Genomic DNA, 47267 nt, shown 5'->3' with positions numbered 1-47267 from the left:
ACCAGATGGGTCGTTAGCTCAGTCGCTTTTTTATAAAGCCAGGGCAGTTGGCTTTTAACCAATCAGTCGAATGGTTCTAATCCTTAATGACACACCACTTTACTGAAAGTGTATAAATCAGCGCAACACCAGATGGGTCGTTAGCTCAGTCGCTTTTTTATAAAGCCAGGGCAGTTGGCTTTTAACCAATCAGTCGAATGGTTCTAATCCTTAATGACACACCACTTTACTGAAAGTGCATAAATCAGCACAACACCAGATGGGTCGTTAGCTCAGTCGGTAGAGCAGTTGGCTTTTAACCAATTGGTCGAAGGTTCGAATCCTTCACGACCCACCACTTATTATCAGCATTATGAATGCCACAATAAGTGAATCGTTTTATAGCAATACTTAGATGGGTCGTTAGCTCAGTCGGTAGAGCAGTTGGCTTTTAACCAATTGGTCGAAGGTTCGAATCCTTCACGACCCACCACCTATTATTCGCATTGTTGATGCCAAAATAAGTGAACATTTTTATCGTAATACCTAGATGGGTCGTTAGCTCAGTCGGTAGAGCAGTTGGCTTTTAACCAATTGGTCGAAGGTTCGAATCCTTCACGACCCACCACTTTACTGAAAGTGCATAAATCAGCGTTATGCCTCGATGGGTCGTTAGCTCAGTCGGTAGAGCAGTTGGCTTTTAACCAATTGGTCGAAGGTTCGAATCCTTCACGACCCACCACTTACTTTCTTCAGTTGTATCTCTCTCGAATTTCTCCCTGAATGTCCCACGTTAAACTCCAATACTGAGTACCGAATTTAATACCTTCGTTTTACTTATTCCACTGCAAATATTTTTCTAACATAATTATTGGCATTAGCAAGTTCGACTAATGCGGCATCTTTAAAAAGAAATGTATCTTGAGTTTGGCGATTATATTAAAGCTGACATTATGTGCAGTGATGATGACAATGGTGCGTATAATTCTGGGGGGTCTAGGCAGTTTATGTACCGAGCACTATTTATGGAAAGCTCTAATCCCACTTGGTTGTGATAAAGACTAAAAAGGAGACCTTAGGTCTCCTTTTGCATTAAGCGGATCACATATCTATAGCGTTTAATCTAACAGATTGTTTTCGCGAACATATTGTTCGAAATCTGTGCAGCCACCGACGTGTTTTTCATCGACAAAAATCTGCGGTACGGTTTCAACTGGCTTACCGACAGTTTTCTCTAAATCTGCTTTAGAGATGCCTTCAGCGTGGATATCGACATATCTGAACTTAAAGTCACCACGTTTTTCAACGAGTTGCTCAGATAATTGCACAGCACGAACGCAATAAGGACAGCCTGGACGGCCAAAAATAACAACGAACATAATAGCTCCTTAGGATTACTTTAGTCGTTTTATACCATAGGCCTAAGTGAATTGATAATGTCAGCCGCGTTTATTTTCAGTTTGATAGCGACCTTGGTAATCAAAATAGCTTTCGAGCAGATCCCAGCCTTTTTTATGTTTCTTCAGCAGCAAGAGATCGGGCATGCGGAATTTATCCGCATCGCTGATTAACTCTGTCACCTTAGTGTACTTTTTCGGTTTTAATCCCGGTGTTCGGCTATGGGGAAAGATGAATAAGGCATATAGGGCTCGCCACTGGGCCGGCGTTTGTAATTTAAAGCGGCGATTGAATTCATTACCGTCGATATCGAGGTACTGCACTTTCAGATTACCGTCATCGTCGATGAGGCTCATATGCTGGCAGCGGAATAAATGATGGTGCTGCTGGCTGAGCACTTGGCGTAGGCGTTTATCGGGATCGATGAGGGTCGATTGGCAGTGCTGGCAAATGCGCGCGGCGATATCATTCTCTTCACCGCAATCAGGGCAAGATTTAGATCTAAATCGAAAGTCGCACTGCAGCTTTTTACCTTGCTGTTCGACTATGCCCTGACAGCGGCGACCAAAGTGTTCGATAATGTCGCCATCGTCGTCTGTGAGTCCCCAGAATATATTGGCAAAATCGCATACTGGGCAATGTACTTGCACGGGTACCGATTTACTGTTGGGTTTAGCTTGGCCGACCTCAGGGAAATACAAGTCATAACCATTGGCTGCATAGTCGATGATAAGACAATCTTTTTTGCCTTCAGCGATTCGCAATCCACGGCCGATCATTTGTTGAAATAGACTGACTGAGGCGGTAGGGCGCAAAATTGCAATCAAATCCACATGGGGCGCGTCGAAGCCTGTCGTCAACACAGCAACGTTGACTAAAAACTTAAGCTCTTGGGCTTTAAAGCGTTCAATCGTCGCGTCACGTTCATTGTCGTGCGTTTGTGCTGTGATAATGGCACTTTGTGCAGCGTGAGCTTGGTTGAGTATGCCAAAAATCTCATTGGCGTGGCGTACCGTTGCCGCAAAAATGATAATGCCTTTCCTATGTTGGCTCAGTTCAATGAGCTGTTTCACAATCGCTGTGGTCGCGCGGCCGTAATGTCCCAGTAAATCGTTAACCTCGGCTTCGGCATATTCGCCATTCTCGTTTGTTTTAAGTTGGCTGAAGTCGTACTGGGCACTTAGGCCATCAAACAGTGTTGGCGCTGTGAGGTAACCTTGCTTAATGAGCGGCCTGATGGGTAGCTCGAACACACAATGTTCGAATACGGCATGTTCGGGAGACCCCACTTTGCCGTGATAGTGTTGCTGATAAATCCAGCCAGTGCCAAGGCGATAGGGCGTGGCGGTGAGACCGAGCAATCTCAATTGGGGATTTTTAGTGCGTAAATGGTTGAGTACTTGCTGATATTGGCTGGTTTTTTCTAGGCTGACTCTGTGGCATTCATCAATAATGACTAACGAGAACGGCTGATCGAACTGCGTTAATCCCCGCGCTGCCGATTGAATACTGGCAACGACGGTTTTTCCGTCGGTGGCTTTTTGATTGAGTCCCGCCGCATAGATACTGGCTTGTGCTGTGAGGAGGCCGACTTTCTCGGCATTTTGAGCAACTAATTCTTTCACATGGGTGAGCACTAAGACTCTACCTTTGGCGATGCGTGCCAGTTCGGCGATCACTATGCTTTTGCCCGCGCCTGTGGGCAATACAAGTACGGCGGAAGCTTGGCTTTGCCTAAAATGGGCGATGGCGGCATTAACCGCTTGTTGTTGATAGTCTCTGAGTTTGACTGACACGCTGATAAAAAATCTATGCTGAATAAAAGTGAGGTCGCAAGCTTAACATAACAGGCAAAAAAAATGCCCCTGGTTGGAGGGGCAAGCTAGAGAAAGGAGCAATCACACACACTCTCTCAACAGGGTTCACTTTTAACCTGAGGTTTAAAAAGGGAGGTTCAGGTTACGCTTAGCCTATTGGGCATAGACTAAGCGTTGTGGACGTTATTCGTGACTCGGATATTACTCAGTACGATTTAAGCGTGATTCAATCAAGGTCTCGATCACCGCTGGATCGGCCAAGGTTGATGCATCCCCTAAGTTTGTCACTTCGTTAGCGGCAATCTTACGCAGGAAGCGGCGCATAATCTTGCCTGAACGTGTCTTAGGTAAGCCCGTCGCCCATTGGATGAGATCTGGGGTTGCCAGCGCACCAATTTCTTTACGGACCCATTGACGCAGCTCTTGACGTAGCTCTTCGGTTTCTTCAGTGCCGCGGGTTAGCGTGACATACGCATAAATACCTTGGCCTTTAATATCATGTGGGTAGCCAACTACTGCAGCCTCGGCAACCAGTTCGTGTGATACCAGCGCACTTTCAACCTCTGCTGTACCTAATCTGTGGCCGGACACGTTGATCACGTCATCGACGCGGCCAGTGATCCAGTAGTAGCCATCTTCATCACGGCGTGCACCGTCACCGGTAAAATACATGCCGCGGAAGGTTTTAAAGTAGGTTAGTACAAATCGTTCGTGGTCGCCATACACAGTACGCATTTGGCCCGGCCAAGAATCGAGTAACACTAAGTTACCTTCGTTCTCACCTTCTAAAATATTCCCCATGTTATCAACTAAGGCGGGTTGAACGCCAAAGAACGGACGGGTAGCTGAGCCTGGTTTAGTGTCGGTCGCGCCTGGCAGTGGGGTGATCAAAATGCCGCCGGTTTCAGTTTGCCACCAAGTATCGACGATAGGGCAATGCTCATGACCTATCACCTCATGGTACCAACGCCATGCTTCTGGGTTGATAGGTTCACCTACCGAGCCCATGATCCTCAAGCTGCTACCATCGAACTTATCGAAGTGTTGCTTACCTTCGGCCATCAGCGCGCGAATTAAGGTTGGCGCTGTATATAGAATGTTCACTTTATGGCGGTCAATCATTTCGCCTAAACGGGCAGGACTTGGATGATTCGGCACACCTTCATGGATAAGCACAGTCGCACCATTGGCGAGCGGGCCGTAAACCATGTAAGAGTGGCCAGTGATCCAACCCACATCCGCGGTACACCAGTACACTTCACCCGCTTTGTAGTCGAACACATATTCATGGGTCATAGACGCATAAACCATGTAGCCGCCAGTGGTGTGCAATACGCCCTTGGGATTACCGGTTGAACCTGAGGTATAAAGCAAGAATAACGGTGCTTCGGCGTCCATTTCTTCTGGTTGGCAGTGCTCAGATGCGGTTTCCATCAGTGAATGCCACCACACATCACGGCTTTCTACCCAATCCACTTTGCCGCCAGTACGCTTCAGCACTATGACTTTTTCAATAGTAGTGACATCAGGATGCTTTAAGGCATCATCTATGTTGCGCTTCAATGGGATAGCACGACCACCGCGCATACCTTCATCGGAGGTAATAATGACTTTGGATTTACCGTCAATCACGCGAGAGGCGATTGAATCCGGTGAGAAACCACCGAAGACCACAGAGTGCACAGCGCCGATACGGGCACAGGCAAGCATAGCGACTGCGGCTTCTGGCACCATAGGCATGTAAATTGTGACTATATCCCCGCGGCGCACGCCTTGGCTGCGCAGTGCGTTGGCAAACTTACACACATCTGCATGTAATTCACCGTAGGTGATTTTGCGTTGTTCGCTGGCGTTATCGCCTTCCCAAATAATCGCCACGCGATCACTGTGCTCGGCTAAATGACGGTCTAAACAGTTGGCTGAAGCATTCAGGGTGCCATCGTAAAACCAATTGATCGATAAATTATGGTCATCAAAAGAGGTTTTTTTAATTTTGGTATAGGGTTTTATCCAATCAATACGCTTGCCGTGTTCTCTCCAGAAACCTTCAGGATTGACAATCGACTCTTGGTACATTGTTTTATATTTATCGTTGTTTACAAGTGCATTGGCAGCGATATTGCCGGAGACTTTGTAGAGAGACTGCGAGCTCATAGGGCTTCCCTTTTGAAAAATTGCGTGGACTGAGTATGGTATGCAAGGGGGCGGCAACTCCATTAGACCTTGGTCTAGTGTTAAATTTTCCTTTATATTTAGTCTGTTGCATTAAAAATCCGGCTAGATTTTAGACAGGTTTTATCGCACAATAATCAGAAAAAAGAGCAAAGTATGAATTTAACCTTAGTCGTTGCTGTTATTGCCGTCTGTTATGTCTCGCTTTTATTCCTATTGGCTTGGGGGGCGGAGCGTTGGTTTACTCAGATCACTAAAAAGCTTCAGGTCGTTATCTATGGTCTGAGCTTAGCGGTTTATTGCTCCTCGTGGAGTTTTTTAGGCACAGTTGGGCAATCGGCTAAGGATTTTTGGTCTTTCTTACCGATTTTTATCGGCCCTATTCTGATTTTTACTTTAGGTTTTGGCATGTTACGCAAGATGGTATTAGTGTCTAAGGCGCAAAATATCACTTCCGTGGCCGACTTTATTGCCGCCCGTTATGGTAAGTCTCAAACTTTAGCGGCTTTAGTCACCTTAATCGCCTTGTTTGGTATCATGCCCTATATCGCCCTACAGCTTAAGGCGATGGTGTTCAGTCTTAATTTGTTTCAACCTGCTGACGATCCCCTCGATGGCGTGACGATTCCGTTACTGATCACTTCGCTGTTAGCCATATTTGCCATTTTATTTGGTACTCGCAAACTCGATGCGACCGAGCATAATCCCGGCATGATGCTCGCGATTGCCTTTGAGTCTCTGGTGAAACTTGCCGCATTTTTGTTGGTCGGCATCGTCATCAGTTTCGGAGTGTTCGATGGTTTTGGGGATATTTGGCAGCAGGCCAGTGCGCAGTCACTAATTAATTATCCCAATCCACGTATTGAAGCTTTAATGCCTGAGTTACTCGTCGGAATGGCGGCCTTTTTATGTATGCCAAGGCAGTTCCATGTAATGGTGGTGGAATGCGCTGATGAGTCCGTATTGTCAAAAGGGCGTTGGCTGTTTCCCATTTATTTAGCACTTTTCGGTTTATTCGTTGGACCGCTCGCCTTGGCGGGGAAGCTCATCCTCGGAGACTCCGTGTCGGCCGATACCTATGTGATTAATTTACCGCTGGCGTTAGATCAACCCTTGTTGGCTGTTATTGCTTTGCTGGGCACCTTATCTGCGGCAACGGGTATGGTCATTGTTGCTGTAGTGACTATCAGTGTGATGGTAAGTAACGAATGGCTGGTGCCAGTGATGCTGCGCACGGGTTATATCCGCGAGAAAAACTTCAGTCAGTTCTCGCACCTGTTACTTAATGCCCGCCGCTTGGCGATCGTGATTATTCTTGGCTTAGGCTATGGCAGCTATTTGGCATTATCAGACAGTGATTCCTTGTCCCATTTAGGCATGTTGTCTTTTGGAGCTTTTGCCCAACTCGCGCCAGCTTTAGTCGGTGGACTCTATTGGAAACACGGCAATCGTGCTGGGGTATTTTTAGGGCTCGGCGTGGGCTTTACGCTGTGGTTCTATATCATGTTGCAGGGCATGACCGATGTGCAAAGTTCATCGGCGTTCTTGTCTAGTGTCGCGAGCGAGAAAGGCCTGCTAGATGCGATAACGCCCAATGTGCGTGATGCGCTGACGGCTCTTTTTGCCAATATCGCCTGTTATATTTTGGGTTCTATTTGGTTTAGAGCCGGTGTGGCTGAGCGTATTCAGGCCAGTGCTTTTGTGAGCCCTGGCAAATTGAAAAACAGTGCCAATAAGAAAAATGGTCCGATTTCACAGCAAGATTTACTGATACTGGCGAGTCGCTTCGTTAGCCCAACACGCGCCTACGAGAGTTTTAGCCGTTTCTCGATTGATGCGGTAAAAAGTGATAGTTGGCATAAAGCGGCGCCGCCTGAGCTGATTTCCCACACTGAACGTTTATTGGCGGGGGTGCTTGGCGCTTCAAGCGCAGCGCTAGTGATGGATTCCGTGCTGCAAGGGCGCGATTTAGCGCTGGATGAAGTCTTTAGTCTGGTCGATGAAGCTTCATCGAAAATCATGCTCAGTCAAGACATGTTGCGCGGCGCGATTGAGCATGCCTATGAAGGCATGAGTGTTATCGATAACGATCTCAATCTTGTGGCATGGAATTACAAATATGTGGAGCTGTATCAATATCCCGATGGATTTTTGCAGCAGGGCATGCCGATCAGTGAAGTGATCCGCTTTAATGCGGCGCGGGGTTATTGTGGTGAAGGTGAAATAGAACAGCAGGTTGAGCAGCGGGTGCAGCACATGCGTAATGGCACGCCGCACACTTCTGAGCGCCATCGCAGGGACGGTAAAGTGATAAAAATTCAGGGAAATCCTATGCCAGATGGCGGCTTTGTGATGACCTTTACCGACATTACTCAGTATCGCGAACAGGAGCGCGCGCTGCTTGAGGCCAATGAAACCTTAGAGAGCCGTGTTAACGAACGTACCTATGAATTGGCTATGTTAAACAGTGAGTTACTGGAGGCTAAAGCGCAGGAAGAAATCGCTAACGCTTCTAAGAGTCGCTTCTTGGCCGCCGTCGGCCATGATTTAATGCAGCCACTTAATGCTGCGCGATTGTTCACTGCGTCGTTATCTCAGTATCCCAATCTAGATCGTGAGGCCAGAACCACCTTATCCCATGTGAATAGCTCGCTAAAAATTGCCGGCGAATTGCTCACCGACCTATTGGATATTTCTAAACTCGACTCAGGTATGGTGGATGTTAATCGCCGTGACTTTGCGATTTCAGAACTTATCAATGGGTTATCGGTGGAATTTGAGGCGATGGCAGCGGATAACCAAATTCGTTTTAAGATGGTCCCATGCAGCGCAACCGTTAATTCTGATCCTTCGTTACTGCGCAGAGTATTACAAAACTTTTTAACCAATGCCTACCGTTATGCTCGCGGTGGCAGAGTGTTATTTGGTTGCCGTCATCGAGGTCATTACCTTGAAATCCAAGTGTTAGATACGGGTTGTGGTATTGATGAAAAAGAAACTCAAGAAATTTTCAAAGAATTTAAGCGGTTGAATAATCCTAAGAGCAACAATGTTAGCGGCTTGGGCTTAGGTCTGGCGATTGCTGATCGCATCAGTAAAGTGTTAGAACACGGTATTCAGGTTTCGTCCCATTTAGGGCGCGGCTCGGTCTTCTCCATTTGTGTTCCGCTTGGAGAAACTGTGCGTCAGCCACAAGTGAAAGCGTTACCGTCGCTGCTGCAGCCGTTATCGGGTATCAAAGTGTTGTGTATCGACAACGAAGAGGCCATTTTAGCTGGATTAGAAAGCTTATTAAGCCGCTGGCAGTGTGAGGTTATCTGTGCAAAAGATTTATCCGATGCACGCATTAAACTAGGACTGAAAGGCGTCGCGCCTGATATTGTGCTCGCGGATTACCATTTAGATGATGGCCAAAATGGCGTCGATGCGATGGACGGTATTCGCGCGCTTTATGGACAAGATTTACCCGGTATTTTGATCACCGCTAATACCCGCAAAGAGTTGGTGGAAGATGTGCAACGCCGCGGCTATCACTATATGGCGAAAATGATAAAACCTGCCGCGCTACGTGCCTTGATTTCTAGCTTGGTAAAATAAGCTTGGTATACGTGCTAGGTAACATGAGTTTAGTGACGTCTGCACGTTTAACGAAATGCCAAGATAATCGCGTAATTTTTTATGCGGCTTATCTTGGCTAAACGGTTTGACACAGGTTTGTGGGTGTAACTAAATACATGACTAGAGTTTGAATACGGCCAGTTTATTGTTTAAATTCAGTGATAATTCGGCCAAACTTTCACTTTCTTGAGCCAAATAAGTTGCCGATTCAGAGACTTCGAGCGCTGAGTTATTAATCCCGCACACGTTTCTGTTCATGTCTTCTGCGACCACACTTTGTTCTTCTGCGGCGGTGGCGATATGGGTTGCCATGTCACTCACATGTTTTATATGAGCAACAATAAGCGATAAATCTTTCCCCGCTTTTGCCGATTGACTCACACTGTTTTCTGCCAGTGCACGGCTTGCATCCATTGCCTTAGCGGCGCTCACGGCCCGTTGTTGCAATAATGAAATCGTGTTTTGAATTTCTTCGGTCGATTGCCTAGTGCGACTGGCAAGTTGCCTCACTTCATCGGCGACTACAGCGAATCCTCGCCCTTGCTCGCCAGCGCGGGCGGCTTCAATGGCCGCATTCAGTGCCAGCAAGTTGGTTTGGTCTGAAATCGCGCTGATCACTGAGGTGACCTCGCTGATCTGCATGACTTCCTCTTTAAGCATATTTACTTGATCCGTCGCTTGCTCCACTTCTTTGGCAAGAGCATGAATACCATCTACGCTGGCGTGAACATCTTGGTCGCCAAGGCCAGCTTCCCAAGTGGCTTCTTTGGTATCTTTGGCTGTGCTCTCCGCATTATTCGCGACATCGGCGATAGTGGCGCTCATTTCATTCATGGCGGTGGCAAGTTGGGCGAGTTGATCCCGCTGATTATTTACCGCTTGATTGGTTTCCTCTGCAGTTGAGGCGATACGAGCCGAGGCCTGTGCAACATTGTCAGCGCTATGACTTGCTTGAAGTAAAGTGCTACGAATGGAGTCTATGCTTTGGTTTATATTGTGGGCTAAGATGCCAAGTTCATCTTTACCATAGATTTTTAGCTGAGTCGTTAAATCACCTTTTGTGATGGCGAGCATAGCCAGATTCACATCATCCAATGGCTGAGTAATAGAGCGGCTAATGGCATAACCTAGCCAAGCCATAAGCACAATAATGAAAAATGTAATGCCTCCCATGGTGAGGTATTCATTCCAAATGGTGGCTTCGATATCTTGGAGTAACATACCTGAGCCTAAGATCCAGCCCCAAGGTTTAAATCCCATGACAAGTGAGATTTTTTGCGCTGATTTGCCATTCGCCGTCGTCCAGCGGTATTCGACTAATCCTTGTTTGCCATCACGGCCGAGTTCGACCATTTCGAACCAATAATTCTCTTCGCCTCGATTACCCATTTGTTGGCCAACCAGTTCTTTTTTGATGGGATGAACGATAACGTGCCTCGATTCATCAATCACAAACAAGTAGTTATCACCATCAAAACGCATGTCGTTCAACATGTCTTTAGCGGCTTGCTGTGCTTGCTCTAGGGGGAGCGATTGCGACAACGCTTGGATACGGGTGCTGGCGAGGGACAATACGGCATTAAGTCGTGCTTCACGCTCTGCCATCAGGTTGTGCTTTAGGGCTGTGACGGAAATAGTGAGTAAAATTAAGGCACCTGCGAGGGCGATAATGAGCTGTAGTGCGAGTTTTCGATTAACGGGGATGTCAGCGAGTTTGAACATATGATCTCCTTTTCTTTGTGTAGCTATTTAAGCCATTCCCTCTGCTCAAGTTGTTGTCAGCTTTTGGCGAAAGATATGTTGTGTAAAGTGAGTGATATAAGCATCGTTGGCTTTGATAAAATTTCCAGTTGGTGGATTAAATAAATGCACTAAATTACAGAGTTTTAATGGAAATTGTGAGCAATATTGCAATTGCAACCTTAGCGCGTTTATCTATCAAGAGAATGTGAGATTCGAACAAGGGAAGGGCTGCTGAGTCTGATATAAGCCAAGCAGTTCGAACCCCTAGCGCACAGTGCGCAGGGGTTCGTTTATTCGACGTTAAAGGCTTATTGAGTTGAAAGAGCGTTAAGCTAAAAGATGGTCAAGTGTTAAAGCATCAACCGTGGCTGATAAGCTGCGGCTCAAGACTTTTTGATACCGCGCTAATACCTGCTGCGACTTGCTTCATCGCACTGGTGAGTTGGCTTAATTGTGCTGAGCTAATGATATAGGGCGGCATGATATAGATAAGGTTGGCGAAGGGACGCACCCAGACGCCTAAATCAACAAATTGTTGCTGTAACTCAGCGGTATTGACGGGTTCGTGCATCTCTAACACGCCGACAGCGCCGAGCACTCGCAAATCTTTTACGCTCGGCAAATCAATCGCATCCTTAAGTTCTAAGCGCATTTGCTGCTCGATAGCAGCCACTTGCGCTTGCCATTCATTACGGTTAATTATGTCTAAGCTTGCACACGCCGCGGCGCAGGCTAGCGGGTTACCCATAAAAGTAGGGCCATGCATAAACACGCCTGCGGGAGATTGGCTTATGCCTTGGGCAACTTTATCGGTACATAGCGTTGCCGCTAGGCTGATATAACCGCCAGTCAGCGCTTTGCCTAAACATAAGATATCAGGGGTAATATGGGCGTGTTCATAGGCAAAAAGCTTACCTGTTCGACCAAAGCCAGTGGCAATCTCATCTAAGATCAGCAAGACATCAAATTCATCACATAGGGCACGAAGACCCGCTAAATAATCTGCGCTGTAGAAACGCATACCGCCAGCGCCTTGCATTATCGGCTCTATAATCACTGCGGCAATATCATGGTGATTAATGCTTAATATGTCGCGCATTGCGGTTAAATCATCGGCTTGTAAGGCTTCGCCAAAGGCGGTTTGTGGCGCGGGCACAAATGATTGCTTGGTTACTGCATCGCCAAACATAGTGTGCATGCCGCCTTCGGGATCGCATACGCTCATCGCGGCAAAGGTATCGCCGTGGTAACCCTTCTTAACGGTAAGAATGCGTTGTTTTAGCGGTCGCTCTTCTCCATGTACACTTCGCCCTTGCCAACTCTGACCTTGCCAATATTGCAGCGCCATTTTAATTGCCACTTCGACTGAGATAGATCCAGAGTCGCACAAAAAGACCTTTGTCAGCGGTTCGCAGGTCATAGCGATAAGTTTTTTGCACAGTTCAATGGCGGGTTCATGGGTGATACCGCCAAACATCACATGGCTCAGTTGATGCAACTGTTTTTCCATCGCGGTTAATATCTCGGGATGTGCATAGCCGTGCACACAGGCCCACCACGAGCTAGTGCCATCGACCAACTTGCGGCCATCAACTAATTCCAATTCACAGCCTTTGGCACTGTGTACACCAAAAACAGGAAGAGATCGGGTCATTGAGGTGTAAGGATGCCAAATATGGGCGCTATCAAAGTCAAAATCGAGTAAATTGCGCATAAATGCTCACTTTTGGGTGATAAAGTAGCCATTAGTAAACTTGGTTCACTGGTTGGCGTTGACAGTTTAAGGGCTGAGGTTATCCTAGCCAAGATAAAAAACAGAATAAAAAGGGTGTTCAATGTCGCAGTTGCAAGTTCGTCATGATTGGAAGCGGGAAGAAATCGAAGCCTTATTTGCGCTGCCGATGAATGACTTATTATTTAAAGCACACAGTATTCACCGTGAGGTATACGATCCTAATGAAGTGCAAATTAGCCGTTTATTATCGATTAAAACTGGTGCTTGCCCTGAGGATTGTAAATATTGCCCGCAGAGTGCTCGCTATGACACAGGTCTAGAAAAAGAGCGTTTGCTGGCAATGGAAACTGTGCTGACCGAGGCACGCAGTGCTAAAGCCGCGGGTGCCTCTCGTTTCTGCATGGGCGCAGCTTGGCGTAATCCAAAAGAAAAAGACATGCCGTACCTTAAACAAATGGTGCAAGAAGTTAAAGCCTTAGGTATGGAAACCTGTATGACGCTTGGTATGCTGTCTGAAGATCAAGCGAACGATTTAGCCAGTGCTGGCTTAGATTATTACAACCATAATTTAGATACTTCGCCTGAATATTACGGCGATGTGATCACGACACGTACCTATCAAAATCGTTTAGATACACTGACACATGTGCGTGCTTCTGGCATGAAAGTGTGCTCGGGCGGGATTGTCGGCATGGGTGAAAAGGCGACGGATCGTGCAGGCTTACTACAACAGCTGGCTAATTTACCGCAGCATCCTGATTCAGTGCCGATCAATATGTTAGTTAAAGTGGCGGGCACGCCGTTTGAGAAGCTTGACGACCTCGACCCACTCGAATTTGTGCGTACTATCGCCGTAGCGCGTATCTTAATGCCGCTTTCCCGCGTGCGGTTATCGGCAGGCCGCGAAAATATGAGTGATGAGTTGCAGGCCATGTGTTTCTTTGCTGGCGCTAACTCGATTTTCTATGGTTGTAAATTGCTGACCACACCAAACCCAGAAGAAAGCGATGATATGGGGCTATTTCGACGTTTAGGCTTACGTCCAGAGCAGGGCGCCGCGGCAAAACTGGAAGAAGAAAGTGCTGTTTTAGCAAAAGCGGCGGCCTATCAAGATAAGTCATCGGCACAATTCTATGACGCGGGTGCTTTGTAATATCACTGAGTGTATGTTGTCCGACAAACAGGTCGAATAGCCTGTAAACCTTGTTGGCTGCAGCCTATTTTGATTGCGGCCGATAGCTTTATTGGCCGCACTCCATTTTTCAAGCAAGCATTTTTAAGACAATCATTCTTGAGGCTAAATCGATGAGTTCTCTGCTCGAGATGAAAATTGCCGACCGTCAGCAAGCCTTACGTGAGCAAGGTTTATTACGGCAACGTAAAATGCTGAGTGTTGATCACAGCTTTGATGTTAACGCACCCACTTCGAGCCCGCGCTTTGTGTTCGAAGGGCGATCCTATGTTAATTTTAGCAGTAATGATTATTTAGGCTTATCCCGCGTTCCTGAGTTGGTTGAAGCACTGCACCTTGGCGCGCAGACCTACGGTGTGGGTAGCGGCGCATCGCCCTTAGTGACAGGGTACAGTGATGCGCATGTCACACTTGAACGTGAACTCTGCGCCTTAACGGGGCATGAAGCGGGATTACTATTCTGCTCGGGCTTTAGTGCTAATACGGCGTTAATGAAAACCTTGTTTGATCAGCAAGATACTGTGATTGCCGATAAACTTGTGCATGCCTCAATTATTGATGGTTTACAAGATAGTGGCGCGCAGCTTAAACGTTTTTTACACAATTCGCTTGAGAGCGCTGAGCGGCTTCTGACTCGAAATCACGCATCGGCGTTAATCACAGAAAGCGTGTTTAGCATGGACGGGGATTGTGCGCCGATCGTGCAGTTATCGGCGCTTTGTCGTCAACAAAATACTTGGTTGATTGTTGATGATGCCCATGGTTTTGCGGTACTCGATGGCTATCAAGATAGTGATGCAAGAGATAAAGCCGCCAAGCTTATCGATGTGCAAGTGGTGACCTTTGGTAAGGCATTAGGTTGCCAAGGCGCAGCGGTTTTGGGGAGTCAGACGCTGATCGACTTTTTGGTCAGTAATGCCCGCGAATATATTTATTCGACCGCCTTATCGCCCGCCAATGCCGCATTAGCGTTAGCCGCGACTCGGTACTGCACTGCACATCCTGAGTTACAGCAGAAACTGCTTGAGAATATTTCGCTATTCAAACAGTTATGCCTCGATGCTGCCGTGCCCCTTTTAGGTTCGGATACCGCAATTCAGCCGTTGATCATTGGCGATGCGCAGCAAACCCTGCAAGTCGCCGAAGCGTTAAGAGCTGCGGGCATTTGGGTTGGGGCGATTCGCCCGCCGACGGTACCTGTAGGGTCGGCGCGGTTACGCATTACCTTAACGGCGACCCATACCGCTGAAGATATTGCTGCTTGTGTTGAGCAATTAGCCCAAGTGCTCAGTCGTGTTGGTATTCCGCTTGTCAGTGAACGAGAATCTGCCGATGAGTACAGATAAATGTACCCTATAGATCGCGTTATTTTATTGAATGTTAAGTTTTTATGGTTGAGTGTTAGTTAAAATGCCAAGCCTGATAAAGTCTAGTGATCTAAGCTGTAGTGAGTCTGCTCATGAGTCAAACAAGTTTATAGCTTGCGATCTTAAGCTGAGCAAGCTTGATGTGGACGCTTCTTATGGGGGCGTTCTCGCGGGGACTGTGTCCAATGTGCACGGAACTCAAATTGCTGAACGTTTTTCCGCAGCGGCCCATAGTTACCAAGATCATAATCAATTACAACGCCTGAGCGCTGCCAGTTTACTCAGTGAGTTTTCGGCAGCAGGTTATCTGTTAGATATAGGGGCAGGCCCAGGCACGGATTTTTCTGCGTACCACAGTGTGTCTCAACCAGCAGATCTCTCTACGCAAAATCCATCCACAACTGTATTTGCCGTGGATATTGCCCTTGGCATGCTACAAAAGCTAAAACAGTCTTATCCCGATTATCTCGGCGTATGTGCCGATGCGCAGTGTTTACCTTTTACCAATGGCTGCATGGATGTTATTTACTCTAATCTAGCCCTGCAATGGTGTGCTGATTTTCCTGCTGCGGTAGCCGAAATGGCGCGGGTACTTAAGCCGAACGGCGAGTGTCATTTGAGCCTAGTAGCGCAGGGGAGTTTGAATCAATTAGCTGAATTAGGGTTAAGAGTGAATGACTTTTCGACGCTGGAGGTGCTAAAAGCTGCATTTAAACTCGATACATGGCAATTACTTGAAGTGCGACTCGTCCCTATGACAGTGTATTTTGACACTCTTAAGGCACTACTCTATTCAATTAAAGGTGTGGGGGCTTCTGTACATGTCGCCAGTTCAACAACTCGGGTTTCAGGTTCAACAGTGAGTGCTTCAGAATTCACTCCACGGCTGCGTGGTCGTCAAGATTGGCAGGACATGCAGGCCAAAGCCGAATCGCTACGTTTACCCCAAGGTTTGCCTTTAACCTACCAGATAGTTCAAATACGTGCTCGGCGTAGGTTTTAAAGTTCACATATTATGCCTTTAGTCATGGCATTATCAATTAGCACTAATATCTAGAAAACGTTGGATTTTTAACATTACGTATAGAGATCGTTAGCTATATGGACATTTAGCTTATGGAGAGTGTGCTTAACAAAGCACAACTCATAGCAACAGATAAGGATCTAATATGTATTTTGTAACAGGTACAGATACCGATAGCGGTAAGACTTTGGTTTCGGCGGCATTATTAACCGCTGTGAATCGTTTAGGGCTCATAGCCAATGCTGACTCTGCTGTGAGTATTCTTGCAGCCAACACTATGTTGACTTTAGGTGTTAAGCCCATCGCCTCGGGCTGCGCGCAAACCTCTGAAGGATTGCGCAATGCCGATGCGTTACAGCTGATGACGTCATCATCATTAAAACTGGCTTATCCACTCATCAATCCTTTTTCCTTCGAACCTGCGATTGCACCGCACATTGCCGCCGCCCAAGTGGGCGTGAGTTTAGCGCCTGAAGCTATTATTGAAAGTTTAGATTTAGTGGCATTTGCTCAAGCGGATTTTTGCTTGATTGAAGGCGCGGGAGGCTGGCGTTTACCCTTAGGTGATGGCAGGTATCTTTCGGAAGTCGTACAGAGATTAGAACTGCCAGTGATACTCGTGGTTGGCATGAAACTCGGCTGCTTAAATCATGCATTGCTGACTCAAGAGGCGATATTGGCCGATGGGCTTAAGATTGCAGGCTGGGTTGCTAATCGTGTCGATCCGAACATGAGTATGTTTGAGGAGAATCTGACGAGCCTTAAAGAGATGATGACAGCACCTTTCCTCGGTTGTGTGCCATTTCTTGAGGATCCAAGTGCTGAAAATGCTGCTGACTATGTCGATATTGCGCCACTTTATCAAGGTGAGGAGAGCAATACTTAGCGACTACTTAATTGTTTAAGACTTTCCCCTAAGCGGAACGGTTATTTTTCTTTTGATAAAAAATGAGCCTCAAATTATGTTGAGGCTCATTTCTATCAAGGCTGCTGACTAATATTCGCAAAATCTCGCAAAATAGTGCCTGCACATTGAAGCTAAGCACCGCTATTGATTTGCTGCTTCAATGCGGTTGAGGCTTTAAAGCTGGGCTGATTGTAACCGTCGATTTCTATGGCTTCGCCCGTTTGTGGATTACGCCCCGTTTTAGCGACATGGTATCTGAGTTCAAAGGTGCCAAATTGTGGCAGGAAAATTTTCTCGCCTTCGCTCAAGGCAACGTGGATCTGTTGCAGTATCTGCTCAACCACAGGTTTAGTACTCGCTTGCGATACATTGAGCTCGGCGGCAATACGTTGGATAAGTTGTGCTTTGTTCATAGAAACCTCTGAAGTCAGCTTAGGTTCAATCGAAGGGGAGTTATAACAAGCTCGTCCCGAGATTGAAAGCCATAGCAAGCTCAGCGCGGTTGATTGGTGTTTTATTGACAGGCTTGTGAAGCTTTTGGTGATTGTGTGTTGCTAAAGTAAGTACAAGTTTGTCGGATTGAGTGGTGGGCTGATTTTACTGGGCGAAGTGACTGACTTAATTTAAAGGCTTATTGAAAGCCTTAGTTTAAAACCTTAGTTAAAAGGCCTAAGCGCAAGGCGTATTGCGCTTAGGCTATGGATTGAACACTAATCAACCGTTGGGTGATGAGAAACCCTTTTAACGCTTGCCTATGAAAAGAGTGTTTCTTCCAGAGTGCGACCTTTCAGCAGCATCTTGTATTGCCATTGATGCTGATTGAAGAGGGCGAATAGGCGCATCTCAATATCACTGTTGTGCGCTTTTTCTGTATTTGTGTCTAGCTGGATAATAAACACATTGCTTTGTTTTGAGCTAATATTCACCACTCCCGCCAGTTTTGCCACTTCCGCTTGCAGTGCATCTCTCTCACAATTTTGCATGGTTAACGTCAGGTAATCGCTGTCGGTCGACGCATGCATTGACACAGCTTGGCTCAGTTGGCCTTTATCTAAATACAACACTTGATCGCACAGCTTTTCGAGCTCATCGAGATTATGCGAGCTGATCATAAAAGTTGTGGTGGGCGATAAGGCTTTGACCAGTTCACGGACTTTTTTTGCATTGGCAGGGTCGAGTCCCGCCGTTGGTTCATCTAATAATACTAATTCTGGCGAGCCAATCAGCGCCTGCGCAATTGATACACGTTTACTCATACCGTGGCTAAGGCTAGGCGGTTTTTGCTCGGCAACATCCGCCAAATCGACTAAGGTCAATACGCGAATGGCTTCTTGCTTTGCTTGCTCTAGGTTCATGCCCTGCAGGCGAGCGAAAAATATTAACTGACTGACAATCGTCAAGTTGGGATCGAGTACTGCATCCTGGGGTAAAGCGGCAATCTTGCCTAAGAGTTTAGGGCTATTGGGGGCTTCACCGAGTAGGGTTATGGTTCCAGAGCTGGGTGATAAATAGCCGCATAACAGGCTAAAAAGTGTGGTTTTACCCGCGCCATTGGGACCGACAAGGGCGATGGGGGCACCCGCTTCAAGACTGAAGCTCACATCATTCAGCGCCTTTTTACTGCCGTAAAGCTTCGACAGCCCTTGGCATTGGATCAGACTCATAGCGAGCTCCTTTGCATATAAATTCTGCCGAGCAAGAGAGCCACAGCGGTTTGTAACAGTGGAATAGGGGCATAGACTAAGCTATTGAGTCCATTGGTATTGAGCATGTCCGACAGTTGAGCACCGGGTAATACCCACTGGAGTTGTGCTAGTAGGCTAGATTGATTAGCTAACACCACGATAGTGATGGAAATCACCGTCCATAAAATGGTGGCAAACACCATAGCTTGGCGTGCCGTGCGCGCATACAGGGACAATAAAGTCATCACTGCCGTGTAGGGCAAGATCACTATGATGAGGTTAAGGCCCACTAAGGCGCCAGACGTTAACGCTGATAAAAACAGTTGGCTGTCGCGGCTTAGCGCGAGGGCGACAGTGGCGATAATCGTTAATAGGATCAGTAAACCTTGGATCAGAATTTGGCCGAGAAAACGGCCGAACAATAAGCTGTCACGGCTAGTGCGTATGGTTAAAAAGCGCAGCGTGCCGCGGGTTTTATCCGATGAGAACTGATCGGCGGCGATAAGAATACTGAACAGTGGAAACAAATACAGCGCAAAACACCAAAACACTGCCATTTCGGCCACGGGCCACTCAAAGAGCACATTGAGGGTATTGGCACCAAATAAGCTGTCGATGATATCTTTTACATTGGGCTGCAATAACATGGCCGATGCACTTTGAATGGGGTAAAGCAGAAGTACACCCCAAACTAAACCAAAGGCGACCAAGGCGATGATCCCGCGGGTATTAAATAAAAATTTGCGCAGTTCAAACATTGCGATAATAAACATGTTGTTGAAACTGCTGGGTGGATTATTGGTCATGTGCTGTCTCTATTCTTTTTTGCGCTAGGTTCAGGGGCTATGGTGCTTGGCGCGGTTAAGTTTCTCACCCTTGGGTAGACAGTGGATTGGTCCATAAGTGCCATGTTGCTCACATAGCACTTATTATCCATCGGTATTTATCAGTCATTATCTATCGCTAATTAGCTCAATGAGGCGATTAATTCATCGAGCTTTTGCGTCAGTTCGGCGACTTGTTGTTCAAGCTCTGTCACTCTGTTCACTAATTCAAGCGGCTCTGCGTCTACAGATACAGCGACATGGGCTAAGGTATGACTTGTGCTATGGGATTGACTAGCACTTTCGTGCGATGACGCTGCAGAGAATAATTCCACATAACGGGATTCACGGCGACCAGCTTCTCTGGGTAATTGTTTTAAGAAGGGCTTTTCACGGCTCATTAATTGGCGGATGCAATCTTCCACGTCGATCACGTCTTTAAATTCGTGTAGGCGATTGCTGCGGGTCCGTAGTTCTCCCGGTGTTTGTGGACCACGTAATAGCAACAAACAGACGATGGCGAGTGCGGCGGGTGACAGTTGAAGTTCGCTGAATTCGGTATTGCAGAATCTGTGCTTGTATTTAACGACGCGGCTGCCGAATCCCGACTGTTCGCTGATCAAACGTTTCCGATTTAGGGAATCAACGGCGATTTGCACTTGGGTTTCACTGAGTTCGAGTACGGGCTCGCGGCTGGTTTTTTGATTGCAGGCTAAGGTCAAAGAGTTTAGCGAGAGTGGATATTGCTCAGGGGTGGTGATTTCTTTCTCAAGCAGGCATCCGATGACTCTGGCTTCGTGTAACGTGAGTTCCATATAAGCTCCAAAGAAAAAAGCATGGCTTTGTTTATAACAGAGCCATGCTTAATATCCTAGGAGTTGTCAGTCAAACTCTGCCTTAGTGGCGGTAAACTGTACAATTTTAACGCTAAGTCCTGAATAGAGTTGATTATTCTGCTGTTTCAGTTAAACGCAGACCATCATTATCTATGCTCAGTTGGCCATTCTTAAATAAGCCACCTATGGCTTTTTTGAAGGCTTTTTTACTCATACCAAGCTGATCGTAAATGATTTCAGCATCGGTTTTATCGGTCAGGGCTAAGAAGCCGCCAGACTGTTTGAGTTTGATCAGAATGATGTGGGCGTGCTTATCTAACTCTTGTTTACTGCCTTGTTGCAGCACAAGATCGATTTTGCCATCGCGGCGCACTTGTTTGATGAAACCTTTGAGTCTTTGGCCGAAACGCAGTTTTTGGAACACTTCGTTTTCGTAAATCACGCCCCAATGGGCATGATTAATAATGGCTTTGTAGCCTAAATCTGTGGTGCCGCCGATGTATAAATCGACCTGCTCACCGACTGTGTAGTCCGGCTCTATCTTATCGAGGAACTTATCGATTTTTGATGAGGCCATGATGCGTTCATCGGCGCGGTTAGCGTGTACATAGACCAGATATGAACGGCCTTCTTCGATAGGCTTATGTTGCTCACCGAAGGGCAGTAATAAATCTTTATCTAAGCCCCAGTCTAAAAAAGCGCCATAAGGGCCGGTTGCAACGGCTTTTAAATAGGCAAATTCGCCTACCTGTGCCAATGGACGGCGCGTGGTAGCAATCACGATATCTTCAGAATCTAGATACAGAAACACGTCAAGCAGATCACCGACTTGGCAGTCTTTTGGGGTGACTTTGTTTGGCAGCAGTACTTGCCCTAATTCGTGGGCGTTTAAATACACGCCAAAGCTGACTTGTTTTACAACCTCAAGTTTGCAGGTTTTACCTATCTGTACCATGGATCTCTCTGTGCATAATGGAATGTGATTCGGTTGCGATTATACACTTCGGTGCTGAAACTGCAGCATTATTGTCTTTGAGCTTTATCTTAGCATGTGTGAGTCGCCACTTAGCGCAGGCTTGACCACGCATTGTGTCTCGGAGGAACCACTGATTTGTGGCGGGGTTTGGCGCCGTGATATTGGTTGTTTGGCTTCGCTTAATGTTGGCAAATGTGCATCACTTGAGTGACACACAAAAATCAGGGATATTTACAGGGGTAAATGTTAATAAAAGTGACAAAGGTGATATAAAAAATATTGAACAGACTTGTACGACGTTTATGGGTTAACTAACTAATATTACTCTATTTAAAACCAATGGGTGGCGGGTGGTTGTTAAGCAAGTGTTTATTATATTTTAATGCAAAAGATTAAATGAGATTCTTGCTTGCATTCTGTGACATTGCGCGGTTTAATTGCGCCGTTCAACGATTCCGCTCGTTGCAGACATTACAAATATTACGTGAATAATAAAGGTTTTATGGTTCACCAGTCATTAACCGTGTAATTGACAACATATCGATTTACATGGGGTTAAGAGGGTTTTTATTAGCTAATGCACAAGCATCCATTTTTTGCACTTTGCCTAAAAGTGTCACAATGCCAACGCTCGATTGTCGTACCATACGATGATACTGGCCTTAAGCATCTCACGTTGATCCGCATCAATTCTGGCCGCGAAGAAGCCAATAGTCCCCTGTTAAAATAATCTTGCCTAGCGATAAGCTGGTTTGGCGTTTTCGCTAGTTCAGTGTTATCGGTTTTCGTTTTCTACTTGTGTTATCGGTTTCTGAAGGTCTTAACCTCTTTCAAACGTCTTTAAGCTACTTATTAGCTTGATGTTTTAAGGATGCGACTCAGGATCTTATTTGGCTTTTTGGCGGTATTTGCGCCCTTTAGCCTGAGGATAAATGCAAGCGAGGCAAGTAAAGATAGCTTTACTGAGGTAAGGGAATAAGCTTTCCCTTCAATATGATACGATGTATTGCGCTAAGATGCGTTGTCTCTTGCGCTATTAATGAAAATCGCAGCAATGTCACTTACACTAGCGTGACGTTGCGGCATTAAGGAGAAGGTAAAATCTACCTTCGTGTATGTCAGGTAAGGTGTCCCTTTGCCTGGGTTTGTCGAACGGGCGGTTGTGCTATTAAGCCATAACCGTTTAACCCATTTTTTAATAGACGGGCTAAATAATAATGAATGATTGGTCTATTGATGATGCTCGTGCTGGGTACAATGTTACTCACTGGAGCCAAGGTTTTTATGGGATTAGCGATCAAGGTGAGGTGACTGTGTCACCGGACCCCAAAAATCCTGATTACAAGATTGGCTTAAATGAGCTAGCCAAAGACATGGTTAAGGCGGGAGTCGCTTTACCTGTACTAGTTCGTTTTCCGCAGATCCTGCACCACAGAGTGAACAGTTTGTGCCAAGCATTCGACCAAGCGATACAGAAGTACGAGTATCAGGCGGACTATTTGCTGGTTTACCCGATTAAAGTAAACCAACAGCAAACTGTGGTGGAAGAGATCCTGGCGAGTCAGGCATCAAAAGAAGTACCACAACTGGGTTTAGAAGCGGGCAGTAAGCCTGAGCTGATGGCTGTGTTAGCCATGGCGCAAAAAGCCAGTTCAGTCATTGTATGTAATGGTTATAAAGATAATGAATATATCCGTTTAGCACTGATTGGTGAAAAGTTAGGCCACAAGGTTTACATCGTTTTAGAAAAACTGTCTGAACTGAAAATGGTGTTAGCTGAATCTAAACGTCTGGGTGTGACACCGCGTTTAGGTCTACGTGCACGTTTAGCGTTCCAAGGCAAAGGCAAGTGGCAGGCGAGCGGCGGTGAGAAATCTAAGTTCGGTTTATCTGCTGCGCAAATTTTGCTGGTTGTAGAGCAACTTAAGCAACACGATATGCTGGATTCGCTGCAATTGCTGCATTTCCACTTAGGTTCGCAAATCGCTAATATCCGTGATATTCGCCAAGGTGTGAGTGAAGCGGGTCGTTTCTACTGTGAATTACGTGAATTAGGCGCAAGCGTTAACTGCTTCGACGTCGGTGGTGGTTTAGCGGTGGATTACGATGGCACTCGTAGCCAAAGTAATAACTCGATGAACTATGGCCTGACCGAATACGCCAACAACATAGTTAACGTATTGACTGACATCTGTAATGAATACGAGCAACCTATGCCACGTATTATTTCAGAATCGGGTCGTTACTTAACGGCGCACCATGCAGTGCTTATCACCGATGTTATCGGTACTGAAGCTTATCAGCCTGAAGATATTCAACCGCCTGCGGAAGATTCACCACAGTTATTGCATAACATGTGGCATTCATGGTCTGAGATCAGCGGCCGCGCCGATCAACGTGCTTTGATTGAGATTTACCACGATAGCCAAAGTGACTTACAAGAAGCGCATTCGCTATTTGCTTTAGGTCAATTGACCTTAGCGGAGCGTGCGTGGGCTGAGCAAGCTAACCTGCGCGTGTGTCATGAAGTGCAAGGGCTATTGAGTGCGAAAAACCGTTATCACAGACCTATCATTGATGAACTCAATGAAAAGTTAGCCGATAAGTTCTTTGTTAACTTCTCATTATTCCAGTCATTACCGGATGCTTGGGGTATTGACCAAGTGTTCCCAGTATTGCCGTTATCGGGCCTAGATAAAGCCCCTGAGCGCCGTGCTGTCATGCTCGATATCACCTGTGACTCTGACGGTATTGTCGATCAATACGTTGATGGTCAAGGGATTGAAACCACGCTGCCAGTGCCAGCATGGAGTGCGGATAGCCCATACCTGATTGGTTTCTTCCTTGTGGGTGCATACCAAGAAATCTTGGGTGATATGCATAACCTGTTTGGTGATACAAACTCAGCAGTGGTTCGCATCGAAGATAATGGTGTGACTAACATCGAATCGGTATTGGCGGGTGACACGGTTGCTGACGTATTGCGTTACGTTAACTTAGATGCGGTGGCCTTTATGCGCACTTATGAAGAGTTAGTGAATCTGCATATCGCCGAAGGTGAACGCGCACAAATTTTAGAAGAATTGCAACTAGGGCTGAAAGGCTATACCTATTTAGAAGATTTTTCTTAATTTCTAGCGTGTTAAAATAAATCAGCCTTGGGTAACCTCGGCTGATTTTTGTTTTTATAAGGACAGATTTTTCGCTTTTATTGCCGTTTTAGTCGTGTAAAATCGCGTTGTTCTAGGATCAAGTAAAGGATGAGTGACGATCATGAGGTCAAAGGGTTGATGTTTTTTGAAGGTTCAGAAAAAAAACTCGAGATTATCGTGACGGCGTCTGCGCCGAATTTACGCGAACTCGATGTGAGTTTTTGGTCTGCCTTAGTCAACTGTGCCCACGCCGAGATACTGTCGCAGTTAAGTAATGCGGACTGTGATGCCTATCTGTTGAGTGAATCCAGCTTGTTTGTATGGCACGACAGATTTGTCATGCTCACCTGTGGTAACAGTACCTTAGTGGACGCCGCCTGTTACTTTATCGGCGCGCTTGGCGCACCTGCGATGGCCTTGGTGAGTTATCAGCGTAAAAACGAATACCAAGCTCATCTGCAAACCACGAGTTTTGCCGAAGATATTGGCAAACTGCGCCAACGTATTGCCGGTAAAGCCTTTCGAGTGGGCCATCTCGACAGCCATCATCACTATTTTTTCTGCTCTGACAGTGATTATCGAGCACCAAAGGATGATCAAACCAGTGAGCTGTTGATGTACCACATTCGTGGCGAATTTGCCGACTATCTTAATGGCGGCTCGCAGAGTAAAGATGAGATTTGCGCCGCACTCGAGCTTAACGATTTACTCCCTGAATTTGAGATTGACGCCCATTTATTTGATCCGTCAGGCTTTTCGATGAACGGTATTTGGGGCAAATATTATGTTACTTTGCATATTACGCCTCAAAGCGAGAATGCGTGCGCTAGCTCCTATGTGAGCTTTGAAACGAATCTGGATTTAGCGCAGTATCCGCAAGATCTATTAGCGCGTCTATTAACCTTGTTTGCTCCTGTCAGTTGGGACACAATCCGCTTTAATACCGACGACTCAACGCAGGGATTTCCTGCCCATTTATGCTTAGGGCGGTGTTCATTAACGACCGAGCAAGGTTATAACATTGGTTTTAGCCACTATCAGCAGCTTCAGGCTGAAGTGCTGATCCCTGAACTCATGTGAATTTTTGGCGTTTGCTTAAGGAAACCCTATGACAGATCTCAGTGATATCCGCCGCGAGTATGCCAAAGGCGGCTTAAGACGTGCCGACTTACCGCAAAACCCGATGGACTTGTTTGAATTGTGGATGACGCAGGCGAGGGATGCAGAGCTTAGCGATCCCACCGCCATGTGTGTGGCGACTGTGGATGAGCACGGCCAACCTTTTCAACGAATAGTATTACTTAAGCGTTTTGATGACACTGGTTTCGTATTTTTTACTAACCTTGGCAGCCGCAAAGCACAGCAAATTGCTGCTAATAATAAAGTCAGTTTGCATTTCCCTTGGCATCCTCTAGAGCGTCAAGTATCTGTGCTTGGTGAAGCGCAGGCACTGTCCACCGCTGAAGTGCTTAAATACTTTATGACCCGTCCTAAGGACAGCCAAATTGCGGCTTGGGTATCGCAGCAGTCGAGTAAACTCAGCGCTAGACAAGTACTTGAAGGCAAATTCTTCGAAATGAAAGCTAAGTTCGCCAAGGGCGATGTGCCTTTACCCAGTTTTTGGGGCGGTTACTTAGTGAGACCTTCGAGTATTGAATTTTGGCAGGGTGGAGAACACAGGCTACATGATCGTTTTATTTATTCTCGCCATGATGCAGAGTGGGAAATCGATCGTTTAGCGCCTTAGTACGGTGCATAGTTCGATAGCTCTGCATAAAACTGAGCTCGTGAACCTAACAACAGAGTTAAAAGACATTGAGTGATTATAAAATTTGGGTTGATGCGGATGCATGCCCTAATCCTATCAAAGAAATCCTGTTCCGGGCGGCGGAGCGCAAAGCCCTGCCGCTGGTGCTGGTGGCTAATCAAATGATCCGCGTACCGCCATCTCCCTATATCAGCCAAATTCGAGTCGGTGCGGGATTTGATGTGGCAGATCAATATATTGTCGATCATGTTGAACCGACGCATTTAGTGATCACTGCGGATATCCCCTTAGCGGCTTTAATCATTGAAAAGGGCGCCTTGGCGCTCAATCCCCGTGGCGAGCTTTATACCGTCGATAACATAAAACAAAAGCTGACGATGCGCGATTTTATGGAGGATTTGCGCGGTTCTGGCGTGCACACCGGCGGGCCTGATTCGTTTTCTCAAGCTGATAAACAGGCTTTTGCCAATAGCTTAGATAAATGGTTAGTGCGCGTATGAATCATAGTTTACTGGTCGCTAATGGATAAACAGAGTATCTTTAGCTTAAGTTAGGTGATGTTGATCACGTTTAACTGGGCAGGATTTTAGCCTGTTGCGGATGTCGATTTTCTTTACGGCATGGCTTTTAAACTCACTCTTTAAGGACGGATACGATGAAAAAATGGATGGGAATTGTCGCCTTATCTGCTATGGCCAGTTTTAGCTGTGCCGCGCAATGGCAAGTGATGGAACAAGATTCGCGAGTCAGTTTTATTTCGGTAAAGAAAGGTGATATAGGTGAAGTCCATCACTTTAAACAACTCAAAGGTACGCTAAAAGATAACGGTCAATTTGAATTAACAATTCCACTAATCGGTGTGGCAACGGGTATTGATGTCCGCGATGAGCGGATGCAAAATTTGTTATTTGAAGTGTCTTTGTATCCAGAGCTTAAACTGTCATCACAAGTAGACCCTAAGATACTAAAAAATCTTGGCGTCGGTGAGAGTAAAGTTTTTGATATTGATGGAAAAATTGCGTTACACGGCAAATCGCAAACTAAGGCTTTTTCGGTGATTATCACTAAAGTTTCTGATAACAAACTTTTAGTGAACAGTTTTCAACCGGTAATTGTTAATGCCAATGAGTTTGATCTTGTGGCTGGGATTGATAAATTACGTGAAATTGCGGGTTTATCGAGCATTAGTCAAGCTGTTCCTGTGTCATTTGTACTAACCTTAACTCAGTAACTTCAATAAGATTGGTATAGATCAATACGTCTGTTATCGAAGATAGGCTAGAGTTAAATAAGTGGCGTATGCGAGATCTTGATAAGAAGCCGAGCTTTTGGCTTCTTTGATATTTTCTGATGTGCTATTAATAGCATCACAATAGATATTAAGTTAATGAGTTTAAAGGGTAAAAAATGGTCACAGATAAAGATGGTTACATGCATTTGGTCCAGTATTTAACTGAACATCTTGGCTTATTTGAAACACCAGGTTCAGAGGTAGTTTCAGACGATACTGTGATGGAATTATTTGAAGAGCAATTGTCGGCACAGATCATTATGGTGTGTGGCCAAAATCCATCGTTGTCTTTTACGCAACGTAATGTGATTATCCGTGAAGTGGATGCAATTGTGTATGATTTAGAAGAGATTTTAGCTTCAGTTGCCAACCATAAAGCGACTCCCGCACAGACTTTATTTATTACTGAGTTTTCTAGTTTGATTAAGAATTTGTTCGATCAAGAAATCGCTAAACTTCAAGTGAGTGCTTAGTCAGAATAGCAATTAGATTATCTATTAATGCGTGATTTCAGGTAAGTCAGGACTAATACTAATTTTTAGCAGCGTAAATCATCATCGTTTGAGTACCATGTGTTTCCTCACTCTTATTGTTAAGCTCGAGCTGCAGCAGCTTTGAGTGTGAGGTAAATATCTGCTCTTTGCTTCACCTCATGTTATTTCGTATGGCCACCATTTTTCATCGAGTTCTGCGACTAAGTTTTGTTGCTGTGTTATGCGAGTCATCGCTGTGGATTAGCTCCTTTTAGTGTTATTTGCATTGCTGATGTGTATGTATTAAATGGTGTTAGCTTAAAATAAAAAGCCCATCTTTCCCGCATTTATGTCATTGTCTGTGTATCTTTAGTGTATGAGCTTTAACTATTTTTCCCTTCATGTATTGATAAGGAGTGTTCAATGCTAACGATTTCTTCGGGTCATGCTGATGATATATTGGCTGTGGTCGCATCTGGCCGTGTTAACCATGGGGATGTTGAAGGCTATTTGGTTCCCGCCATAGAAGCCAAGCTGCAAGACCACGCCAGTATTCGCCTTTGGTACGAGTTTTCCCCTGAATTTGAAGGTATATCCGTTGGGGCCCTGTGGGATGATGCGGTATTAGGTTTATTTCATTTAAGTGATTTTTCAAGGGTCGTGATGATTGCCAATGCCACTCAAACAAATGCTATGGTTAATGCGCTAGCCTGCATGCTGCCATGTCCGGTAAAGGTATTTACCGCCGATGAACATAGCCAAGCCAAGGCATGGTTAGATCAATAACGCACCTTCATTTATTGCGGTTCTAAACCTGTACTCAGTGGCCAACGACATTGAATGTGTGTGCCTTGGTTCAAGTGGCTACTGATGCTAAGGCTGCCATTGAGATCATTTTTAAGCCACAGATTTATACAGGTCAGCGTTCCAATGCAGAGTTCTTGTGTTAGTTCTTGTCGTAACTGTGCGAGTTGCGGTTCTGTCATACCTATCCCATTATCGATAATACTGATGTGTAACTCTTCGCTCGACTTGTCGATATTAATGGTTATTTCACGCTGTTCATTGTGAGCTTTAAATGCATGATTCAACGTGTTGGTGATTAGACGATAAAACAGCTGCAAATATTGCCAAGAAGGGCCATCAATGATGACATTTTCTTCGCAATTTAACGCTATTTCCACATTTGTTTTAGCTAGTTGTACCTTTAGTAACCCTAAGAGATGGCGCATAAATTGTGCGAGATGCAGTGGCCGAATGTCATTTTGATGATTCGTTAATAACTGGGCAATATGTCGCAGTTTATTTGCCTGAGTCACCATGATTTCGGTGATCTGATTTTGGTCGTTAGCATTATCTATTGGCTGAAGTTGGCACACTTTGGCGAGTAGCTGATCTTGCTCATGCATAATTTGCGTCATCATTTCAGCTAGAAAATTTTGCATTAGCTGTTGGCTTTGTTCACGACTGAGATTGAGTTGGTGATGCTTCTCAAGTAATTGGGTTGATTTGTCTTGGAGCAGATGGAGTTCATGGTTATGTTGATTACTGAGGCGAACTTGTTCTTGTAGGTGATTAAGCGCCTCGACTTGCCCTAAAAGTAACTTTTCTTGTTCTTGCTCTTTAATTTTTTGTAAGGTGATATCAAAGGCGATAGCACCGACTGCAATAACGGTATCGTCATCATCTTTGATCTTAAATTTAGTCACGATATAAATAAGATTGCCTAGGGGCGATGGAATAGCTTCTTCGAAGTTTATGGCTTCATGATTATGCAGAACGCGTCGATCATTTTGTTGATACTCGTGGGCAAATTGGCTGGGAAATATCTCAAAATCAGAGGTGCCAATAATGCGTCTGCGTTCTATACCTAAGATTTCACAATATTTGTCATTGACGAGAATATATTTACCGTGAAGATCTTTGATATAGATGAGATTTTGAGAAAATTTAAGTAAAGCCCTCAATTGTTCTTTATGGCGCTTTAACTCCAGTTGAAACAGGTTTTGGCTCTGCAATTGCTGTTCTAGTGCCAGGTTACTCGCATCTAAGCTCGCCATTGCCACTTCAAGCTGTCGAGTACGCGACAGGAATGTTTTTGCCAATAAGCCAATTTCGTCATGGCTGTTATTGGCTTTGAGTTCGATAGAGGCGGAATCATTACGTTTTAAGGCTTGGACGATTTCAATAATGGGGGTGATAAATAGTCGGTGCTGGAGTAAGAATAATAGAATTAAGCCTAATAGTTGAATACAGACTAAATAAACGCCGACCTTTTCGATTAAATGTTTAGCGGTATCCTGCAGCGGTGAAATTGGGGTGACGACAAGTATCTTCCAATAGGTATTTGGCATGAGAAATACCGAAACGAGAGATGCCGTTTTAAGGATTGGATCATGGGGCAAAGTTACCGACGTCAGTAATTTCGGGGCAGTAAAATGATTTAAGGCATTGTTATTTACGATGGCCGCTAACATGTCACGCTCATTTTGATGACTTAGTCTCGTTAGATGCTGCATCTGTTCTTGGGTAAAAACGCGCTCGGCAATCGCCGCTTCTATAAAGGCTTTATCTGCACTCTGTAATGCGACTTCGACGGGGCTGAAATCTGGCTGTTGGCTGGCGAGATGATTGAAGGTGACGAAAGAATGATTGGTATTGGTTTGATGCTTAAGATCGTTATTGGCATCTGGATAGGCGAGTACTTGGTTTTGATGATCTAAGGCTATGACATAGCCTCTGACATTAATCATAGCATTGCGTAACAGCACATTGAGCTTTTCTAAACTGATATCCACAGTGGCGGCACCAATAAACTGATGGTCCATCCACATAGCGCCTGAGGCTGTGATCATTGACTCATGGGTTGTCGGATCGAAATAAGATTTTGACCAGAAAATTTTACCTGCAGGAAAATAGCGCGTCGGGCGATACCATTCTTCGGTGTGGTAGCTTGGGAACGTGTCTTTGTTATAGGAATCAATGGCGACTAATTCATCGTTAACATTGTGTGCCCAAAACAGGCTATCTCGAAATTTTTGCTGATTAAACGCGCCGGGTTCCGGCCAGACGCCGCCGCCAGAGATGATGCGTTGTTGACTATCGAGTTTCAGCAACGTGGGAATGGTTTTCACCAGTTGCTCATGATCATAGCGGTAAAGTTTGGCAATACTGGAAATAGAGTCGACTACGGTTTCAACCTGTGAAGTCATTTCTTGCAGTTTGGCGATAATCAACTGGCCATAGTTTTGGTTTAACACGGCTTGCTGATCAAGAACTTGTTGGCGTTGAATGCTTAGCATCACCCAAGCTGTACTACAAATCAAAATAGCGGCAATGACGAGCTGAATAAGGCTAAATTTGAATGGCAAACTGTTTTGCCATTGGGTTAATGGCGTGTGTGGCTCAGATGTCGAACTTTTTCCCATAATCCCCAGTTTCCAAATCACCACTTTTCATTGAGCCAGTGTAGCGCTTTCTCACTGTTTTGCTATTGGCATATGTTTAAGTTGCGAGGATTGAATAGGATAAGTGGAATATAATCGTCAATAAAAAGGCAGGTTTTATGCCTGCCTTATCTCAAACTCGTTATTTATAAAGAGATGGTTTATTTGAACCACTTAGGACAGGCACAATAAAGAGTAACCAAGCGACTAAGAAGCCACTGAAGGCCACTACCATCCATTCTGGCATCGTTACACCCATAAAGACCCAAGGTACATCAGTACACATGCCAGTAGGCATCATAACGGCAGGGAACCATTCGTGTAATGGCATCCAAGCTGGAAATTCAGGTAAGAATGAACAGGTTGAAAAAGGGGATGGGTTGGCTTGCATATCTACGAGCGATAAGGCCAGTTTTAATCCCCAAGTTGCACTGATGGCCCAGAGCACGGCAGCTAAGATCCTGACGATTCGATATTTGGGTGCTGTCATGCCAATGAGACCTGCTGCCAATAAACCAAAAATAGCGAGTCTTTGGTAAATACACATGACACAGGGTTCCAGTTTCATAACATATTGAAAATACAGGGCGGCTGCTTCTAACCCAAGAGCTGTGCCTGCGAGAATAAACCAAGATGAACGGGAATGGGCAAAGCGAGTCATTACAGTCAAAGTGAGCTCCATATCAACAAAAAACGCCCTCAGACATGGGGCGTTTTTTGGACTCTACTTATTAAATAAAGTTCAGTCAATAAAGAAGATTAATGTCCAGTCATCGGCTCTAAAACTTCACTCGCGCTGTGATGGATGATTATCTGGGAATCATAGAAATATTGGGTAGCTTGTTCTAAGAAACCCGTTTGAATCGCCATGACACCTACGATAGACAGCACGATAGTGTAAGGCAATGCCATCCATACCATTCTGCCATAGGATAAGCGAATAAGTGGCGCTAGTGCTGAGGTTAGTAGGAATAAGAACGCCGCTTGACCATTGGGCGTGGCAACCGAAGGTAAGTTAGTTCCAGTATTAATCGCAACGGCCAGCAAGTCGAATTGATCACGGCTGATTTGACCGTTAATCAATGCCGCTTTCACTTCGTTAATGTACACAGTGCCGACGAACACGTTATCACTCACCATAGACAGCAATCCGTTGGCGATGTAGAAAATCACCAACTGAGTATTGCCTTGATAACTCAGTGCCCATTGGATCACTGGTGCGAATAAGTGCTGGTCGATAATCACGCCAACAACCGCAAAGAAGACAGCTAATAACGCGGTAAAAGGCAGTGCTTCTTCGAAAGCTTTACCGAGGGCATGCTCATCGGTAACGCCGTTAAAGGCTGTGGTTAAAATAATCACAGAAAGACCAATTAGGCCCACTGAAGCCAAGTGTAATGCAAGTCCTGCGATCAACCAGACACCCACTAAGGCTTGGACGATTAACTTCATGTTGTCTTTATTGGTACGGCGCGCATCTTCATGGGCGGCATATTCACATAAGATCCGATGAACGGCCGTTGGCAACTTAGCGCCATAACCAAAAATGCCAAATTTCTCAACTAAGTAACAAGTTAAGATACCCGAGATTAATACAGGAACAGTAACGGGTGACATACGCACGGCGAATTCACCAAATTGCCAATTTGCTTGCGCGGCGATAATAAGGTTTTGTGGTTCACCGACCATAGTACACACGCCGCCCAGCGCAGTACCCACACCCGCATGCATTAACAGATTACGTAGGAAACCACGGAATGCACTGAGTTCTTCTTCGTTTAACTGATCTTCACCATCATCATTTTTACCTTCAGAGGTATGATCGTGATCAGCGCCGAAATCTTTTCCAGAAGCGACCTTGTGGTAAATAGAATAGAAACCCACAGCGACCGCGATAATGACGGCAATAACTGTTAACGCATCTAAGAAGGCTGATAAAAAGGCTGAAGCCAAACAAAACATTAATGACACTAAAATTTTAGAGCGCACTTTAGTAATGATTTTCGTGAAGCCAAATAGCAGCAATTGCTTCATGAAATATATACCAGCGACCATAAACACCAAGAGTAATAATACTTCGAGGTTGGCTTCTATTTCATGTAAGACTTGGCTTGCCGATGTCATTCCGATCGCGACGGCTTCAATTGCCAATAATCCGCCAGGCTGTAATGGATAGCATTTTAATGCCATTGCTAAGGTAAAAATAAATTCTAGAACCAATACCCAACCAGCCACAAAGGGGTCGACATAGAAAAAGAGTATTGGATTGATAATTAAAAATGACAGTATTGCGGTTTTGTACCACTTAGGAGAATTTCCTAAGAAGTTCCCAATAAACGCCTGACTCATTGTCGCCGGCATGGCAGCCTCTCTTCTAATTATGTTAAAAATTGCACGTGATTATTATCAATACCTGCGTTAGTTAAATGAGTCTAGCCTAAAGAGAAAGCTAATGTAATGAGTTACTGATACCGACATTTCAAAAAGCGGAGCTAAGCGGCAAAATTGGCCCATCCTGTATTGACCTTGGTCGTTTTTTTGAACGATTCTGTGACATTTACACGGCGATAACACAGTGATTTTAAGTGAATGGTTTCCATTTTTTACCGCTCTGGTATGATCAGTGACCATTACGACGCACAACAACTGGATAAGTGGGCTGATGATTATCAATGCCAAAGGACCTGCAAGTTTTGCAGAGAAGTATATTGTGAGATCAATTTGGGAAAACAAATTTCCTCCAGGGTCCATTTTACCGGCTGAACGTGAGCTTTCAGAATTGATTGGTGTGACTCGCACCACTCTGCGTGAGGTGCTTCAGCGCTTGGCGCGTGACGGTTGGCTGAAAATTCAGCATGGCAAACCAACACGGGTTAACAACTTTTGGGAAACCTCAGGCTTAAACATCCTTGAGACTATTGCTGATTTGAATCCCGAGGGTTTTCCGGTATTGGTTGACCAACTCTTGTCAGCTAGAACGAACGTCAGTGCTATCTATTTTCGCGGTGCTTTGCGTTATAACCCGGATACCGCTGTGGAGGTACTTGCAAAGATTCACCAGCTTGAAGATACGGCTGAATCCTATGCTGAATTTGACTACTTACTGCATCACACCTTAGCGTTTTCGTCTGGAAATCCACTTTACGTTTTGATATTAAACGGATTTAAAGGTTTGTATAGTCGAGTTGGTCGTTATTACTTTACCAGCTCAGATGCGCGTTTATTAGCATTGAACTTTTACAAAGAATTAGAACTGTTGGCTCAGGCGAAAAATTACCTCGACGTCTCTGCGCTGATGCGCACCTACGGCATGAATAGCGGTAAGATGTGGTTACAATTACGCGAAGATATGCCAGCTTCTATTGCTCAAGATCATTAAACTCTGTGAGTGATATCGCGTTAAGATAGCGCTAAATAAACAAAAAGGCCGTTTCAATTGGAAACGGCCTTTTTATTGTGCTTATTATTCTGGTTTATTGGCTTCAGGGCAGGATGCTAAGACGCTAATACTCGCATCTGCATTTTTTTGCTCTAAGGTGACAGTGAAACCCCATAATCGATGTAAATGCTTTAATACTTCTTTATGGCTGTTGGCTAAGGGAATATCGTTATTTGGCACATAATGTAAGGTTAAGGATCGATCACCGTTGATTTCTACATTATGTACTTGGATATTCGGCTCAATATTAGACAGGTTATATTGTTGTGATAGTAACTGGCGAATATCTTGATAGCCCTGTTCATCGTGGATTGCAGATACCGAAAGATAATTGCGTTTCTCATCATCATGGATACCAAACAATTTAAATTGGCGGATAACTTTAGGTGAAAGATATTGGCTAATAAAGCTTTCGTCTTTAAAGTTTTGCATTGCAAAATGCAACGTTTCTATCCAATTACTGCCAGCAATGTCGGGAAACCAAGCTTTATCTTCATCGGTTGGATTTTCACAAATACGCCGAATATCGGTGAACATGGCAAAGCCTAAAGCGTATGGGTTGATGCCGCTGTAATAACGACTGTTGTAATCGGGTTGAGCCACAACGCCTGTATGGCTTTGCAAAAACTCGATCATGAAGCGATCAGTGACCACGCCATCGTCGTACAAGTGATTCAAGATAGTGTAATGCCAGAAGGTTGCCCAGCCTTCATTCATGACTTGAGTTTGTTTTTGCGGATAAAAATATTGCGCCATTTTACGCACAATACGGATTATTTCCCTTTGCCATGGTTCAAGCAAAGGAGCGTTTTTCTCGATGAAATATAAAATATTTTCCTGCGGTTCGGCGGGGAAACGACGTTTTTTAGATTGAGACTGCTCATGTTGATGGGTCGGAATCGTGCGCCATAAATCATTTACTTGGCTTTGAAGGTAAGCCTCGCGATCCTTTTGTCTTGCTTGTTCTTCCCTGAATGAGATTTCAGAGGGACGTTTATAACGATCTACACCATAGTTCATTAGCGCATGACAGGAGTCTATGACGCTTTCGACTTGTTCTACACCGTATTTTTGCTCGCAGTCACTGATGTAGTTTTTAGCAAAGACAAGGTAGTCAATAATCGAGCTCGCATCTGTCCATGTCTTAAATAAGTAATTGTTTTTAAAAAAGCTGTTATGTCCGAAACAGGCGTGAGCTATCACCAGCGCCTGCATTGTGATGGTGTTTTCTTCCATTAAGTAAGCGATGCAGGGGTTAGAGTTTATCACAATTTCATAGGCGAGCCCCATTTGGCCACGTTTGTAACCTTGTTCGGTTTCGATAAAACGTTTGCCGAAAGACCAATGGGTGTAACCTATGGGCATGCCTATGCCAGCATAAGCATCCATCATCTGTTCAGCAGTGATGACTTCAATTTGATTTGGGTAAGTGCTGAGTTTATAGAGCGCTGCCACCCGCTCAATTTCCTTGAGGTAGTCTTGCAGTAGCTCGAAGCTCCAGTCGGGACCATCGCTCAGTGGTGTCCAAGATGTTGATTTAGTTATCCCCATAGTGCCCCCTTAAACCGCTTGTTTCTTGAATAGCTCCCTAAAGACAGGGTAAATATCTTCGGCTTGACGTATATGCTGCACGGCGATGTTGTCGTAATGCTGTTGCAGGGATTCATATTCGCGCCACAGGGTTTGATGGGCGCGATTGGTGATTTCGATATAGCTGTAGTAGCGCACGAGTGGCAATATTTTTTGTTCTAACAATTGCCTACAGGTAGGTGAATCGTCAGCCCAGTTATCACCGTCGGATGCTTGGGCTGCGTAAATATTCCACTCATCGGCGGGGTAGCGGGCTTGTTGAATTTCATGCATTAATTTCAATGCACTGGACACTATGGTGCCGCCTGTTTCTTGCGAGTAAAAGAACTCGTGTTCATCGACTTCTTTGGCTTGGGTATGGTGGCGAATGTAAACCACTTCTAAATTTTTATAGGTACGGGTGAGGAACAGATACAGCAAGATATAGAAGCGTTTTGCCATATCTTTAGTTGCCTGATCCATAGAACCAGACACATCCATTAAACAGAACATCACAGCTTGACTAGAAGGGATTTCCCTTTTGGAATAGTTATTAAAGCGTAGATCGAAGGTATCGATAAACGGCACTCTGGCAATCTTTTGTTTTAACTCCTCAATTTGGGCTTTTAAATCCAAAATCAACTCGGCCTTAGTGCCTGGAATATTTTCCAGTTCGGCAAGTTCTTGTTCTAACTCTTTTAATAGTTTCTTTTTACTGGCAGACATAGCAATGCGACGAGCAAGGGATGAACGTAATGAACGGACAATATTGATGTTAGCGGGGACGCCATCATTGGTGAACCCAGCACGGTAGATTTGGTATTCCACCAGTTTATTGAGGCGATTTTTTTGTAGATTGGGGAGTTCTAAGTCCTCAAACAATAACTCTAGATACTCGTCTTTAGAGATTTCGAACACAAAGTCATCGTCGCCTTCACCCGAGTTTGAGGCCTCACCTTTGCCCGAACCGCCGCCTGAACCACCAGGTGGTCGGTCAATTTTATCGCCACGGGTAAATTGGTCATTACCGGGATGCACTCTATCCCTGACACCGCCTTTGCCTTGGTGAAACATAGGTTCACTGATATCCCGTGTTGGGATACTGATTTTTTCGCCTTTATCTACATCCGTTACGCTGCGACGAGTCACTGCATCGCTGACGGCTTTTTTAATTTGTTGCTTATATCTATTGATAAAGCGTTGGCGGTTGACTGTGCTTTTTCCTTTCGCATTCAACCGTCTATCGATAAAGTTCGCCATACGCACCTCCCAAAACCCAGCGAAGGCTTTGGCAACACCAAAGCCCTGTACTTAGTTAGCGCAAGTTTAAGAAGATTTACGAACTCGTAAATACCACTCAGACAAGAGTCGGACTTGTTTTTTGGTATAGCCTTTCTCCATCATGCGATTGACGAAATCATCGTGTTTGCGTTGATCGTCGTTCGACGTTTTGGCGTTAAAGGAAATAACAGGCAGTAAATCTTCTGTGTTGGAGAACATTTTCTTCTCGATCACAGTGCGAAGTTTCTCGTAGCTGGTCCATAGCGGATTGTTACCCTCATGGTTCGCGCGGGCGCGCAGCACAAAGTTAACGATTTCATTACGGAAATCTTTAGGATTGCTGATCCCCGCGGGCTTCTCAATCTTCTCAAGTTCAGCATTAAGGGCAGCGCGGTCGAATAGCTGACCCGTTTCTGGGTCGCGGTATTCTTGATCTTGGATCCAAAAATCGGCGTAAGTGACATAGCGGTCGAAGATATTTTGGCCATATTCAGAGTAAGACTCTAAGTAAGCGGTTTGAATCTCTTTACCGATAAACTCCACATATTTAGGGATCAAATAACCTTTTAGGAATTCAAGATAACGTTCGGCGGTATCGCCGGGGAACTGTTCTTGTTCAATTTGTCGTTCGAGGACATAGAATAAATGTACTGGGTTGGCGGCGATCTCTGAATGGTCGAAGTTAAATACCCGCGACAAAATCTTAAAGGCGAAACGGGTGGATAGTCCATTCATGCCTTCATCGACACCTGCGTAATCACGGTATTCTTGGTAAGACTTAGCCTTAGGATCGGTATCTTTCAGGCTTTCACCGTCATATACCCGCATCTTAGAGTAGATGGAGGAGTTTTCAGGCGGCTTGATGCGTGACAACACACTAAATTGCGCTAAGGTTTCTAAGGTGCCGGGAGCGCAGGGTGCTTTCGATAACTCAGAGTTGATTAGCAGTTTTTGATAGATTTGCAGTTCTTCTGAGACCCGTAAACAGTAGGGCACTTTGACTATGTAAACACGGTCGAGGAAGGCTTCGTTGTTTTTGTTGTTTTTGAAGGTTGACCACTCGGATTCGTTTGAGTGAGCCAGAATAATCCCGCTATAGGGCAGGGCCGATAAACCTTCTGTGCCGTTATAGTTACCTTCTTGCGTTGCAGTCAGTAGTGGATGCAGCACTTTAATTGGTGCCTTAAACATCTCGACGAATTCCATCACCCCTTGGTTTGCACGGCACAATGCGCCTGAATAGGCGTAAGCATCGGGATCATCTTGGGAGAAATGTTCGAGTTGCCGAATATCGACTTTACCGACAAGGGACGAAATATCTTGGTTGTTTTCATCACCAGGTTCAGTTTTCGCTATTGCCACTTGGTCCAGAATGGATGGAAAGACTTTTACTACGCGAAATTTGGAGATATCGCCACCAAACTCATGCAGACGTTTTACCGCCCAAGGTGACATGATGGTTTTCAGATAACGGTTGGGAATGTTGAATTCATCTTTTAACAGCTGTCCATCTTCTTCCACATCAAACAGGCAGAAGGGGTGATCGTTGACTGGGCTGCGGACTCCATTCGCGCTCAGGATGTAAATGGGCACTTTTTGCATTAGTGCTTTGAGTTTTTCGGCTAGCGATGACTTACCGCCGCCCACTGGGCCCAGTAGGTATAGAATTTGTTTGGATTCTTCTAATCCTTGAGCCGAGTGCTTTAGGTAAGCCACAATTTGCTCTATGGCGTCTTCCATGCCGAAGAAATCTTTAAATGCGGGATAGCGTGAAATAAGTCGATTCGAAAAAATACGGCTAAGTGTTGGATTTTTTGCGGTATCAATGACTTCTGCTTCACCAATTGCAAGCAGTAGTCGCTCTGATGCTGACATGTAAGCGCTGCGATCTCCCTTGCAGATGTCCAGAAACTCCTGCAAAGAATATTCTTCATCGAGTTTTTGTTCGTAGCGCTTTTGGTAATGCTCGAAAATGCCCATATAAACCCCCTGAAACGCCAGTGATGTCATGGAACGGATAACTGGCTAGCCAGCCTCCTACTCTAATCTTAGACACAAACTCACTATCTGTGTCAAAAAAATATCAAATAAAAACAATAACAAATAGTTGCAAACGCAATTATTGCACTTGTAGTTAGCGGAGGATAAATCGGTGGGATAAGGGATGGGCGGCTAACGAGGGGCATAAAAAAAGAGCCACTAGGGCTCTTTTTACTGGGATTAACCCACTGCTTATTCGGCAGTAAACAACGTTAGGTTAAATGAATTAACCTGCGAAGTTTTGGTTAACGAAGTCCCAGTTAACTAATTGCCAGAAGTGGGCAAGATAGTCAGGACGCACGTTACGGTAATCGATGTAGTAAGCGTGTTCCCACACGTCAACTGTCATGATTGGCGTTACTGTGCTGTCAGTCAGTGGCGTCGCTGCATTGCTAGTGTTAACGATAGCAAGAGTGCCATCGGCTTTTTTCACTAACCATGTCCAAGCGCTACCGAAGTTGTTTACTGCTGAATCAGTAAATTGCGCTTTGAATGCGTCGAATGAACCGAAAGCGGCATTGATTGCATCAGCAACTGGGCCTGTTGGTTCGCCGCCAGCATTAGGGGCTAAGCAGTTCCAGTAGAAAGTGTGGTTCCACACTTGAGCTGCGTTGTTAAATACGCCACCGGTAGAAGTCTTGATGATATCTTCTAAAGATTTGCCCGCGAAATCAGTTCCTTCGATTAAGCCGTTTAGCTTCACAACATAAGTGTTGTGGTGCTTGCCGTAGTGGTATTCTATGGTTTCTTGAGAAATGTGTGGTTCTAGTGCGTTCTTTGCATATGGTAATGCGGGTAATTCGAAAGCCATTAGTATCTCTCCATGGTCTTAGGTTATCGTTTCTTAAACGTGCTCACTTAGGACTATTGTACCGATAAAATTTGTGATGTGAATCATTGTTTAGCTAATTGACTAGATAGACGCCATCGAAAAATCAAATGTCGACATAACCTTACAAACTGTGGGATTTTGTTCTGCGTCTAGCTGACGTACAATAGTCACATTGAGTCAATGTCATCCTACTTAGGAATCAAAATGGAAACAGTAGAGAAAATTAAGCAGCAGATCACGGAAAACCCTATCATTGTTTATATGAAAGGCTCTCCTAAGTTACCAAGCTGTGGCTTCTCGTCACAGGTAGCTCAGATCATGATTAACTGCGGCGAGCAGTTTGCATTCGTGGATATTCTTCAGCATCCAGACATTCGCGCAGAATTACCTAAGTTTGCTAACTGGCCGACTTTCCCACAATTGTGGATTGAAGGCGAGTTGATCGGTGGGTGTGATATTGTAGTGGACATGTTCCAAAAAGGCGAATTACAACCTTTGATCAAAGCGGCTGCCGCTAAGATCAAGACTGAGGAGTAAGAGTTAATTCTTACTTCATAAAAATATTGCTTCATAAAAAAGCCGCCGTGATATTAATCACGGCGGCTTTTTTATGGCGGTTTCTTAAGAAACGATCAATTTTATAAAGTGGTCATTTTTCAACGACCTACTTCGAAATTGATCGTGTCTTCAAGCCGTGATTAATGAGGTGTCACATCAGACTCGTGGTGTTTATTGTGTGGCTTAGTCGCGGGTAATAGTAAGTTCATGGTAATGGCGACAATACCGCACAAGCTAATACCAGTCAGACTGAATGAACCTATGCCAAATGCCATGCCGCCGATACCAAAGACTAAGGTAACACCGACAATACTTAAATTACGTGGCTCAGATAAATCCACATGATTACGAATAAGGGTGTTGAGGCCAACTGAGGCAATGGAACCAAATAGCAAACACATAATACCGCCCATCACTGGGACGGGGATAGTTTGCATCAGCGCACCTAGTTTGCCAACGAAGGCTAAAGTGATAGCGGTAATGGCAGTCCAAGTCATGATCTTCGGATCAAAATTTCGGGTTAAGGTTACTGCACCTGTCACTTCTGAGTAAGTCGTGTTCGGTGGACCACCAAAGGCTGCGGCTGCAATTGTGGCAATACCGTCACCCGTTAGCGTGCGATGCAGGCCGGGTTTTTTCATAAAATCTTTACCCGTGACGTTGGATATCGCCAGAATATCACCTATATGTTCTACCGCAGGGGCGATTGCCACTGGGATCATAAATGCGATGGCATACCAGTTTAATTCTGGCGCGACAAATTTAGGAATAGCAATCCAGCTTGCAGCGGTCACAACGGCAAAATCAACAATACCAAAGGCTAGGCTTAAGCTGTAACCTACTATAATACCTGCTAAAATCGGCATCATTTTGAGTAGGCCCTTTGCGAAAATCGCCACCGCGATAGTGGTACCAAGCGATGCGAGCGAAATAAATAACGCCGTATTTGTAGCGACTAAAGTCAAGCTACCATCACCACTCTTGCCTAATGCCATATTCACCGCAACGGGGGCTAAGCCAAGGCCGATAATAATGATCACAGGTCCCACTACGACTGGGGGCAATAATCTGTGAATAAAGTCAGTGCCGCGCACTTTAACCAAGGCGCCGAGCATGACGTAGACCACGCCCGCGGCCATAATGCCGCCCATTGTGGATGGAATTCCCCAAGTCTGCACGCCATAAAGTATGGGGGCAATAAAAGCGAAGGAAGATGCGAGGAAGATAGGCACTTGGCGTTTAGTAATCAATTGGAAGAGTAGGGTACCGATACCTGCGGTAAACAATGCCACACTGGTGTCGAGCCCTGTAAGTAGCGGCATTAGTACTAGGGCACCGAAGGCCACAAATAGCATTTGCGCGCCCTGTAGGGGGATAGCGAGTCGTCTCATTTATTATTCTCGTTAATTTAGGGTAAACCGCCAAATGATAACAGTTTGTTGGATTTTGAGCAGAAGAAAATCGCCTGTTTTACCGACGTTGATCACTGTTTGGGTTTTCTGTGCTATGGCAGGCATGGAAATGGGGCTAAATTTTGGCAAGACTCGCTTAAGGCGCTAACTATGGTACAATTTGCCTCATCTGACGCTACTTCAACTACTCAAAGATGCTGAAATTTCTATTGAAGCCGAGCTTAATTGCATTTCTATATTGTCTGTTCACGATTAATAGCGTCAATGCTGTTGAGGTGAGTAAATTAGATGAGGCCAATGTGCCTGTGTCTTCGCGCGCAGTTGCTGAACGCGATAAAGCCTTAAAAAGTGCACTTGAGCAAGTTATTATCAAGAACACTGGGACGGCGCGATCCCTCGATAACAGCCTGATCCAATCTCAGCTCAGTAATCCTGATACCTTGCTGAGCCAGTATGGTTATATCGAGCAAAATGGCCAATTGCTGTTGACCGCGAGTTTTGAGCACCGCCGCATCGTGGCGTTACTGCGTCAGGCACAATTGCCTGTTTGGGGAACTCAACGCCCGCTGACCTTATTTTGGGTCGCTATGCCTGGTGATGGTGACACTATGATATTGGGCGACTCATCTGCGTTAGCCGAACGTAAGATTTTTAGCGATTTTTCCTATGCCCGCGGTATACCTGTACTCTTGCCTATCTTAGATCTTGATGAGTTGATGGGTATAAATCCTAACGATATTAAAGGGATGTTTGCCGACATAGTAGCGAGTGTATCTGGCCGCTATCAAGCTGACTTTTTGGCGCTAGTGGCAATTGATGCCGCTGGCAATCAGGTTCGTTATCGTTTAAATCTTTATACTAAGGCTACCATTGATTCTTTGACGCCACCGTTATTCAGTTACAACGGCAGTGCTGAAAATTCGGCCCAAGCGATTACCGCTATGATGGCGGCGTTAGGTGAATACTATTTTACTAAGTATGCGATTGCCGATACTGGTACTCAGCTTGGTGCGAGTGTTACCTTCGTTAATATCCAAAAAATGGCGCAATTAGTTGAAGTTGAAAAATATTTGAAGCAACTCAGCGCGATTAAAAATGCCACGTTAACGCATATTCAAGGTAATACTGTGACTTTCTCGTTAGATTTATTTGGCTCAGAGACGGATTTACAACGCTTATTAAGCTTAGAGCCGCGTATTTCTGTGGTCGCACCTGTGAGTGCAGGTGAATTTAGCCCTGTCTCTAATCAAACTGGCAAACCTGTGTATGAATGGCGTTTACATTAAGATGTTATCGGCCGTGCTTAGTTAAGCACGGCATTGTTTTTATTTAATATTGAGAAGACCGAGTGCCCTTAAACTCACCTTTGCAACTCTCGCTACCTGTGCATTTGCCAGATGACGAAACCTTTAATAGTTATTACCCCGCCGCGGGTAATGATGAACTTATTCAAAAATTGAGAGCGAATGCCGAAGGGCAGGGTGAAGCCGCCATCTATTTGTGGGGCCCAGTTAAATCGGGTCGAACCCATTTAATGCACGCTGCTTGCGCGCATGCTAATGAAGTGGAGCGTCGCAGCTTTTATATTCCTTTAGGCATACATGCGAGTATTTCGACCGCATTGCTTGAAGGCCTAGAACAGTTGGATTTGGTTTGTATCGATGATGTCGATGCCATCGCCGGCCACCCCGTTTGGGAAGAGGCGATTTTTGATCTCTACAATCGCGTTGCAGAACATAAGAATTGTGCTTTAGTGGTTAGCGGCAGTTCGTCTCCTGCGGATGCTGGGTTCCTCTTGCCAGATCTTGTTTCACGTATGCAATGGGGGTTGAATTACCAACTGCAACCCATGGCAGATGATGAAAAACTTGCCGCACTGCAACGCCGCGCCGCTATGCGTGGCCTGCAATTACCGGAAGATGTCGGGCGTTTTTTACTGAACCGTATGGCGCGGGATTTGCGTACCTTGTTTGATGTATTAGATAAGTTAGATAAAGCCTCATTAGTGCATCAGCGTAAACTCACGATTCCGTTTGCCAAAGAGATGCTACACCTTTAGATACAGCATGGTTTGTGTTCGTTCTGAAGATACAAAACCTACTGGCATTAAAGCCAAAAAGAGTAAAGCCCGTCATGTTGAATACATACGGGTTTTTGTTTATCTAAAATTTAAAACGCTATTGTTGTGGATGTTGGTGACGGTCACCACTTAAGCGAAGTTCGGCTTCAAAACGAGACTCGGCATTAATTGCAGCTGCATTGCTTTGGCCTTTGAGCTGCGTATTCGCAGGCGATATTGCCAATGTTTGACGCCAGCTTTGACCTTGCACCATATTAATTGGCTCGGGTAGGCTTTCGACCAGACTGATCCCATTAAGCTCTGGCAGCATTTCATCAATCACCAACGCAGCGCGATTTTCTAGACTGTCTTTTGCAATTCGTCCCCTTTGTCCCCAGTCAATAATCAGCGAATCCGCAGTTAAAATCGCAGGTTTATTGGTGACGGCGACATCACGCAATATTTGATAGCGATAACTCATCATGGCTTCCTCAAATAACATGGCCGTGTCTTCACGGGTACTGGAATATGCATAGAAGTCGCTGGCGATATCGGTAGAAAAGAAAGTACTGACATCCGATGCTTGATAGGCCTTTTGCACATTACTCGCCGCTGCGCCGAGGAAACTAACATTGGCAAGTCCCATCATTTCAGTGCTCGTTAATGGGTAGGTTTTGCTGACTTGATCTGAAATTAGACTCTTGCTGGCATTGCGGCGGCTGTAGTCATCTAACAATCTTGGCCCTGTGAGTGTGGCATGCACGCTGCGTGGAAAAAAGTCATTGGCATGGGCGAGCTCGTGGTACAACAAGGAGGCCAGATCGGGATTGATTTGCGCTAATGTGCGGTTTGCTCTGACGGTAATAGGCACGCCAAGGGAGGCATATTGGTTATCTTTCACATAACGCCAAGGCATCACAAAGTTAAGATCATTTCCGAAATTACTGCGGTAATCCGGCGCTTCATTAATAGTGTCGCGCTGGCTTGGCGTAAGCCATAAATCATTGGGATCGAGATAAATCGCCCCTGTAACTACCCAATAAAAAGAAGGGCGTACATCATAGCTAATCACCACGGCCGTGACGGATTGTAACAGGCGGGCAAAATCGCTATTAGGGTCCATCTGGGCTAAGAAAGCGGCAAAGTTATCACCCATCCAATCGTGTGAAACCAGTACTCGATTTAGAATCGTCTCGTGATTGAGATCGCTTGAGGTTTGTCCTATCAAAGGTAAGGTATTGATAGTGCAACTATCATTGAGCTGATTAGAGTAAACACAGTTTGCTAGTACATTAGCGTAAGGCGAGGCTGGACGATAGGCATGGGTGCGCGCAACTGGGGTATCGAAGTATGGCGAGCTGATCGCTGGCGCCGAGGTTGTTAGCACAAAGACATCATCGCTAAGCTGATTGCCATTGACGTTGGCATTCACTTTGAGGTGAGTGATTGTATCCTGGGTGACCGTTGGCGCGGTAAACAAGGGCCTAAACGGATCGCTCACATCGACCATTAAATCTGGGCCAGATGCTACACACCAAGAGATATTTGCTGCGCTTAATTCCGATTGTTGTCCGAGTCTTAAGCTCACATTATTGCCTTCAACCACTTGGTGATCTTGACGGACGTTTAGCACACCCGTCGATGCGGGATCGACATTAATGCCAATTTCTCCGGTGACATCTAGATTACTGCCCGTCACATGCAAGCTAAAACGGTAGCCGCCTGCGGTGGGAGTATCAAAGGCTAATACTGGGCTGTTTTGACTGACGAGTGCTATGTTAGGGCCATCGATTTGCTGCCAACGGAAGGTTAAGTCTTGGCTGTCACGATTTAGGATATTGGCAATGATAGTACTGGATTGACCCGCCACATAATTTGGCTCGGTTTGAAAGCGAATTGAGGATGACGTGGTGGTAATGAGTGGTGAAATGCTATCTGTGCAGCGTGCTAGTGAAGTGGATGGTGGCGTGACTACACTATCATCTGGTTGACTATCACCACCGCCCCCGCATGCTGCAAGTAGGCCAGAGCAGGCCATAAATCCGATAAATTTCAGTGGTATCGACATTCCCATTACACCATTCTCCCTTGTTAACTCTGCTGTGCTATTTAGACTTTTGTGGCGCCATGGGACGCTTATACTGTGAGAAACTGACTATAACACGGGCACTTAGTTGCAAAAAGTCAGTGTAAGTATAATAAGTGTTAATTTTGTCGTGATGGGAATTGACGTCGGAACAGAGGTTGAAACTAAGGTTGAAATGGGTATTCAGACTGAGATCATAAGGGATATTTGAGCCAAGGTTTGGCCTTGCAATATAAAAAGTGCCGCTATACCCAGCAAGGTTAAACGGCACTGAAAATACATTGAACTGACTATTCTTTAGATTTTTTCTTCAGGCCTAATCCCAGTTCACGACCACGTATGCGGGCATAAAATGGGAAAGCGATTAGCAGTACGCCAATCAATAATACTTCGATTAAGGCAAAAGCGAAGGCGTCATTGGTGACATAAAGCAGGGTGAGCCCATGTAACATATATAAGCATAGAATAAAACTCGCCCAAGCGTAAGTGTATGGATTACCTTGGAAAACTCCCTTTGCGGGTAGTAATAACGGCACTATCCATAAGAGACTAAATAGCAGGGTGTATTCACCGCTAATCCCTTGGCCA

General features: G+C 45.3%; 37 protein-coding genes and 6 tRNA genes (1 of these 43 running past the window's edge). 23 read left to right on the top strand and 20 right to left on the bottom strand.

Annotated features, from left to right (window positions below; all coding sequences use genetic code 11):
• Window positions 1–7 precede the first annotated feature (7 nt).
• The 6 genes from KO537_RS02290 to KO537_RS02265 all read left to right on the top strand — a co-directional run bounded on the left by KO537_RS02290 (window position 8) and on the right by KO537_RS02265 (window position 721).
• Window positions 8–97, top strand: a tRNA-Lys gene (locus tag KO537_RS02290).
• Between the two features lie 37 nt (window positions 98–134).
• Window positions 135–224: transfer RNA gene (locus tag KO537_RS02285), tRNA-Lys, on the top strand.
• Between the two features lie 37 nt (window positions 225–261).
• A tRNA-Lys gene (locus KO537_RS02280) sits at window positions 262–337 on the top strand.
• Between the two features lie 59 nt (window positions 338–396).
• Window positions 397–472 (top strand) — tRNA-Lys (locus KO537_RS02275).
• Window positions 473–531: 59 nt separating this feature from the next.
• Window positions 532–607, top strand: a tRNA-Lys gene (locus KO537_RS02270).
• A gap of 38 nt (window positions 608–645) precedes the next feature.
• Window positions 646–721, top strand: a tRNA-Lys gene (locus KO537_RS02265).
• A gap of 376 nt (window positions 722–1097) precedes the next feature.
• Here the strand turns inward: KO537_RS02265 and KO537_RS02260 are convergent.
• From KO537_RS02260 to acs, 3 genes are all read right to left on the bottom strand, one after another.
• On the bottom strand, window positions 1098–1358 hold the full coding sequence (locus KO537_RS02260) for a GrxA family glutaredoxin (RefSeq protein WP_219233760.1): 261 nt from the start codon (window positions 1356–1358) through the stop codon (window positions 1098–1100).
• Between the two features lie 60 nt (window positions 1359–1418).
• Complete coding sequence (locus KO537_RS02255) at window positions 1419–3173, bottom strand: DEAD/DEAH box helicase (RefSeq protein WP_219233759.1); 1755 nt, start codon at window positions 3171–3173, stop codon at window positions 1419–1421.
• Window positions 3174–3395: 222 nt separating this feature from the next.
• Window positions 3396–5348 (bottom strand): acetate--CoA ligase, encoded by a 1953-nt coding sequence (gene acs, locus KO537_RS02250; protein ID WP_219233758.1) that lies wholly within the window; start codon window positions 5346–5348, stop codon window positions 3396–3398.
• A gap of 174 nt (window positions 5349–5522) precedes the next feature.
• On the opposite strand from acs, the gene KO537_RS02245 reads away from it, so the two are divergent.
• A complete protein-coding gene (locus tag KO537_RS02245; RefSeq protein ID WP_219233757.1) occupies window positions 5523–8963 on the top strand; it encodes a PAS domain-containing hybrid sensor histidine kinase/response regulator in 3441 nt (1146 codons plus the stop codon).
• Between the two features lie 141 nt (window positions 8964–9104).
• Here KO537_RS02245 and KO537_RS02240 read toward each other — a convergent pair whose 3' ends face one another.
• Together KO537_RS02240 and bioA are read right to left on the bottom strand one after the other, a co-directional pair.
• A complete protein-coding gene (locus tag KO537_RS02240; RefSeq protein ID WP_219233756.1) occupies window positions 9105–10706 on the bottom strand; it encodes a methyl-accepting chemotaxis protein in 1602 nt (533 codons plus the stop codon).
• Window positions 10707–11085: 379 nt separating this feature from the next.
• A complete protein-coding gene (bioA, locus tag KO537_RS02235) occupies window positions 11086–12441 on the bottom strand; it encodes an adenosylmethionine--8-amino-7-oxononanoate transaminase (protein ID WP_219233755.1) in 1356 nt (451 codons plus the stop codon).
• Window positions 12442–12562: 121 nt separating this feature from the next.
• Between bioA and bioB the strand changes: the two genes are divergently transcribed.
• The 4 genes from bioB (at window position 12563) to bioD (ending at window position 16931) form a co-directional block, all read left to right on the top strand.
• On the top strand, window positions 12563–13615 hold the full coding sequence (bioB, locus tag KO537_RS02230) for a biotin synthase BioB (protein ID WP_028760338.1): 1053 nt from the start codon (window positions 12563–12565) through the stop codon (window positions 13613–13615).
• Window positions 13616–13767: 152 nt separating this feature from the next.
• On the top strand, window positions 13768–15000 hold the full coding sequence (locus tag KO537_RS02225; protein ID WP_219233754.1) for an 8-amino-7-oxononanoate synthase: 1233 nt from the start codon (window positions 13768–13770) through the stop codon (window positions 14998–15000).
• Window positions 15001–15064: 64 nt separating this feature from the next.
• A complete protein-coding gene (locus KO537_RS02220; protein WP_173245417.1) occupies window positions 15065–16024 on the top strand; it encodes a methyltransferase domain-containing protein in 960 nt (319 codons plus the stop codon).
• A 166-nt stretch (window positions 16025–16190) separates the two neighbouring features.
• A complete protein-coding gene (bioD, locus tag KO537_RS02215) occupies window positions 16191–16931 on the top strand; it encodes a dethiobiotin synthase (protein ID WP_105252838.1) in 741 nt (246 codons plus the stop codon).
• 152 nt (window positions 16932–17083) lie between these two features.
• Here bioD and KO537_RS02210 read toward each other — a convergent pair whose 3' ends face one another.
• The 5 genes from KO537_RS02210 to KO537_RS02190 form a co-directional block, all read right to left on the bottom strand.
• A complete protein-coding gene (locus KO537_RS02210) occupies window positions 17084–17383 on the bottom strand; it encodes an HU family DNA-binding protein (protein ID WP_276572359.1) in 300 nt (99 codons plus the stop codon).
• A 321-nt stretch (window positions 17384–17704) separates the two neighbouring features.
• Window positions 17705–18616, bottom strand: a complete 912-nt coding sequence (locus KO537_RS02205) for an ABC transporter ATP-binding protein (RefSeq protein ID WP_219233752.1) — start codon at window positions 18614–18616, stop codon at window positions 17705–17707.
• Window positions 18613–19443, bottom strand: coding sequence for an ABC transporter permease subunit (locus KO537_RS02200; protein WP_113938767.1), 831 nt, complete (start codon window positions 19441–19443; stop codon window positions 18613–18615). The genes KO537_RS02205 and KO537_RS02200 overlap by 4 nt, the downstream gene beginning before the upstream one ends.
• A 161-nt stretch (window positions 19444–19604) precedes the next feature.
• Window positions 19605–20276, bottom strand: coding sequence for a DUF480 domain-containing protein (locus tag KO537_RS02195; protein WP_113938766.1), 672 nt, complete (start codon window positions 20274–20276; stop codon window positions 19605–19607).
• Between the two features lie 133 nt (window positions 20277–20409).
• Window positions 20410–21252 (bottom strand): S1-like domain-containing RNA-binding protein, encoded by an 843-nt coding sequence (locus KO537_RS02190; protein WP_219233751.1) that lies wholly within the window; start codon window positions 21250–21252, stop codon window positions 20410–20412.
• A 598-nt stretch (window positions 21253–21850) separates the two neighbouring features.
• Here KO537_RS02190 and KO537_RS02185 point away from each other — a divergent pair.
• From KO537_RS02185 to KO537_RS02150, 8 genes are all read left to right on the top strand, one after another.
• Complete coding sequence (locus KO537_RS02185; RefSeq protein WP_011846564.1) at window positions 21851–22003, top strand: hypothetical protein; 153 nt, start codon at window positions 21851–21853, stop codon at window positions 22001–22003.
• Window positions 22004–22490: 487 nt separating this feature from the next.
• Entirely contained in the window at window positions 22491–24404 is a 1914-nt protein-coding gene (speA, locus tag KO537_RS02180) for a biosynthetic arginine decarboxylase (RefSeq protein ID WP_028760330.1), read from the top strand.
• A 159-nt stretch (window positions 24405–24563) separates the two neighbouring features.
• Window positions 24564–25505, top strand: coding sequence for an adenosylmethionine decarboxylase (locus KO537_RS02175; protein WP_173248650.1), 942 nt, complete (start codon window positions 24564–24566; stop codon window positions 25503–25505).
• 28 nt (window positions 25506–25533) lie between these two features.
• On the top strand, window positions 25534–26172 hold the full coding sequence (gene pdxH / locus KO537_RS02170; RefSeq protein ID WP_131523902.1) for a pyridoxamine 5'-phosphate oxidase: 639 nt from the start codon (window positions 25534–25536) through the stop codon (window positions 26170–26172).
• Between the two features lie 68 nt (window positions 26173–26240).
• Complete coding sequence (locus tag KO537_RS02165; RefSeq protein WP_006081277.1) at window positions 26241–26693, top strand: YaiI/YqxD family protein; 453 nt, start codon at window positions 26241–26243, stop codon at window positions 26691–26693.
• A gap of 155 nt (window positions 26694–26848) precedes the next feature.
• Window positions 26849–27424 carry a YceI family protein gene (locus KO537_RS02160; RefSeq protein ID WP_028760327.1) on the top strand — a complete coding sequence of 192 codons (576 nt, stop codon included), beginning with the start codon at window positions 26849–26851 and terminating at the stop codon, window positions 27422–27424.
• Window positions 27425–27600: 176 nt separating this feature from the next.
• Window positions 27601–27957 carry a DUF3802 family protein gene (locus KO537_RS02155; RefSeq protein ID WP_028760326.1) on the top strand — a complete coding sequence of 119 codons (357 nt, stop codon included), beginning with the start codon at window positions 27601–27603 and terminating at the stop codon, window positions 27955–27957.
• Between the two features lie 423 nt (window positions 27958–28380).
• Complete coding sequence (locus KO537_RS02150; RefSeq protein ID WP_028760325.1) at window positions 28381–28743, top strand: STAS/SEC14 domain-containing protein; 363 nt, start codon at window positions 28381–28383, stop codon at window positions 28741–28743.
• 11 nt (window positions 28744–28754) lie between these two features.
• Here the strand turns inward: KO537_RS02150 and KO537_RS02145 are convergent, their stop codons facing one another.
• The 3 genes from KO537_RS02145 to nhaB all read right to left on the bottom strand — a co-directional run bounded on the left by KO537_RS02145 (window position 28755) and on the right by nhaB (window position 33764).
• Complete coding sequence (locus tag KO537_RS02145) at window positions 28755–31385, bottom strand: PAS domain-containing protein (RefSeq protein WP_219233750.1); 2631 nt, start codon at window positions 31383–31385, stop codon at window positions 28755–28757.
• 160 nt (window positions 31386–31545) lie between these two features.
• Complete coding sequence (gene dsbB / locus KO537_RS02140; RefSeq protein WP_028760323.1) at window positions 31546–32073, bottom strand: disulfide bond formation protein DsbB; 528 nt, start codon at window positions 32071–32073, stop codon at window positions 31546–31548.
• 89 nt (window positions 32074–32162) lie between these two features.
• Complete coding sequence (gene nhaB, locus KO537_RS02135) at window positions 32163–33764, bottom strand: sodium/proton antiporter NhaB (RefSeq protein WP_028760322.1); 1602 nt, start codon at window positions 33762–33764, stop codon at window positions 32163–32165.
• A 301-nt stretch (window positions 33765–34065) separates the two neighbouring features.
• Here nhaB and fadR point away from each other — a divergent pair, with 301 nt between their 5' ends.
• Entirely contained in the window at window positions 34066–34782 is a 717-nt protein-coding gene (gene fadR / locus KO537_RS02130; protein WP_028760321.1) for a fatty acid metabolism transcriptional regulator FadR, read from the top strand.
• A gap of 84 nt (window positions 34783–34866) precedes the next feature.
• Here the strand turns inward: fadR and KO537_RS02125 are convergent, their stop codons facing one another.
• From KO537_RS02125 to sodB, 4 genes are all read right to left on the bottom strand, one after another.
• The gene (locus KO537_RS02125) at window positions 34867–36393 is read right to left on the bottom strand and encodes a SpoVR family protein (RefSeq protein ID WP_173245392.1); all 1527 of its coding nucleotides are present in this window, start codon (window positions 36391–36393) and stop codon (window positions 34867–34869) included.
• A gap of 9 nt (window positions 36394–36402) precedes the next feature.
• Window positions 36403–37671: a YeaH/YhbH family protein gene (locus tag KO537_RS02120; RefSeq protein WP_006081286.1), complete on the bottom strand. Its 1269-nt coding sequence runs from the start codon at window positions 37669–37671 to the stop codon at window positions 36403–36405.
• Between the two features lie 66 nt (window positions 37672–37737).
• Window positions 37738–39672, bottom strand: coding sequence for a PrkA family serine protein kinase (locus KO537_RS02115; protein ID WP_131523897.1), 1935 nt, complete (start codon window positions 39670–39672; stop codon window positions 37738–37740).
• Between the two features lie 286 nt (window positions 39673–39958).
• The gene (gene sodB / locus KO537_RS02110) at window positions 39959–40543 is read right to left on the bottom strand and encodes a superoxide dismutase [Fe] (RefSeq protein ID WP_028760317.1); all 585 of its coding nucleotides are present in this window, start codon (window positions 40541–40543) and stop codon (window positions 39959–39961) included.
• A gap of 225 nt (window positions 40544–40768) precedes the next feature.
• On the opposite strand from sodB, the gene grxD reads away from it, so the two are divergent.
• Window positions 40769–41101: a Grx4 family monothiol glutaredoxin gene (grxD, locus tag KO537_RS02105; RefSeq protein WP_011846572.1), complete on the top strand. Its 333-nt coding sequence runs from the start codon at window positions 40769–40771 to the stop codon at window positions 41099–41101.
• Window positions 41102–41262: 161 nt separating this feature from the next.
• Here grxD and KO537_RS02100 read toward each other — a convergent pair whose 3' ends face one another.
• Entirely contained in the window at window positions 41263–42513 is a 1251-nt protein-coding gene (locus tag KO537_RS02100; protein ID WP_219233749.1) for a uracil-xanthine permease family protein, read from the bottom strand.
• Window positions 42514–42728: 215 nt separating this feature from the next.
• Here KO537_RS02100 and KO537_RS02095 point away from each other — a divergent pair, with 215 nt between their 5' ends.
• Entirely contained in the window at window positions 42729–43820 is a 1092-nt protein-coding gene (locus tag KO537_RS02095) for a DUF2066 domain-containing protein (protein WP_028760315.1), read from the top strand.
• A 62-nt stretch (window positions 43821–43882) separates the two neighbouring features.
• Entirely contained in the window at window positions 43883–44593 is a 711-nt protein-coding gene (gene hda, locus KO537_RS02090; protein ID WP_006081292.1) for a DnaA inactivator Hda, read from the top strand.
• 118 nt (window positions 44594–44711) lie between these two features.
• On the opposite strand, the gene KO537_RS02085 is transcribed toward hda, so the two are convergent.
• Window positions 44712–46667, bottom strand: a complete 1956-nt coding sequence (locus tag KO537_RS02085; RefSeq protein ID WP_219233748.1) for a hypothetical protein — start codon at window positions 46665–46667, stop codon at window positions 44712–44714.
• A gap of 302 nt (window positions 46668–46969) precedes the next feature.
• Window positions 46970–47267 carry the 3' portion of a DUF2069 domain-containing protein gene (locus tag KO537_RS02080; RefSeq protein WP_028760312.1) on the bottom strand. The gene runs 77 nt beyond the window's last position, so 298 of the gene's 375 nt are visible here — the last part of the coding sequence; its start codon lies beyond the right edge, outside the window — the gene reads right to left on this strand; the stop codon is at window positions 46970–46972.

The organism is Shewanella sp. NKUCC01_JLK (assembly GCF_019345615.1).
Lineage (GTDB): Bacteria > Pseudomonadota > Gammaproteobacteria > Enterobacterales > Shewanellaceae > Shewanella > Shewanella oncorhynchi.
This window is presented reverse-complemented; position numbering and strand designations above follow the sequence as displayed.

Bases quoted from the DNA above. Each gene is read 5' to 3' on its own strand.
- KO537_RS02260 (WP_219233760.1), bottom strand. From the start codon at position 1,358: ATGTTCGTTGTTATTTTTGGCCGTCCAGGCTGTCCTTATTGCGTTCGT.
- acs (WP_219233758.1), bottom strand. From the start codon at position 5,348: ATGAGCTCGCAGTCTCTCTACAAAGTCTCCGGCAATATCGCTGCCAAT.
- KO537_RS02245 (WP_219233757.1), top strand. From the start codon at position 5,523: ATGAATTTAACCTTAGTCGTTGCTGTTATTGCCGTCTGTTATGTCTCG.
- KO537_RS02240 (WP_219233756.1), bottom strand. From the start codon at position 10,706: ATGTTCAAACTCGCTGACATCCCCGTTAATCGAAAACTCGCACTACAG.
- bioA (WP_219233755.1), bottom strand. From the start codon at position 12,441: ATGCGCAATTTACTCGATTTTGACTTTGATAGCGCCCATATTTGGCAT.
- bioB (WP_028760338.1), top strand. From the start codon at position 12,563: ATGTCGCAGTTGCAAGTTCGTCATGATTGGAAGCGGGAAGAAATCGAA.
- KO537_RS02225 (WP_219233754.1), top strand. From the start codon at position 13,768: ATGAGTTCTCTGCTCGAGATGAAAATTGCCGACCGTCAGCAAGCCTTA.
- KO537_RS02220 (WP_173245417.1), top strand. From the start codon at position 15,065: ATGCCAAGCCTGATAAAGTCTAGTGATCTAAGCTGTAGTGAGTCTGCT.
- bioD (WP_105252838.1), top strand. From the start codon at position 16,191: ATGTATTTTGTAACAGGTACAGATACCGATAGCGGTAAGACTTTGGTT.
- KO537_RS02205 (WP_219233752.1), bottom strand. From the start codon at position 18,616: ATGAGTCTGATCCAATGCCAAGGGCTGTCGAAGCTTTACGGCAGTAAA.
- KO537_RS02200 (WP_113938767.1), bottom strand. From the start codon at position 19,443: ATGACCAATAATCCACCCAGCAGTTTCAACAACATGTTTATTATCGCA.
- KO537_RS02195 (WP_113938766.1), bottom strand. From the start codon at position 20,276: ATGGAACTCACGTTACACGAAGCCAGAGTCATCGGATGCCTGCTTGAG.
- KO537_RS02190 (WP_219233751.1), bottom strand. From the start codon at position 21,252: ATGGTACAGATAGGTAAAACCTGCAAACTTGAGGTTGTAAAACAAGTC.
- KO537_RS02185 (WP_011846564.1), top strand. From the start codon at position 21,851: ATGCACAAGCATCCATTTTTTGCACTTTGCCTAAAAGTGTCACAATGC.
- speA (WP_028760330.1), top strand. From the start codon at position 22,491: ATGAATGATTGGTCTATTGATGATGCTCGTGCTGGGTACAATGTTACT.
- KO537_RS02175 (WP_173248650.1), top strand. From the start codon at position 24,564: ATGTTTTTTGAAGGTTCAGAAAAAAAACTCGAGATTATCGTGACGGCG.
- pdxH (WP_131523902.1), top strand. From the start codon at position 25,534: ATGACAGATCTCAGTGATATCCGCCGCGAGTATGCCAAAGGCGGCTTA.
- KO537_RS02160 (WP_028760327.1), top strand. From the start codon at position 26,849: ATGAAAAAATGGATGGGAATTGTCGCCTTATCTGCTATGGCCAGTTTT.
- KO537_RS02155 (WP_028760326.1), top strand. From the start codon at position 27,601: ATGGTCACAGATAAAGATGGTTACATGCATTTGGTCCAGTATTTAACT.
- KO537_RS02150 (WP_028760325.1), top strand. From the start codon at position 28,381: ATGCTAACGATTTCTTCGGGTCATGCTGATGATATATTGGCTGTGGTC.
- KO537_RS02145 (WP_219233750.1), bottom strand. From the start codon at position 31,385: ATGGGAAAAAGTTCGACATCTGAGCCACACACGCCATTAACCCAATGG.
- nhaB (WP_028760322.1), bottom strand. From the start codon at position 33,764: ATGCCGGCGACAATGAGTCAGGCGTTTATTGGGAACTTCTTAGGAAAT.
- fadR (WP_028760321.1), top strand. From the start codon at position 34,066: ATGATTATCAATGCCAAAGGACCTGCAAGTTTTGCAGAGAAGTATATT.
- KO537_RS02125 (WP_173245392.1), bottom strand. From the start codon at position 36,393: ATGGGGATAACTAAATCAACATCTTGGACACCACTGAGCGATGGTCCC.
- KO537_RS02120 (WP_006081286.1), bottom strand. From the start codon at position 37,671: ATGGCGAACTTTATCGATAGACGGTTGAATGCGAAAGGAAAAAGCACA.
- KO537_RS02115 (WP_131523897.1), bottom strand. From the start codon at position 39,672: ATGGGCATTTTCGAGCATTACCAAAAGCGCTACGAACAAAAACTCGAT.
- sodB (WP_028760317.1), bottom strand. From the start codon at position 40,543: ATGGCTTTCGAATTACCCGCATTACCATATGCAAAGAACGCACTAGAA.
- grxD (WP_011846572.1), top strand. From the start codon at position 40,769: ATGGAAACAGTAGAGAAAATTAAGCAGCAGATCACGGAAAACCCTATC.
- KO537_RS02100 (WP_219233749.1), bottom strand. From the start codon at position 42,513: ATGAGACGACTCGCTATCCCCCTACAGGGCGCGCAAATGCTATTTGTG.
- KO537_RS02095 (WP_028760315.1), top strand. From the start codon at position 42,729: ATGCTGAAATTTCTATTGAAGCCGAGCTTAATTGCATTTCTATATTGT.
- KO537_RS02085 (WP_219233748.1), bottom strand. From the start codon at position 46,667: ATGGGAATGTCGATACCACTGAAATTTATCGGATTTATGGCCTGCTCT.